Raw genomic sequence first — 57671 nt, 5'->3', positions numbered from 1 at the left:
AAGCCCATCTGCGAGCCCTTGACGGCTACGAAGGTCGATGCGTTTACGCGTAAGGTTATGGCCTATGATGGCAGGCCCGCTTCGGAAATGGAAGCGAAGATGCACGGCCTGACTACTTCACAGATGGACCGGTCATTTTTGGACAGCAATCCGGTAGGGCGCATCATCGGCAAGGATATGTACATTATCGCCAATGACGATATGGATTCCGACCGGCAGACGATGAAGTACCATGCCCGTATTTATGAGAATGACCAGATTGTCATGCTGCAGCCGGACGATTACCGACAGGTCAATCGGGAGACGATGCAGAAAATCAAACAGGACGTGCCCCGTCCGTCATTGTCTATTATGGTAAATTGTCTGGCGCGTACCTTGCTCTTTGAAAGTGAGGGCTATGCAGATGAATTCTTCCGCAGCATGGGAACCGTACTCGGCAATTATATCGGCTGGGGCGGATATGGTGAGCAGATTTATGAGCAGCACTTCAATCAGACCATGATTGCCGCTGTTTTTGAATAAGAGGTGCGTGTTATGGGAATCTTTGATTTCGGCAGAAAAAAAGAGCCTTTTTATAACCAAAGAGCCGCAGAAAAACAGGCGATGAATACGGCGGTACCGAGGCCGACACCGTCAGCACCGGTGCCGGAAACGCAGGCGAATGTGAACCGTCAGATTGCCTATGGCATCGATTATCTTGATGAACGCATGAATGAACTCACGCAGGCTGAAACCGGTATTGCAGAATACGTGCAGAAGATGCAGGAAACCTATGCGGGAATCGGTCAGGTAAATAAGGACTTTACGTACCTGAATGAACATTTTAATAATCTGGAAGAATATGCCCAAAACATTTCCAATATAATGGACACCTCTAGAACCGTGGTCAGTGGTGCGGGCGATGATATCGGTGCACTGTCGGAAAAGATGCAGGAGATAGAAGGAAAGCTGGACGAAATCAACGCAGTATTTCAGGAAGTGGAAGGAAAATTTGCCAATATTAAAAAGATGTCGGAAGGCATTGAAGGCATCGCGACCCGCACGAATCTGCTGTCCCTGAATGCTTCGATTGAGGCTGCGCGAGCTGGTGAGGCAGGCCGCGGCTTCAGTATCGTGGCCGAAAATATCCGCGAACTGGCCGCCTCGACCAAAGAATTGGTGGAAGGGATTGACACGAATATCAATGCGCTGTATCAATCCATTGGTGAAATGAGTCAGGCCATTGAACAGACCCGGCAGAAAACCCTGGAAAATGCCACGTTTGTGGGCAAGGTGCAGGAGAGTTTTGCCGATGTAACCAAGAGCACGGAGAGTGTAGGCGACTACAGTCATCGGATTGTGGATGGTATCCATAAAACCAGCAGTATGATGGACGAAGTAGCCGAAGGCGCAGGCTCCGTAGGCGGTCTGGTCACCACGATGCGCCAGAACATTCACGGCTTAAAAGAGCTAATGAGTGAAAAGAATGTGATTGCCTGCAGTATGATTGACTTCCTGCGGCAAGTTAAATGGCTGCTGGGGAAACAGCGGTAATAGAAGAAAGAACAGAGGGCTGTTGTGCAAAAATGTGCAACAGCCCTCGTTTTACGTTAATTTTTATTGGGGTAACGGCAAATGAGAGGCGGAAATAGGGAATAGGGGCTAAAATGAGATAGGGGGATGAAGATGAATGATATGCAGGCAGTAACATTGCAGTATTATAATGACCATGCTCGTGAATTTGCTGAACAAACTAAATATGTAGATTTTGGAGAGATACAGCAGGAGTTTGTCAAGCTCATTCCAGATGCTGGGCATATTCTGGATTTTGGCTGTGGCGCCGGGCGGGACAGCCGTTACTTCTTATCTCATGGCTATCGGGTAACGGCCTTGGATGGTTCCCATAGCTTGGCTTTGCTGGCAGAGGATTATATTCAGCAAAAGGTCGTCCGGCAGTCGTTTGAAGATTTTTCCGCAATAGATGCCTATGATGGCATATGGGCTTGTGCATCATTGTTGCATTTGCCTTGGGATACGCTGCGGCAAGTGGTATGGAAACTGGCAGCAGCTTTGCATAGCAAAGGGATACTCTATGCTTCGTTTAAGTATGGTAACTTTACTGGCATGCGGCATGGCCGGTACTTTACAGATATGACAGAAGAACGCTGGCAGGCTCTAACAGAAGGTATGACAGCGTGGCATGTTTTGAAGATATGGGTTACAGGGGATGTAAGAGAAGGGCGGTCGGACCAATGGCTGAATATACTGTGCAAAAAACAGTAACGACTATAGGGGAGAAAGCTTCTCCTGTATTTACCGGCGAAACTGGTAGACAGCTCTTTCCCGCTTTGCGCAATCTGATGATTCAGGCGGAGCGTATTGATATTATGGTGGCGTACACCAGAGAATCCGGAGTGCGGTTGATTTTACCTGCATTGCTGGAAGCTGTGAAAAATGGTGCCGCTATCACCCTACTGACTGGGACGAATTTTAATCTTACGGAACCGCAGGCACTGTATCTACTGCGTCATTATCTAGGCGATAAGGTGGAAGTGCGGTTTTATAACGATGAAAGACGCAGTTTTCATCCTAAGGCATATTTTGTTCACCTGAATACCAAAAGCCATTTGTTTATTGGTTCCTCTAACCTTTCAGCTACTGCATTGGAGGATGCTGTGGAGTGGAATTATCGCCTGGACAGTCAGGTTAATCCACAGGAGTATCAGGAATATTACCGGACGTTTCAAACGATCTGCGCTAATCACTCTGTGCTGGTTGATGAGGATAGATTACGTCAGTATGCAAAAAGCTGGCGTAAATCGCCTATCTCCTTAAGCCGGACAGAAACGGTTGGCTCAGTGAAGGTTCAACCGCATGGAGCACAGATTGAGGCACTTTACTATTTGTCTAAGACACGCTCGGAGGGGGCGGATAAGGCACTTATTCATGCGGCTACGGGCATTGGTAAGACTTACTTGGCAGCTTTTGATTCGGCACCTTATGAAAAAGTCCTCTTTATTGCACATCGTGAGGAAATTTTACGCCAGGCCTCTGTTGCTTTCCAACATGTACGCAACTCGGATGATTATGGCTTTTTTACTGGTAAAACAAAGCAAACAGATAAAAAAATAATATTTGCTTCGGTGGAAACGTTGGGGCAGGAAAAATATTTGCACCCGGATTATTTCGCGGCGGATTACTTTGATTACATTGTCATAGATGAATTTCATCATGCAGTGAGCAAACAGTATCAAAATATCCTGCGGTATTTCCAGCCTAAATTCCTGTTGGGGCTGACCGCAACGACTGAACGCTTGGATGGGCGGAATATCTATGCGTTATGTGATTACAATGTACCTTTTGAATTATCCTTGTTTGAGGCGATTAACCGCGGTATGTTGGTGCCTTTTCGCTACTATGGTATATACGATGATACGGATTATAAGTCCCTGAGTCCGGTGGCAGGAACTTATGCTGCCAGCGATTTGAATTGTATCTATTTGGATAATATCCGACGGATGAAAAATATCCTAAGTCATTATCGAAAATATCGTTCGCAACGTGCGCTAGGTTTCTGTGCAACGCGTGAACATGCAGAAAGCATGGCCGATTTTTTTGTAAAACAGGGAATTAAAGCGGCGGCAGTATACAGCAATGCGCAGGGAACATATGCAGAGGAAAGAAGCAAGGCTATAGAACAATTAAATGCAGGCGGCTTGCAGGTGATTTTTGCCGTAGATATGTTTAACGAAGGTATAGATATTCCTGCATTGGATATGGTCATGTTCCTGCGGCCAACGGAATCGCCTACCGTCTTTATGCAGCAGTTTGGCCGTGGCTTGCGGTTATATCCGGGGAAGCAATATTTGGTGGTGCTGGACTTCATTGGCAATTATCATAATGCTGGGCTGGTAAAAGGATTGCTTTGCCGCGAGGAAAGAGCCTCTTACGGAGAACATGATGCGATAGATACGCCAACTAACTGCTATGTTGATTTCGACTTGCGGCTGCTCGATCTCTTTGCACAAATGGAAAAAAGACGGCAGCCTTTGCGGGCGACCATCCGGGAGGAATATTATCGCATCAAACAACTGCTGGGCAGGCGCCCCTCCAGAGTGGAACTCTTTGCCAATATGACGGCGTCTGTATACGAACAATGCCTGAAACACCCCAAGGAAAGTCCGTTCAAGCATTATCTGACCTTTTTGGCAGAGCTCAATGAACTTACGCCTGCAGAGCAAGCACTCCGAGGTACTGTGGCAGAGGAATTCCTGCAGGAAATGGTGAATACGGCAATGACGAAGGTATATAAGATGCCTGTGTTACTAGCGCTGCAGGAGAAGACCCGTCTAAAAGCCAGGATTACCTATGCCGATATATTACCGGTGTGGAAGCAGTTCTTCGCACATGGTCGAAACTGGCAGGATTTGCCGCATGTAGGTAGTTTCCCAGATTATCAAAAGCTCACGGATTCATGGCATTTGACGAAAATCAGAAAAATGCCGGTGCAATATTTGCAAAGTGCTTTTTTGCAAAGCCGGGGTGAGTGGGCTTTGGTATTTTGTGAAGCGATGGAACCATACTTAGACAATGAAGTGGTAGTAAGTCATTTTCAGGACATTGTGGAGTATCGAGCCAAAGATTACTACAGGCGGCGATATCTTATACAAGCAGAATAAAAACGGCAGCGTGCCCGTTGACGATTCAGTCATGGGCACGCTGCCGTTTTTATTCTTTTTTAGATAATGCCACAATGGCATCAATGATGTCTTTTGATTTTTCATCTAAGTGTGGATATTCAGCGATTAAAGAAGATAACCGGCTGTCTGTAGGGATATCCTGTACTTGGGTTGTCTTTAGTGCGTTAGGTTCAAGAGCCTCCGAGGTGGTAGCATAGGCATTGGGGACGAAAAAAGTAATGTCCGTGGCAAGAGCATGGGCTAATAGCTGTAAGTCCTCAGCGGATATACCTGTGGTGTAGCCACGTTCCCAGTTGGAGACTACCTGTGAAGATTTATGAATACGCTGACCAAGCTCTATCTGGGTCAAGCCAAGATATCGACGTCGTTCCTTGATTCTGTCACCGATGGACATGATTTGTATCACCTCTTTATGGTTATTATACAGAATAACCTGTCTTATGAATTCAAACTAACCAAATATTAGAAAATATCGATTAAAACTAGCGAAATCCGTTAATTTATGCTATAATACTAAGATAATGCAATACCTGTGCTTATAAGGGATGATTACAATGCGCATACCTTTTGACAAGTATGAGAGAGTATTACTGATAGATACTTATATGAAGATAAAAGCACGGCCAAAGTCTGAGTGGCAGGCAGAAATCAGGAAATTATCGGATTTATACAGAAAATATGCGGTCCTGCGTGGGATAGAAATTGATGACCAATATCGTAACATGGCAGGAATCAACATGCAGATTCAAGATTGCGTATATATTGCTACCGGCGGGAGGAACGGACTGAGTGGCGGTGCTGCGTGGATGCGCAATTTTATGGAACTTTATGATACAGATCAAGAAGCCTTTCAGTTAATGTTGAGGGAGGCTGAAAAACGTATGGATGTACAAGATGAAATAGAACAGCGATGTGCAGTTGAAATTGACGCGTCAATGTCAACTGATACATTAGAGGTCAATAAAGATGCGAGTGAAGTCAGTTTGGAGGATTTTGTTTGGGATAAGCATGAAACGGCTCAAATGGTGGAGTTGTATTATGCATTGAGAGAGGTGGACGTATCAGAGTGGGACGAGATGATGCGTCAAGAGTGTATGGCTTTAGAAAAATATCATTGGGAGAAGTATAAATCTAAAGCAAGGCAGTTCTTTACAATGACAGACTTGGCTATGAAAATATACGGATTTAAGATGCTGGAAACAGGGCAGGGAATAGAAGGACAGGATTATTCAACACTAGATAAAGAAATATTTCAAATGCGTAAAGAAAATAAGCATGCATTTGAAAATATTATTTACCCTGATAATAAAAAGGAGTTAATGCCTGTAACCATGGAGCGACAATGGGATGATTACGAAATTGCGCGTTTGACATATGAATGTGTTAATTTAAAAGGAAATTCAATAGTCACAATTATTAAGGATTTTCATAAACACTTAAAAAAATATGCGTCAAGTCTTGGTTATGTTATGGATATAACGAGAAGTATGGGCGCAATTAATCGTCATGCTTTGGAAATTGACTATTTGTTAACGGATGGGCATAGAGGGAAAAAAGGTGCTACAAAGTCGGATAAAAATATAGTTTCTATGTATAAATATAGAAATAGAGAATTTGGATTTCTGCTGGAGGAAGCAAATAAAAGATTAGGATATGAGACGGAAGATAATCCTAGAGAGGATATAAATCTTTCTTGGTATGATGAAAATTCAAGTAATATTGAAGAAGTAAAAGAGATTATTTCGGATTATAAAGAAAGTGAAAAATCTGAAATAAAGTCAGAATTTTTAGCGATTAGTAAGTCTGAGAAAGATAATACTGAAGAGAAATATAGAGTAATAATGGAGGAAGAATATCCAAATGGTATAAGGCTTAACAGTAAGTTGGATTTCTTTAGATTTGCAGGCTTATTTAAAGAAAAATATGGTGATGATATAAGTCGAGATATGTTTGTGATGAATATCACAATGATAACATATGAGGATGATGGTAGAAGAAAACTTAAGAATAATCAAGAACAAAATGAATTCATCGATATATTATTAAATGATTTTGAGGCTATATATGCAAAAGGATTTAGTTGCATATATAATTGTTGCGTATTTCCACATTACAAGCATGAAATCGAACATCAAATGCAAATCTATAGTGAAGATGAATTTTGGTCTATTATGAAACGAAGTATGCATAGGTATCATGTGAATGGTTTTGGGCATATTACGCCAAAAGAATTTTCGGCAAATCCAGATGAAGATGTTCGTAGATATATAAGTGATGTTCAAAAAGAAATAACGTATGATGAGTTAGAACAAGATTTGTGGTTTATTCCTATTGATAAAATAAAGCAGGTGGTACGCTCTACACCTTCTATCATTAATACGGCAACGAATACATATATGTCGATTGCAGCATTTCCTATAACCACGGAAGAATTGAATAAAGTCCGTGTTGTAATAAAAAACGCAATCGTAACAGCTCCGGCGCGTCAGTTACAAGCGGAAGAATGCAGGCGACAGATTTATTGTGATAGTGAATGTAAATCTGTAAAAATCAATACGGAAATGTTTTCGACAACCTGTTTTCAGAAAGCTATCGGCTATTTATTGCGTGATGATTTTAATTTTACACCAAAATTTGTCACGCCTAAGAATGTAGAGATGGATACCGGTAAAATGTATCGGGAATTTTGCGATAATCGTGATCAATTTACATTAGAAGAACTAAAAGAATTTTCTAAGGAAATCAATACGCCTATTCGTCATGATATTATTCATGATACTATGGTTAGAATCGATAAAGAAAATTTCGTAAAAGATTCGTTTGTGGTTTTTGATTCGAAGAAAATTGATGCCTTCATAGAAGAAAATATTTGTACAGGCAAATATATGTCATTAAAAAAGATTAGCTCCCTAGTCAGTAATTTTCCCAGTGTTGAGAATTATCGTTGGACAGGTTATTTGTTAGAAAGTTATATCTATAGCTATAGCGAAAAATATGAATTATTGAATAGCTCTTTTTCGGAAAATGATTTTAATGGTGTCATGATAAGACGTGATGCGGGAAAAATCGAATATGATGATATAATCATGGATGTGCTAGTTCATAAAGAATGTAATACAGAAGAAGAAGCATTAAATGAATTAAAGGAAGATGGTTATATCACTAGAGCTAATTACAAAGGCATTAATAGAATCTTGGAAAATGCAAAAATAAAACGTAGTAAACTTAAGGGTGAATGAATTGTATAAATATGTATGGGATAAAGAAACTGGTGGTGTTTTATTGCTTCCAGATCAAGAAAAGATGAGTATGGAGGCAAGGCCTGTATATTATCAAGAACTGGATTTGCTTGGATTTGATAAGCATTATGATTATCCTAGAGATGATGAATCTCCAATAATGTGGGCAGAAAATAACAATTATTTTTATAAGGGTGAGAAAATAGCAAAGACACAAGGTGGATCGTTATATTCAAAGCCAGAATTGATTATATTAGATGCTGGAAATCAAATTAAGCGAGAGTTAGAATCTGTTAATTTGATTTTAATGGTAGAGAAAAATAAGTCAATTTTGGAAAATCTCACACAAGAAACTATAAAAAATGTTTTTAACTATTACAAAAAGTATAAAAGAAAAGTAGATGCCTTTTATGTTGCGTTTAGTGGCGGGAAAGATAGTATAGTTGCAGCGGATATAGTGACTAAATCATTGCCAAATGATAGTTATTTTATATTGTTTGGTGATACGCAGATGGAGTTCGTTGATACATATGATTTAGTCGATTATATGGAGAGAGAATATAAAAGTAAAGGTGTTAAGTTTTATAGAGCTAAATCGGAAATTACTCCACAAGAGAGTTGGAGGTGCTTTGGGCCGCCATCTACGGCTATTAGATGGTGTTGTAGTGTGCATAAAACATCTCCACAATTAAATTTAATTAGAAAAATAATAAAAAAAGATTCTTTTACAGGAATGGCATTTACAGGAGTACGAGCTGAGGAAAGTTTAAAGCGAAGTATGTATGATGATTTGACGGAAGGAAAAAAACATCAAGGACAGTATAGTTGTCATACTATTTTAGATTGGAATTCAGTGGAAGTATTTCTCTATATATATACCAATAATCTTCCTTTAAATAAGGCTTATAAAAAAGGGAGTTCGCGTGCTGGATGTTTAGTGTGTCCTAATTCTACTGGCAAACACGAATATATTAAGCGAGAACTGTATCGAAAAGATGTTGATAAATTTTTATCTATAATAAGTGAAACGAGTGGGAAAAAATATAGTGAAGATGAAATGAAAAAGTTTATAGATAATGGTTTCTGGAGAACAAGAAAAAGTGGTAGAGAATTAAATTTAGGAAAAGATTTATTTGATGTACAAGATAATGCTGGTTCGTTGATTATGAATGTGTATTTGCCAGAATTGTCTTGGTATGAATGGGCAAAAACATTAGGTACTGTAAATCAAGTGTCAAGCAGTGAATATAGAGTATTATTTAAAAATAAGGAATATGTAATATTATGTGAAAAACAATCGGATAAGATGATTTTTAAAATTCCAATGTATGAAAATACGAGGGACTTTATAAAACTAAAATCTCTGTTTAGAAGTGTGATTATTAAAAGTATATATTGTAAGCAATGTGGCATATGTGAAGCGGAATGCAAACTTCATTGTATAGAAATGGGAACAGAAGTAAAAGTTAGTGCAAGATGTGTGCATTGCTTTAAATGTCATGATATACGGGATCATTGCATGTTATATAGTTCTGTAAAAAATAAAAGTATGGAGGGGAAAAAGATGAGCGGACTTGATAGATATTTTACTTTTGGTACGCGAGAAGAATGGGTTGATATTTATTTAAATTACGAAGGTGGGGACGAATTCTGGCTGTCGGATGGTGATGGCATAGTGCAAAATAAGAAGAAGGATGCATTCGTTCATTTTTTGAGAGATGCAAATATGGTGGAATATAAAAGAAGTGCAGATGGAGATAAGTATACGAAAAATATTCCTACTAAATTTACAAAGGAAATATTAAAGATAAAAGATGATTCGGATGTTTTATGGGGATTAATTGTATCAAACTTAGTATATACACCAACTTTTAAATGGGTGATTGATAGACTGAGTTTAGATAGAGCATATTCGCCAGATGAAATGAAAGAAATGTTGGCAGAAGATATGGAGAATGATACCAAGGGGTTGGGAAGAAGAAATGTCGTCGATGCATTGAAAGTTATTCTCGTAAAAACACCGTTAGGTAGTTCTCAAATTTTAGGTTGCGTAGATGCAGATATTAAAATTACTGCATCTGGGAATGAAATACTAAAATTAAATTCCTTTACACGAACTAAATGGGCAAATCCTAGTGACCTTGTTATACTATATTCATTGTATAAGTTTGCTGAAGCATGTGATGGAATGTATCAGTTTTCGTTGGAATCCTTGGTGGATGATACTATTGAACGTGGCGGCATTAGTCCGACTAGAATTTTTGGACTTGACCGTGAGACTATGATTCCAATATTAAATGGACTTAGTGCAAATTATCCGGCATTTATCTCTGCTACATTCACTTTGGACTTGGATCAAATAACATTGCGTAGTGAGAAAAAAGCTGAGGATGTATTAGAATTGTTATAATGGGATTGGAGAAGAATTATGGGAGAAAATAAAACATATAAAGATTATTTCTCAATAGATGAGAATTTTTATCCTGCGATTACGGCAAAATTAATTGAAGAAGGAAAGGTTTCTTGGAAGAACTATTATCCTCATGAAAGTTTTATTAATTTGTTGGAAAATACGCACGCGGTATTATCAGGTAAACAGAATCTTTCCCTTTGGGTTGAAGGTGCATATGGTACGGGTAAATCTCATGCTGCACTGACGGTGAAATCACTTTTAGAAGCTTCTGATGATGAAGTGAAAGCATATTTTGATGATTATGGATTAAAAAAAGAATTATGCGATAAAATAATTGCCGATAAAAATAATGGTAATATGATTACCATACATCGTGTTGGTTCTTCGTCCATACATTCAGATAATGATTTAATCATAGCGATTCAGGAAAGTATTCTTGCTGCATTAGATAAGCATGACATTAAAAATCATGGTGAATCTTCCTTGCGTATCGCAGCCTTGAATTGGTTAGAAGAGAAAGAAGCCAATAAGGTTTATTTTGCTAGCTTGATAGCGGATGAAAAATACGCATGGAAATTTCCAGATAAAAATATCGATAACATCATTGCCAATTTAAAAGAAAATAATCCTGCTAAAGTAATGGATTTGATGCGGAATCTATTGGAAGTGGCACGTGATAATAATATTGTTGCTATGCGATTATCGGCAGAAGATATGGCAAATTGGATTCGCACAATTATCCGTGAAAATCATCTTAGTGCGATTCTCTTCATCTGGGATGAGTTTACGGAGTATTTCCATAACAACCGTAATGCATTGACTGGTTTCCAAACCTTGGTACAGGTGAGTCAGGATTCAAATTTCTTCTTTATGATTGTGTCGCATGAATCAACTTCGTTGTTTGCTAGTTCGGAGGATGCGAAGAAGATTCTTGGCCGGTTTGTGCCGCCTATAAAAATTGAATTGCCAGAAAATATGGCTTTCCGCTTAATGGCGCAGGCGATGAAGAAAACGGATAATCCAGCTCTTAAGGAAGAATGGCAAGAATTTGCCAATGATCTAAATGAACAGCTGATTACGGTTCGCCAAGTGATTGTCAATGATGCGAAGAAGCATAGCATGGGGAGTAAAACATTTCTTAAAGATGAAGATTTGTGTAGAATAATTCCCATTCATCCTTATGCAGCTTTGTTGCTTAAGCATATTTCTGTGGTATTTGCATCCAATCAGCGCAGCATGTTCGATTTTATTCTGAGTAATGATATGAATGCGAAGAGTTTCAAGTGGTTTATTGACAGCGTTGGGCCACTTTCTAATCATAATTTGCTTACTGTAGATATGTTGTGGGACTTCTTCTGTGTTCAGGGGAAAAGTGGTTTGACGGATTCGGTAAGAACAATCCTTGGAGCCTATAATATTGTTGATAATGATCGCTTTGACGAAAATGAGAAACGTGTATTCAAAGTTATACTGTTATTGCAATCGATTTCGAATCGTGTAGGCAATGTGGAATTGTTGAAACCTAATGATCAGAATGTTGATTTAGCATTTTTAGGGGTGACAGGATGGCCAGAGTACAAAGGGCATGCCATTGCAGATGCCTTGGAGAAGAAGCAGGTCCTGTTTAAGCGTCCTGCTGGCAATCGTACTGAATATGTTGTGGCGCTGAATCAGAATGATAATAATGAAATCGATCAGCTCAAAGAAGAAATCCGTAAAGAGAAGAAAACTAAGAATTTAGTTCTTGATGCAACGCTTCCAACAGCTTTGAAATTACCTAAGGCTTTGGAAGCACGATTAGAAGTATCTCCTGCAACTGTTGATGATTTTACCAATATAATAAATGGCATATCACGACAGGATTGGAAGTATAAATTCCCAGTTGTATTAACCTTTGCTAAGAATGAGGCGGAATCTATTAGAATTCGCGAATCCATAGAGCAAAGTATCAAGAAAGATGAATATAGCAATATAATATTCATTGATGCTTCCAGTAACATCATGGGAGAGGAAAACTTCACGGATTATGTTACTTCGTCCGCTTATGCTAAATACTATTTAAAGAAAGATGGCAATCAGGCGAAAGGATTCACAAAACAGGCGAATGATAAACTGGATGAATGGAAGTCTTCGGTTGAGAATGGTTCTTTCACATTATACAATAAGGAAAACATTAGCGGTTTCCGTTGTGCGAACAAAACGGTCTTGGTTGATGAACTGAAAGCTATGAATCTGCGTGTTTATCCATATGCTTTGGAGCAGAATGAAGTAGTAGATCAGATGTTTACAAAAGGGCCTTTGGCAATGGGGGCAGAATGTGGTATCAATCAGGAATTGAAAGGTGCATTCAATGCTTCAAATAAAAGATTTAGTTTGGAAAATGTTGTAAATGGTGCTTGGCATGTAGATAAGTACTGGGAAGATCCGATGAAGCAATCATTGCCGTTAGTAAAGGCAAAATTGGCAATTGAAGCTATGATTGAGAAGAAATTCAAGGAAGATGGCAGAATCAGTATCCTTTATATGTTCGAGGAATTGCGCAAACCTAAATTTGGTTATATGCCATGCAATATCACAGCTTTTATAATGGGGTTCCTATTAAAAGAATATACACAAGGGGATTTCTTTTGGAGCAATGGCTTGACCAGCACACCTATGACTGTGGAAAAAATGAAGAGCATGATTGCTAATGGAATCAATCAAGCCGTAGTAGAAAATAAGAAGTACAAAGAAGAATTCCTGGTAGCCATGAGTGCTGAACAGAGTGCTTTCTTAAAGGCTACTGCCAAAATTTATCGTATCGATCCGGAATGTTGTGGTTCGATAGAGCAGGCTCGTGACCGTATTCGTTTGGAATTACGTAAAATGCCATTTCCTTTATGGTGCGTAAAGTATGCTCTGGATAAGCAGGATAAGTTAGTGACAAAGTTGACCGTTGTTGAAGAAGCTATCGATTTGTATTGTGGTTTAGCAAATAACGGTAACATGGGGGGCCGGGATGAAAGTGCTATCGCGAATGATTTGGGACGTATGTTCCTGGATAACACGGTTCTGACTGATGATTTAGCAAGCCTAGTGAATGCGGATATGTGCCATGAAGGTATGCTTGCCTTTATTGCGCAGTACCATAATGGTGAACTGGTTAAGTTGGCACAGGATATCGGAGATAATGGCCGCTACATTGATCAGGTAAAGAAAAAGTTTAATGCAGATGCTGCTAATTGGGTATGGGATGTAATTACTGCGGAGGAGAAAATAAATCGTGTCATCCTCGAGTATAAGATTGTTCAGGAGAGTAATCTTAGCTTGCCCAAGAGTTCAAAACTTGGAGAAGCTGTTACCCAGTGGAATGCTCGTACGCACAAATTGCATATTTCAGCTGAATCATTAGCAGAGATACGCGGTGAACTGAAACCATTTATCGAAATGCTCTATAAGATGAAAAAAACAGGTACTTTGTTAGAGCAAGAAAAGGAGCAGTTCTATGAGGTGTTAACAACATCTCGTAATTTGTTCGATGAAATGTATGATAGGCAGTTTGAAAGTTTTAAAGAAATTGCCAGAGTTCCATTGCAAGAATTGTCTGATGATGATGCAAAACAAATATATACATCTTTGATAGATGGTCTATTCACATATTCGAAATCCGATTATTACAGTTATGTGGAAGGTAAAGTCAAAGAATATTTGGCATCGCAAGCTAAGTTAAAGATGCGCAAAATATGGGAAGAGAAAACTGGGACAAAGAATCCTAAGGACTGGTCAAATCGGTATCAGACGCCAATTTTGTGTATGTTTGATGATGATGATCGTCAAAAATTTAGAATGTATTTCAATGTCCTCAATAGTGATTCACCCAAGGATGAAGATGTTAAACGCACAATAGACTTTATAGCGGATAATGCTAATGTGAATATATTTGAGCGACTGAGTAACGAGCAAGAGCGTGATAAATGTTTTATCGAAGGCGTTGTCGGAGATTATGCTGTTGTTTTAGGAAGTGCGAATGAAATCCGTGCCTATTTGCAACAAAATGCGAAAACCTCTCCTTATCATTGGTTTGAAGATAAGAGTGTATCACATTTGCTCGAAAAACATGCTAGTGAGATCTATACAGATGAACGCTGCATAGAAGCTATAGAGATGGTAGAAAATTTAAATCCAGAGGAATTAAAGTATTACTTGCGTGAATTGATAACGGATAATTTGGCGGTAGGAATTCAAATATTAAAGGGCAAGGAAAAATAATTAGGAGATGATGTAATGCGAAGCCTTGATGTAATGCAATGCATAAATGATGTCGCATCGTATTGTAACAATGTATCTACGGGATTTCCTTTGATAATCGATACAGAGGACTATGATTCATTTCACGATTTGATATTTAGGCTTCGCATTGATGTTGCCAAAAAATTCATCTATGTATCAGATTTTTGTAAAGAGGGGGCTATACCAAATATAGAACAGGCATATAGCAGTGCATTTGCGGATGGTGTTCATGTTTTGGTGGGGTTGTCACAGGCGTGTATGTTGCAGAGTCAAAGTACTTTGCAGGAATACTTAGACCGAGCTGTAAATGAAACTTGTCGTGAACATACAATCATATTATTAATGCATTGTCGTGAGTATTTGCAGAAGAAATGCAGGCAAGATGTTCGCTTAGAAAGAAGAATCAGATTTCTCGGCAATAAAAATCAACCTTTGCCACAGATAATCATAGAGCGTAATCCTAGATATGCTAGAGGCAAGACATACAATAGCATTGGAGAGTTGTTATCTGCGCTAGAGCAGATGACAAATGAATCCATTAAAGATAGCTTGATGATCTCTTTAGTTACGAAGTATTCTCCGACATTGTTTAATAAGGCTGTATATAGTGTGTCTCAAGGGCCAGAGAGTTTCGATGTATTATGTCAAAGATTTCCGGTTTTTAGCAGTGGCTTTGCAAAAGAAAACGGAACCGAAGAACAATGGCAATGGTTATTGGAACGTCTGGAAAAAGAGAGCTTTGAAAAGATTATAGCTGAAGAATTCAAAGTATTTGATTTAGAGATGTGTGTTGGCGATGTTTTGGAAAATAATGATTCGAACTCGAATCTTCTTTGGTTGTATTGGTTGGCAATAAGAATTCAAGGGTCAAATAATAGTTATCTTAACAAGGCAGTAAAAGATATAAAAAATCAATTAGAATTGGAAAAAACAATCTATTTTTCGATTCTAAGCGTGGATGTTAACGAAAAGAATTTTCAACAATATTATCGAGAACGAAAGAAGCTGCTGGATAAGTTAAAAGATAATAAAAGGATAGCTGTACAATTTTGTAATGAGATTGGTCAAAAAGGGAGAAAAGCTATTTTCTACTTAACAGATCATACCAGCGATGAGCAAATTTGTGCGATGAAATGTTTAAGTTATTATGATTATACGCAAAAAGAAATAAGCGAAATCTTGCAGCGTACATTACCACAAGTATATCTATACATGGATACATTTGCTTTTAATGAGAGCATTATTCAGGTGGATGATGAATCGTTAGCTGATGAGTTGACGGATTATTTCATAGAGTATAAGAAACAAAAAGTGTCGAATAAAATTCAGACAGAATTTTTGGTTAAAGTAGATAAAATTGCAGAAGAAAGACCATATAATCGCTTATTGGGAAGAATCGCAACATTTAAGAACTTACAATGCCGTGATGATTCACCATACTTTATTGATGCGCTGGGTGTTGAATATCTGTCCTATATTAAAAATAGATGCAAAGAATACGGATTGATTACGGAAATAAGGATTGCCCATAGTGAACTGCCATCTATAACCAGTTTAAACAAAGATTACATAGATTATTTCTCTGATGTATGCAAAAATACGAAAGAATTAGATGAAATAAAGCATGGCGTTAATTATTATGATTATGAGAAGATAAAGCAGCCAATACATCTGCTGAATGAATTGGCGGTCATTGATAATGTCCTTAAAGACATTCGTATGAAATTATCGCAGGGTATAATCAAGCGTGCAATTATTTTTTCAGATCATGGTGCAAGTAGATTGGCTGTAATCAATGAATCAGAAAATGGCATGATTGAGTTGGAGGAAAAAGGTAAGCATAGTGGTAGATGCTGTCCGGTTGATGAAGAACCACAGATTCCCTACGTAACATATGAAAACGGCTATGCGGTATTAGCAAATTATGAACGATTCAAAGGCGGCCATAAAGCAGAGGTGGAAGTCCATGGTGGGGCTACGTTGGAAGAAGTATTGGTGCCAATAATTGCTATTACAACAAAATCAGACCGTTTGACGTACGCTTTTGAAAATGATTCGATAGAGAGAAAAGGAAGTGAGCCTACAAAGTTAGTTCTATTCTGTAATAAAGAGATGACTAATCCTCAGTTGCGGGTAAAAAATAAGTTCTATTCTGGAAAACTAATCATGGATAACAAGCATGCAGAATTTATTTTGGATGATATAAAGAGAAAAAGTATATACTTAGCTGAAATATATGATGATAATAAAGCAACAGGTATAGAATTGCAGTTTAAAATCGTAAAGAAAACTCATGAAGTAGATTTAGGATTTTGAGGAGGTATTTTAGGTGACGGATTATACATCTGATGAATATGGGGAAAAATTAAAAGACTATTTTGATGAAATGGTAGTCTATAAAGACTTGAAAAAGAATAATTTTATTTCGTCATTCAAATTACCCTCTTTTATGCGGGATTGGGTTTTGAAGCGATTTCAGGATGATAACGGGGAGATTGAGGCTGATGAAGTAGTTGAATTTATCCGTAAATTCATACCTAAAGCTGAAGATTGGAAATCAATAAAGAATCGCGTGGTAAGTGAGAATGAGCGTGTAAAATTCTTGGCGAAAATTTCTGTTGACATCGATATTAAGACACAGAAAATATCGTTCTCTCTGCCGGATTTTAATCTGCGCTTTAAAGATACGATAATTCCACCTAATGTATGGTCAAAATGTAGTGAAGCCCTACTAAAATCTGAAGAAAATTGGGGAATTGTAGAAATTGGCTATCAGCCGCCGATAAGTAAACAGGAACCCGGAATGATCAAATTGACGGGCTTTAAGGATTTTTGCCCGTATATTGTTGACCTTGACGAATTCAAAGATGCACGGCGTGAATTCTCATTGGATGAGTGGATAGATATAATCCTTGGAGCAATGGATTATAATGCAAATGGTTATCGTGATGAAAAGCAGAAATTATCCATGATAACCAGATTGCTTCCTTTTGTGGAAAAAAGATTGAACTTGATTGAGTTGGCACCAAAAGGAACAGGGAAATCTTACTTATTTGGTTCTGTCAGTCGCTATGGCTGGCTATCTTCCGGTGGAACTATGTCCAGAGCACGGATGTTCTATGATATCGCCCGTCGTTCTGAAGGTTTGGTTTTTGGGCATGATTATGTTGCGTTGGATGAAGTACAGACGATAAATTTTTCCGATGTGAATGAGATGCGTGGTGCATTGAAAGGTTATATGGAAAACGGTAAATATACGGTGGGAAATCATGAAGGTGCAGCAGATGCAGGTATTGTCTTGCTGGGAAATATTTCATCGGAACTAATGAAGGCAGATGTGAGAGAGAATGTATTTCAGGAATTACCGGAAGTATTTCATGAAAGTGCCTTGATTGATCGTTTTCACGGCTTCCTAAAAGGTTGGGATTTGCCACGTATGAATGATGACTTAAAGATTGAAGGATGGAGCCTTAATTCAGAGTATTTTTCTTCGATAATGCACGCATTGCGTGATGATTCCAGCTACCGTATGGTTATTGATGCCAGAACTAATGTGCCCGAGAAGTCGGATACTAGAGATACAGAAGCAATAAAACGAATTGCGACAGGGTTTTTGAAACTGCTATTCCCACATGTACGAGAGCCTGAAGATATTTCTGCTCGCGAATTGAAGAAATATTGTTTAGACCCAGCTAGATATATGCGAGAAATCATCAAGTATCAGCTTGGATTATTAGATGATGAGTTTAGGGGAAAAAATATACCGGATATTACTGTAAATGAGTTGTGATGTAATGAATATTATGTGCGTAAGTTGTTGTAAAGAAAACCTATCAAAAGACGAGATTGGCGTTAATAAAAAATTGTTAGGTGAATCTGTACTGGAGTATTATTGTATCAATTGTTTGGCAGAATACCTGGAAGTATCAGTAGAAGACCTAGAGGATAAAATAGAAGAATTCAAAGAGCAGGGATGCACTTTATTCGATTGATTTCAAAGCAGGGGATAATGTGAAATATAATATTTATGCAGATAATGCAGCAACGACAGCGATGTATCCTGAAGTAGCTAAAATAATGCGAGCATATTTTGTTGATGAATTTTACAATCCATCAGCACTTTACCATCAAGCCTCAAAAATACGTCGACTGGTAAAACAGGCAAGGGAAACAATAGCAGAGCAAATCGGTGCGCAGCCGGAAGAGATTTATTTTACTTCCGGCGGAAGTGAGGCAGACAATTGGGCTTTGAAGGGCTTTGCTTCTGCACAGGGAAATGATGCACGCATTTTGACAAGTCGGATTGAACACCATGCTGTATTGAATACCTGTGATTATTTAGAACAGAAAGGTCATATTGTTACAAGGTTGCCGGTTACGCATGATGGTCTTCTTGATTATCATAGTTATGAATCGTCGCTTAGTAATGTAAATTTGCCATTATTGATATCTATTATGTTAGTTAATAATGAAATTGGTTCAATACAACCAATTCAGAAACTGGCGTCAGCAGCTAAACGTGTAGGTGCGTATTTTCATACTGATGCAGTACAGGCTATGGGACATATACCGATTGATGTCAAATTATTGCATGTGGATATGTTATCTGCTTCAGCGCATAAGTTTCATGGTCCTAAAGGAATGGGTTTTTTATACATTCGACAGGGGGTAGAAATTGATTCGTTGATACACGGCGGTGCGCAGGAATTTGGTAGTCGTGCTGGAACGGAGAACATTGCTGGTATCGTAGGCATGGCAAAGGCATTAGAAATTAGTTGTCGAACCATGCAAGCAGACAGGAAGCATGTTGCTGAAGTAAGAAAGACGTTTTTACATGCAATGCAAGAAACCGGCCTTGACTATGTGGTAAATGAAGCGGAATCTAATGTTGAAGGGATAATTAGTATATCGATAAAAAATGCTAACGGTGAAATGATAGTCAATCGCCTTGATTTGCTTGGGATTGCTGTAGCAACAGGCTCAGCTTGTAATTCAAGAGATATGGAATTATCAAGTGTCATAAAAGCTGTAAAACTACCGTTAGAATATGCAATGGGGACAATTCGCATTAGCTTTGGCATAGAGAATACATCAGAAGAAGCTGTGATAATTGCCCATGAAATAGCTAGAATTTGCAATTTAAACAATAAATGACAAGTCTGAACTTTACTTGTTATTTATTAGGCTGGCTAGTCGTTTTGACTGGTCAGTCGTTTCCTTTTTAGGATATACTATATTTAAAGAACGCTGGTTAGATATGAAGCTGAGCAATGTTTACACTATAAAATATGTACATTGGGGGCGTTTGATATATCGCATAAATTTCACGATGCTGTTGAATAGGGGAGGCAGTTAGGGGAGGAAACAAGATTGGTATTTTTATCAATGCGGGAGGGGCGTTGTTAATGACAATATTGCAGATAGCGATGAAATATGCGGAATATCATCGCACATTAGAACGCATGCATTTTGCTTTGCAAGTTGAACCTGAGGCTGATGGAATATACCTTGATGCCTCAATACATCGGTTTGAACTAAGCTTTTATCTTGCATGGAATCTGATAAAACATGTGCTAGAATACGAAGGGATTGATGTCGACAGTCCTCGCTTAAGCATCTGTGAGGCCGGAAAGCAGGGTATGATAGCTGATACGAAAATGTGGTTGGATATGCATAAAAAGCGGAATTTATCCAGCCATACCTATAATCAAGCATCAGCATTGCAAGTTTATCACTTGATTAGAGAAAAATATGCGCCTTTATTGGTGGCGTTGGACAATGAAGTTCGGCGCTGGCTGGATGGAAATTGACAAGTCAACTTGACTGGTCAAAGTTCATGGTGGTATAAAACGGTGAGGGACAAGGATATGAGCTATCAGGAGATTGTGGCTTTTTAGCAAGGACAAAATATTATGACCAGTGCAGAGCTGGAGGCGGTTCTTAATGGTCAGATTGTAAACTTTGCGTATCATTCTGGCAAGATTGAGAATGGTAATACCACGTATCAGAGCTAAGAAATGCAGGCTTTGAGATTCAAACTATGAATGAGAAGTTTTTCGATGAATGACATGTCAAATTGACAAGTCAATTTCAGGGGGGCTGACAAGTCAAATTTTGACATGTCAGCCTTTTATGGTGGGATTTTCTTGATTGTGTATCGCTATAGCGATATACTAATGAGAGATTTACTGGAGTCCTTATAAGGAGCAGGATAAGTTATATGGAAATAGAGCGGCAATTTTTAGTAGACAGGCTTCCGCAGCTGCCCGAAGAATATGAGCTATTGCGTCAGGGATATGTGGCTTTGCTGCCGGAAATTCGGATTCGTCAGATTGGAGATAGTCATTTTTGGCTTACGGTCAAGCGTGGTGCCGGATTGGTGCGGGAGGAATGGGAGACGGAAGTTTCCCGGCAGGAATTTGAGAGTCTGTCGGAGCGGCTGTGTCCCGAAACTTGTATGATTGAGAAACGGCGCTATAAAATCCCTTTGGCGGATGGTTTGGTGGCTGAGCTGCATGTTCATGCAGGTCATCTGATAGGCTTCAATTATGTGGAAGTCGAATTTTCGGATGTGGAAGAGGCCAAAAACTTTGTGCCGCCTGCCTGGTTTGGCCGGGAAGTTACAGAAGATGTCCGGTTTTCCTATGGCACATTGGCGCAGGCAAAGGGCATGGAAATCGTGCGGGAAATTTTGCGGCATGGATGATAAGCGTGAAGTCGTAGTGAGCAGGGGGCTGACCGGTCAATTTTGACTGGTCAGCTCCTTGTCATTCGTGCTATACTAATAAGGTTACAGGTTATCGATTGATTATTGGAGTGAAGGTACCAGATGATTGGATTTTTGCGGGGACAGGTGGCGGCACTGAAAGCTGACTACTGCCTTTTGGATGTGAATGGCGTGGGCTATCGGGTATTTGTGGCCGGTTCCACCCGGAATAAATTGCGGCTCAAGGAAGAAGCGCAGCTCTTTACCTATATGAATGTTTATCAGGACGGCATAACCCTCTATGGCTTTGCCAGTGAGGAAGAGTACGATATCTTTCAGCTGCTCATTGGTGTTTCGGGCATCGGGCCCAAGGTGGCGCTGGGGATTTTGTCAGCCATTACGGTGGAAAGTCTCTGCAAGGCGATTCAGAACAAGCAGGCCACGGTGCTGACGAAACTGCCGGGCATTGGCAAGAAGTCGGCGGAGCGACTGATTTTGGAACTGAAGGACAAGGTTGCTTTTGCGGCGGCTGATGATGTGGAAGAAATTCTGACTTTGGATTTGGAAGGGCCGACTGGCGACGATATGATGAGTGAAGCGCAGGCGGCTTTGGTGGCTTTGGGTTATAGTCAGGCCGAAATCGCGCCGGTGCTCAAGAAGGCGACCAAGTGCAAGACGACGGAAGAAGTCATCAAGCTGGCGCTTAAGCAGTTGAATAAATTTTAACAGGAGGGTTGAGGCTTGGCTGAAGAAGATTTTTACGACATGGATATTGATGATGGCCGCATTGTGGCCATGGACGAGCAGCGGACGGATGATTGGCAGTACAGCCTGCGCCCCCGCAAGTTAAGTGAATACATTGGCCAGGACAAGGCCAAAAAGAATCTGGAGATTTTCATTCAGGCGGCCATGAACCGCGGAGATTCGCTGGACCATGTTTTGCTCTATGGGCCGCCGGGGCTGGGGAAGACCACGCTGGCGGGCATTATCGCCAATGAAATGGGGGTAAATTTCCGTCAGACCTCCGGCCCGGCCATTGAACGGCAGGGCGATTTGGCGGCGCTCCTCACGAATCTGCAGGAGCATGATGTGCTCTTTATCGATGAAATCCACCGCCTGTCCCGCAGTGTCGAGGAAGTATTGTACTCTGCCATGGAGGATTTTGCGCTGGATATCATCATCGGCAAGGGGCCAAGTGCCCGCTCCATCCGGCTCGATATTGCGCCCTTTACGCTGATTGGCGCTACGACGAAAGCGGGTTCGCTGGCGGCGCCTTTGCGTGACCGTTTTGGCATCATTTCCCGTCTGGAGTATTATACGCCGGAGGCGTTGGTGACGATTGTCAAGCGGGCGGCGGAAATTCTGGAAATCCCCATTGAGGATAAAGGGGCTATGGAAATTGCGCGCCGTTCCCGGGGAACCCCGCGTATTGCCAACCGCCTGTTGAAGCGCGTGCGGGATGTGGCGCAGTATGAGGGCAAGGACGTTATCACCGATGAGATTGCCGATAAGGCCTTGTCCTTGCTTGAAGTGGATAAGGCGGGCCTTGACCATACGGACAGACGGATGCTTTTGACCATGATTAAGAAGTTTGGCGGCGGCCCGGTAGGACTCGACACGTTGGCGGCGGCAATCAGCGAGAGTACGGATACTGTGGAAGATGTGTTTGAGCCATTCCTCATTCAGCTTGGTTTTATCAACCGTACGCCCCGCGGCCGCGTGGTGACGAAGGCGGGCTACGAGCATCTGGGCATTGCTTATCCGGAATAGGAGTTTGTGGTTATGAAGTTACTATTACATATGTGCTGCGGGCCGTGTTCCTGTTATCCGGTGAAAAAACTGCGGTCAGATGGCATTGAGCCGGTGGGGTATTTTTTCAATCCCAACATCCACCCGTACAAAGAGTGGGAGATGCGCCTCAATACCGCGCGGGAGTTTGCGGAAAAGGTCCAGATGGAATTTTTTGCAGACGAAAATTACCGCCTGCGGGATTTTTTGAAGCGGGCCCTGCCGGCAGAAGCTTTGCCTAATGGCCGCTGTACCATGTGCTACACCTGGCGGCTGGAGGAGGCGGCACGGTTTGCGGCGGAGCATGGCTTTGATGCCTTTACCTCGACGCTCTTTTACAGTATTTACCAGCAGCATGATTTAATGAAGCGGACGGCGGAGCGTTTTGCTGCGCAGTATGGCGTGCAATTCTACTATGAAGATTTCCGTCCCGGCTGGCAGGAGGGCATTGACATCAGTCAGGAGCTCGAACTTTACCGCCAGCCTTACTGTGGCTGTATCTTCAGTGAGGAGGAGCGCTACAGCAAGGCCATCCGCAAGCAGCGCAAGAAGGACAACAAGGCCAAGAAGCGGGCACGGCTCGAAGCAGAGGCCAAGGCCCGGGAATTGGAGGCGCAGCGATGAAAAAGAAATTAATCACCCTTTGCACCTTGTGTTTGTTTTTGCTGGGCTCGGCTGGCTTTGCGGAGGCAGCCTGGCAGCCGCAGCTTTTGGTTTCTCTGGGCACCAAGGGCACGACTTTGCGCCTGTCAGGGAATATCCCTGTAGTCTTGAAGCGGTTGGACAACAAGAAGGTGGTCTGGCAGGGCAAGGCTAAGGAATTTGCGACATTGACCTTTGCCGGCACCGGTTGGGAAATGAACGGCAAGAAGCTCAAAAATGCCGATGCGGCGGCCTTGGAACTGACGGTTGAGGACGAGCGCAACCTGGCCAAACTTGTCAGCACCTACGATAGCAAATCCTATCGGGGTGCCCTGCGGCTCGTGCCGCACAAGAACCGTATCGATGTGATTAACCGCGTGACGGTGGAGGAATATTTGCAGGGTGTGGTGCCCGAGGAAATGCCTCCGGAGTGGAACGCCGAAGCGGTGAAAGCGCAGGCAGTGGCGGCCCGCACCTATGCCCTGCATCAGCGCAAGCGCCATGGCAAAGAGGGCTTTGATGTCTGTGCGACCACTCATTGCCAGCAGTATGGTGGCGTGGCCGCGGAGCGGACGGCGGCCAATCAGGCCGTCAAGGCTACGGCCGGTGAAGTCCTGCAAAGCCGGGGGGCGCTGGTGGACGCCCTGTTCCATACGGATTCCGGCGGCATGACGGAAAACAGCGAAGATGTCTGGGGCAGCCGCATTGACTGCCTGCGGGCGGCTAAGGAACTGCGCACGGAAACGTATCCTTGGGAGAAGAATGTCACGGCGCAGCAGCTTGGTGAGCTTCTGGCCAAGCGGGGCAAGAATATCGGTGAAATTAAGAAAATCGAACTTTCGCCGATTAAGATTGGCAAGGCGTCTAAGGACCGTACCATTTCCGGCCGGGTGAAGTCTGTGACCTTTGTGGGCAAGAATGGACGGGCCAGCGTGAGCGGCAACGATTTGCGCAGTATGCTGGGCCTCAAGAGCACGCTCTTTTCCATGAGCCTGAACCGTCATGTGGTCTTTATCAAGGGTTACGGCTGGGGTCACGGGCTGGGCATGTCCCAGTATGGTGCCAAGGCTTATGCGGACAGCGAGCGTTGGGATTATAAGAAGATTTTGCAGCACTATTATAATGGTGCGCAGCTGAAAAAATTGTATTGATATAGAAGGATGAAACATGTTATTACTTTCGGATTTTGATTATGAACTGCCAGAAGAACGGATTGCGCAGGTTCCGGTGGAACCGCGTAATTCCTCGCGTTTGATGGTGCTTGACCCCGTGGAAAAAACTGTGGAACACCGTCATTTCTATGACCTCAAGGAATATGTGGAGCCGGGCGATACGCTGATTTTCAACGATACCCGCGTTATGCCGGCCCGCCTTATCGGTCACCGCGACCAGACGGGCGGCAAGGTGGAAGTATTCCTGCTGCGCCGCATTGATGCCAACCGTTGGGAAACCTTGGTTAAGCCGGGCAAGAAGGCCCAGCCGGGCTATAAAATCAACTTCAGTGACGAGCTGAGTTGCGTGGTCACCGACCACACGGATTTCGGCGGCCGCATTGTGGAGTTCCAGTATGAGGGCATCTTCGAGGAAATCCTCGACCGCCTCGGCGAAACGCCGCTGCCGCCATACATCCATGAAAAACTGGAGGATAAGGAACGCTATCAGACGGTTTATAATCGCGAACAGGGTTCGGCGGCAGCACCGACTGCTGGTCTGCATTTCACCAAGGAGCAGATGCAGGAGCTCAAGGATATGGGCGTGAACCTTGGCTTTGTGACGCTTCATGTAGGTCTGGGCACCTTCCGTCCGGTCAATGTGGAAGACATCCAGAAGCATGATATGCACAAGGAATTCTACAATGTGCCGGAAGAAACGGCCAAACTCATCATGGATACGAAAAAGGCTGGCCATCGCGTTATCGCCGTGGGCACGACCAGTATCCGCACCTTGGAATCGGCAGCAGATGGCATGGGAGAAATTTCTGCCAAGAGTGGCTGGACGCAGATTTTCATCTATCCGGGCTACGACTTCAAGATTGTCGATGCCATCATCACGAACTTCCACCTGCCCAAATCCACGTTGATTATGCTCATCAGCGCCTTTGCAGGCCGCAACTTCGTACTGGATGCTTATAAGACGGCAGTGGAGATGAAGTACCGCTTCTTCTCGTTTGGTGATGCCATGATGCTCAAAGTCAAACAGCCGACGGCAGAACGTGACGCTGAATTGGCGGCTTTGGAAAAAAGTCATTTGACGGAAACAAAATAAAATATCCCCCCGGGGGGCTTGTGCAGAAATCGTCAGACCTGTTATTATCGTAATGAGATTAATTTTCGATGATGAGGAGTTTTGCTGTGCGATTACAACAAGATGACAGACATTATTTGGGCATAGCCATGCCTGCTGCGTTGGAAGGGCTCTTTATGGTGCTGCTTTCCTCGGTGGACATCATCATGGTGGGCGTGCTCGGAACGGCGGCCATTGCGGCGGTGAGTATCTTCACGCAGCCGCGCATGATGCTCTTGTGTGTGGTGCGGTCGGTGGCCTCGGTGCTGACGCTGCTCACCGCCCGGAAGTTTGGGGAGAAGAAATTACAGGAAGTGCCTGCGCTCTTGGCGCGGACACTTTTTTGTATGCTCATTCTGATGGGCGTACTCCATGTGCTTTTCTTCCTGCATTTAGAGGGGATCCTAAGCTGGATGGGAGCCAAGGAGGAATACATGGCGGCGGCTCTGGCCTATGGCGATATTGCGCTGGTCGGCGTGTTTTTGACGACGCTATCCACTATCCTGCAGGCTGTGCAACTGGGGTATGGTCATACCAAACAGGTCATGAGTGCCAATGTGCAGGGCAATGTGGTCAACATTATCGCCAACGCCCTGCTGATTTTCGGACTGGGGCCCTTCCCGGAAATGGGCGTGGTTGGTGCGGCCGTGGGTACGGTTATCGGTACGGGCTGGACGCTGGGCGTAACAGGCTATCAGCTGAAGGAGAGCGAATGGTCTGGCTGGGGCAGTTTTTGGCCGACGCGGGCGTATTTTCAGGAATTCTTGCCGGTCTTTGGCGGCGTGTTCAGCGAGCAGGGCTTTGAGCGTATCGGCATGGTGCTCTATACGCGCATGGTCGCTGAACTCGGTACAGCGGCCTATGCCGTGCATGCCATCTGCATGAACTTCTGCGATTTTTATTACTGCTTTGCGGGCGGCCTGGGCAAAGCCAATATGGTGCTGGCCGGGCATGCCCATGGTGCCGGAGACTGGAGCTACTGGCAGCGGCAGCTGCGCGCAGGACTCAAGTGGAGTTTTGTGTTCTCGCTGATTTCCTTTGCTGCCACCTATGTACTGCGGGAGGAAATCTTTGGCATCTATTCCCATGAGGCAGAGCTTCTGCCGTTAGGCGCTTTGATTATGATTTTTGTGGCAGCGGTGAGTTTTCCCGAAGCCCATGCTATGGTCTGCGCCGGTGTCCTTCGGGGCAGCGGCAAGACGAGTCAGGTCGCTGCCTATTCCTTTGTGAGCATCGCTTTCCTGCGGCCGCTGATTACGGCGTTTTTCCTGCAGGTGCTCGACTTAGGGCTGGCAGGGGCATGGTTAGCTTTGGCGATTGACCAGTCCCTTAGGGCGTCCTGCGCGTCATTTTTGCTCTGGCGCCTTTGGAAAGCCCGCCCGCAAATGGCCTGTGACACTTGACACAGCCTGGGGAGAGTGGTAAAATCTTGTTTGTCTTATTGTGTATTGAGAGTAATTTTTAATATACGGTTGAATCAGGTGTCGGAAGACTTAATAGAAAATCCGGTATATGCCGGAGCGGTCCCGCCACTGTAACAGGGAGTCATATTGCATTTAGGTCACTGGAAAGGGCAAAGCATTTCTGGGAAGGCGCGATATGATGATGAACTGGAGCCAGGAGAACTGCCTGATTGACAATCACCGCAAGAAACGATTGCTGTTTCTTACACCCGCGAGCGATGGGGATGGGGATTTTACTGGAGTTTGTTACGGTGAGCCTGTCTGCATTTTTATGCGGACAGGCTTTTTTTATAATTTTTTAGGGAGTGTGGATGATTTTGCAAAAACTTGTAAGCAAATTGTCGCAAATGCTGATAACCCTTGTGGGCGTCAGCTTTCTGACATTTTGTTTGACCTATCTGGCACCGGGGGACCCGGCGGCCATGCTTTTGGAGGCCGGTGATACGATTGTATCGCAGGAAACCTTGGACAAGACCCGCGCAGAGCTGGGCCTGGATAAGCCGTTCCTCGTGCAGTATGTCAACTGGGCCGGAGGCGTTCTCCATGGGGATATGGGCATGTCTTACTCGGCCAAGAAACCGGTAACGGATAAACTGCTCGAAGGCTTTGCCGGAACCCTGACGCTGGCGGCTGTGACGATTGTGTTCGTCCTGCTCATATCCCTGCCACTGGGGATATGGTCGGCTGTGCATCGCAATGGCTGGCAGGATTATCTGGTGCGGACGGTTTCGTTTATCGGGGTATCCATGCCGACCTTTTGGCTCGGTCTTATCTTTCTCTATGTGTTCGGCTTGAAGCTGGGCTGGTTCCCGATTGCCAAATCGGCGGTGACGGCACAGGGCATTGTTCTGCCGGCACTCACATTAGCGCTTTATATGTCGTCCAAGTATATCCGGCAGGTGCGCACGGTGTTCTTGGAGGAACTGCAGCAGGATTATGTGGTGGGCGCTAGAGCCCGCGGACTTTCGGAGAAAGCAATCCTCTGGAAGCATGTGCTGCCCAATGCCGTTCTGCCGTTGATTACGCTCTTGGGCATGTCCATTGGCTGGCTTCTGGGCGGCGTGGCCGTAATCGAAATGGTGTTCTCCTGGCCGGGCATCGGCAATATGGCGGTGCGGGCGATTTCCATGCGGGATTATCCGCTGATTGAAGGCTTTGTGCTCTGGATTTCCATTGTGTACATGGCCATCAATGCGTTGGTGGATTTGTCTTATGTCTACCTTGACCCGCGTCTGAAGAAGGAGGCCCATTGATGACGGTTTTTCGGGAAAATAAGTTATTTGCTTTTTATACGGGGCTGGTCGTGCTGATTGTTCTCTTGGCTATCTTTGCCCCGTATCTTGCGCCGCAGGACCCCATGGCGGGAAATATGAAATTGGTTCTGCAGACGCCGTCTGCGGAGCATTTCCTCGGCACGGATAAGCTCGGACGGGATATCTTCTCCCGCATCCTCTGCGGCACGCAGATTTCGCTCTTTATGGCCCTGTGTCTCGTGGCTCTGATTGCCATGGTGGGTACGCTGGTCGGCGTGCTGGCCGGTTTCTTTGGCGGCTGGCTCGAAACGATTCTCATGCGCTTTGCGGATATGATGCTCGCGTTCCCCGGTATCGTGCTGGCCATTGCCATCGCCGGTATCTTGGGGGGCAGCGTAATCAATACCATTCTGGCACTGCTCGTTGTCAGCTGGGCAAAATATGCCCGCCTGGTGCGCAGCCTTGTTCTTCGCCTTAGAAATCAAGATTTTATTCAGGCGGCCAAGATTCAGGGCGCGAAAACCGGCAGCATTCTTTGGCGTCATATTCTGCCCAATGTCATGCCCATGGTGGTCATCACCGGGGCTATGGACATCGGCACCATGATGATGGAAATTGCCGGGCTCTCCTTCTTGGGCTTTGGTGCCCAGCCGCCGACGCCGGAATGGGGCCTGATGCTCAACGAGGGCCGTCAGTATATCCAGACGGCGCCCTGGCTCATGATTTATCCGGGCCTGGCCATCTTTATTGTCGTAGCTATATTCAATCTGTGGGGGGACAGCCTGCGGGATGTTCTCGACCCACGGCAGGAATAATATATTTTTTATAAAGGGGTAGATGTTTGAGATGAAAATGTTCAACACGAAGAAGTTATGGAAGGCCGTCAGCCTCGGCCTGTGTGGTGCAGCACTGACCGTTATGCTGGCTGGCTGTGGTGCGGATAATAGCAGCAGCGCCGACAAGGGTGTACTCAAAGTTGGCGTGACGAACTTTGCCGATACGCTTGAACCCACGCAGAATTTCTTTGGCTGGGTCGTTATGCGTTATGGCCTAGGCGAATGTCTGACGAAGTTTGACGAGAAGATGAACGTACAGCCCTGGCTGGCCGAAAGCTGGAGCATCAGCGACGACCACATGACCTGGACGTTCAAAATCCGCGAGGGCGTAAAATTCTCCAACGGCAATCCGCTGACGGCTGAAGCTGTTAAGGCTTCCATTGAACGCGCTTTTGCCAAGAACAACCGCGCCGCTACGTTCTTCAAGTACAAGGAAATCAAGGCAGAAGGCCAGACCCTGACCATCGTGACAGAGAAGCCTATGCCGAATATGCCGGGCTTCCTGGCTGACCCGCTGTTCATCATTGTGGACACCAGCGCCGAAGGCAGCCGCGACTTTGCCAAGGAAGGCCCCATCTGCACCGGCCCGTACATGGTGGAATCCTTTGTGAAGGAAAAGGCCGTGATGAAGAAGAACCCGAACTACTGGGATGGCGAAGTGCCGTTTGAAACCGTAGAAATTCCGTCCATTGACGACCCGAACACCCGCGCTATGGCGCTGCAGTCCGGCGAAGTGGATATGGCGGTAAACATCGCGGCTGGAGATATGGATACCTTCCGCGGCAACGACAAGTTCTTCGTGGATGAAATTTCCTCTCTGCGCACGGTGCTGGCTCGTCTGAACCACAAGGGCATTCTGAAGGATGACAAGGTGCGCGCTGCGCTTATCTGCGGCTGTGACCGTGAAACCTATAACAAGGTTCTCTTGAAGGGCACCTTCCTGCCGGGCAAGGCTCCTGTACCGCCTTCCATGGACTATGGCTTTGACCAGCTGAACGACCCCAATGCCTACAATCCGGAACGCGCTGCAAAACTCCTCGATGAAGCAGGCTGGAAAGATACCAATGGTGATGGCATCCGCGACAAGGACGGCCAGCCGTTGAAGCTCGACTTCGTTGTGTATAACAGCCGTGCCGAACTGCCGCTTTACGCAGAAGCTGTACAGTCCGACCTTAAGAAACTCGGTTTTGACATCAACATCAAGACTGTTGACTATAACCTCGTTGACCAGATGGGCATCAAGGGCGAATATGACCTCCTGATTTCCAACATCACGACGGCCAACACCGGTGACCCGGAAATCTTCCTCTCCTGGTACTGGAAGACCAACAACAACGGTGACAACCCGCAGAATGGTTCCGGTTACAGCAATCCGGCACTCGATGCCAAGTTCAATGAACTGGCCGCTGAATTTGACAAGAGCAAGCGCCGTCAGCTGATTATCGACATTCAGCAGATTCTCCTCAACGATGGTGCGGCACTGTTCCTGGGTTATCCGCAGACCAACATCATCAGCAACAAGGTTCTGTCCGGCGTGAAGATGTATCCTTCCGATTATTACTGGATTACGAGCCTGATTAAACCGGCGAAATAAGTAAAGGAAGCAAAGATGCTTTTAGATGTAAAGAATTTATCAATTGCCTATCAGGGCAAGCCTACGGTGTCTAATGTCAATTTTGACCTGCAGGCAGGGGAGATTATGGCCATTGTCGGGGAATCCGGCAGTGGCAAGACCTCTGTGATTCGGGCGATTTTGGGCTGTCTGTCCGGCAATGGGCAGGTAGAGGGCGGCCAAATCAACTTCGGCGGCCGTGATATTGCCCATCTGAGCAACAAGGAATGGCTCTCCATTCGCGGCAAGGACATTGCCATGATTTTTCAGGACAGCGGCAATATGCTCAATCCTGTGCAGACCATTGGCAAGCAGTTTGTGGAATACCTGCAGCTGCACAGCTCTATGAGCAAAAGTGAGGCGGTAGAAAAAGCCTGCGCTCTGCTTACCCGCATGAATCTGCCCGACCCGCAGCGTGTGATGGAATCCCATGCCTTTGAGCTCAGCGGCGGCATGCGCCAGCGTGTCGGCATTGCCATGGCTCTGGCCTTTGCGCCCAAACTGCTGCTCGCTGATGAGCCGACTTCGGCTCTCGATGTGACCACGCAGGCACAGATTGTGGACGAGCTCATGCAGGTTGTTCACGAGGCAGGTTCAGCCATGATTATCGTTACCCATAATATTGGTGTGGCGGCGCATATGGCGGATAAAATCATGGTTATGGCCGGCGGCAAAGTGGTGGAGTACGGCAGCACGGCGGAAGTCATTGAAAATCCGCAGGCAGATTACACCCGAACCCTTTTGCAGGCTGTGCCGGAGATTGGAGGCACACGCTATGTCGGATAAGGAAATTTTGCTGTCCACGGATAAAATCTGCAAGGAATTTACCAAGAGTGACGGCACGAAGTTTACCGCCTGCAAGGATGTGAGCCTGCAGCTCTACCGCGGCGAAACGCTGGGACTGGTCGGTGAGTCCGGCTGCGGCAAGTCCACCTTTGTGCGCACGATTATGGGCTTGCATCCGGCTGACAGCGGCAAAATCTTTTTTAAGGGCGAGGATATCACGAACCTTTCCGGCGAAAAACGCCGGGAGATGGCCAAGCATATCCAGATGATTTTTCAGGACCCCTCTACGGCCTTTAATCCCAAGATGCGGATTCGCGATATCATCTGCGAGCCGTTGCGCAACTTTGCCAAGGTTTCCGATAAGGAAGCGGAAGCTAGAGCCGTGGCGCTGTTGGAGAAGGTGGAACTGGCGCCGGAAATTGCCCTGCGTTATCCGCATGAACTCTCTGGCGGCCAGCGCCAGCGCGTCGGCATTGCCCGGGCACTTATCCTAGAGCCGGAAATCATCATCTGCGATGAAGCTACCAGCGCTCTCGATGTGTCTGTGCAGGACAGCATTGCAAAACTTTTGGCTAAGATTCAAAAGGAACGTGGCGTAAGCTACATCTTTATCTGCCATGATTTGGCGCTCGTAAGTTTAATCAGTCATCGGGTGGCCGTCATGCAGCAGGGCCAGATTGTCGAAGAATTGCCGGGGGATAAGATACAGGAAGCGCAACATCCTTATACGCAGAAACTGCTCAGCTCTGTATTTACCGTGCGGGCCAGAAGTTAAAAAATATTTTTTTTAGGTATTGAAGCCCTCATTTTTTTATGGTAAACTACTTAGGTATGTGGACGGTCCTCTGAGTGAGCATGAGCTTGCCACGAACGTCTGGTTAAGGAGGAAAATATAAATGAACATCATCGAGACTCTGGAGAAAGAACAGCTCCGCAGCGACATTCCCGTATTTGCACCTGGCGACAAAGTTCGCGTACATGCAAAGATCGTCGAAGGCAACCGTGAGCGTATTCAGGTATTCGAAGGCCGCGTAATCGCTCGTCAGGGCGTTGGCGTTCGTGAGACTTTCACCGTTCGTCGTATTTCCTACGGCATCGGCGTAGAACGTCTGTTCCCGGTTCATTCTCCGCGTATTGCCAAGATTGAAGTTGTTAGCCGCGGTGTTGTCCGTCGTGCAAAACTTTATTATCTGCGCAACCTTACGGGTAAAGCTGCTCGTATCAAAGAAAAACGCTAATCTGCGTAACGGTAGGGACTGCTTCCGAGCAGTCCCTATTTTCATTAGCGTAATACAGCTAAAACACAGCAAGAGGAGGAACCCCTTATGAGTTCATTAGGCGAAGAAGCAAAGGACTGGCTTATTTCCATCGTCATTGCGGTGGTACTGGCCTTCTTTATCCGCGAGTTCATCGTGGAATTATACATTGTAGATGGCCCCTCCATGCGGCCCACCCTGCAATCCCAGGAACGGCTCGTGGTCAATAAGTTCATCTACAATTTCCGGGCACCCCAGAAGAATGAAATTCTCGTGTTTGAATATCCCCGGGACAGAAGCCGTGATTTTATCAAGCGGGTTATTGCTACGCCGGGTGATACGGTAGAAATCAAGGCCAGCAAGGTTTATGTCAATGACCAGCTGCTGACGGAGGATTATATCTTAGAACCCACCCGCAGCGAGTATCCCAAGTCCACGGTACCGCAGGGCACCGTCTTTGTGATGGGGGATAACCGCAACAATTCCGAGGACAGCCGCTTTGCCGATGTGGGCTTTGTGCCCTTCGACCTGATTAAGGGTAAGGCTATGCTGGTGTTCTGGCCGATTGGACAGTTTAAGACGCTGCCGTAATAGGGGAGGCATGGACGATGAAGTTTATTTCCTGGAATGTCAACGGCCTGCGGGCCTGTCTGAAAAAGGGATTTATGGAGTCATTCTGCAAGCTGGATGCCGACGTGTTCTGTCTGCAGGAAACCAAAATGCAGCCGGACCAGGCAATCCTCGATTTGCCAGGTTATAAGCAGTATTGGAATAGCGCTGAGAAAAAGGGCTATTCCGGCACGGCGGTATTCAGCCGTATTGAGCCATTGAATGTCACCTATGGCCTCGGCATTGAAGAACACGACCATGAAGGCCGGGTAATCACCTTGGAATTTCCCGAGATGTTTTTGGTGACGGTCTATACGCCGAACTCCAAGCGGGAACTCGAGCGGCTTTCCTACCGTATGGAATGGGAAGACGCCTTTCGGCAGTATTTAATGAAGCTGGATGAACAAAAGCCTGTGGTTGTCTGCGGGGACCTCAACGTGGCTCATCAGGAGATTGACCTCAAAAATCCCAAGACAAATCATCACAACGCCGGCTTTACCGACGAGGAAAGAGCCAAGTTCGGTGAGCTTTTGGAAGCGGGCTTTATCGATACCTTCCGTACGTTATATCCGGAGCGCACGGGTATCTACACCTGGTGGTCCTATCTGCGCAAGGCTAGGGACAACAACGCCGGGTGGCGCATTGATTACTTCGTGGCCTCGAAGCGCCTACAGGAAAACATCAAGGATGCCACCATCCACAATGAGATTTTTGGCAGTGACCATTGCCCCGTGGGCTTGGAGATTGAATGCTAGAAAAACCTTGACAGGGGCACGGCCATAGGATAAAATTTATACGTTATGTTGAGCTTTTGGGGGATACAGTTATGTATCCTTCCTTGCTTTATAGAATTTAGGAGGCAGATTACACTAAAATGAGTATGACCACCAATGAAAATTTAAGAAACATCGCCATTATCGCCCACGTTGACCATGGTAAAACCACCCTGGTCGATGGCATGCTGAAGCAGAGCCATGTGTTCCGTTCCAACGAACAGGTTGCAGAACGCGTTATGGACTCCGGCGATATCGAGCGTGAACGCGGCATTACGATTCTTTCCAAGAACACGGCCGTTATGTACAACGATGTAAAAATCAACATCGTGGACACCCCGGGCCATGCTGACTTCGGCGGCGAAGTGGAACGTGTCCTCAACATGGTTGATGGCGTTGTACTGCTGGTGGATGCCTTCGAAGGCCCGATGCCTCAGACGAAATACGTGCTGCGCAAGGCTCTCGAACAGAAGCTGAAGCCGATTGTAGTTATCAACAAGATTGATAAGCCGAATCAGCGTGTAGATGACGTTTATGATGAAGTTCTCGAACTCTTCATGGAACTCGATGCCGATGATGACCAGCTCGACTTCCCCGTTATCTATGCTACGGCTCGTGACGGTATTGCCAAGTACAGCATGGATGACGACAACGACAACCTGCAGCCGCTGATGGAAACCATCGTGAAGGAAATCCCGGCTCCGCATGGTGACCCGGATGCTCCGCTGCAGATGATGATTACCACGCTGGAATCCGATGCTTTCGTAGGCCGCGTGGCTATCGGCCGCATCATCCGTGGTACGGCTAAACCGAACCAGAATGTCTGCATCATCAATGGCGACCAGGAAACCAAAGCGAAAATCGGTAAGGTATTCACTTATCAGGGCCTGCAGCGTGTAGAGAGCGAATCCGCCAGCATGGGTGAAATCGTAGCCCTGACCGGTCTCGGTGATGTATCCATCGGTTACACCGTAGCTGACGCTGAAAATCCGGAAGCTCTGCCGACGATTAACATCGACGAGCCGACCCTGTCCATGACCTTCGGTGTTAACACGAGCCCGTTTGCCGGCCGTGAAGGTCAGTTCGTAACGTCTCGTCACCTGCGTGACCGCCTGTTCAAGGAAATCGAGACCAATGTGGCCATGAAGGTTGAGGAAACGGATTCTGCTGATGTATTCAAGGTTTCCGGTCGTGGTGAACTCCACCTGTCCATCCTGATTGAAACCATGCGCCGTGAAGGCTATGAACTGCAGGTTGGTAAGCCGGAAGTAGTTTATAAGACCATCAACGGTCAGCTCTGCGAACCGATTGAAAACCTGACGGTGGAAGTGCCCCAGGAATACATGGGCGCTGTTATGGAAGGCCTCGGCACCCGTAAGGCTGAACTCACCAATATGACGGAGACGGCTGGCTACATGCGCCTCGAATTTACCATTCCGGCCCGCGGCCTGATTGGTTTCCGTTCCGAACTGCTGACGAGCACCAAGGGTAATGGTATCATGAACCATGTGTTCCATGGCTATGCTCCGTACAAGGGTGACATTCCGGGCCGTACGCGCGGTTCCCTCGTTGCTTTCGAACAGGGTGAAACCACTGGTTATGGTATCTTCTCCCTGCAGGATCGCGGCGTAATGTTCATTGAGCCGGGCGAACAGGTTTATGAAGGTATGATCGTTGGTGAAAACTCCCGCGATAATGATATCGACATCAACCCCTGCAAGAAGAAGAACGTATCCAACATGCGTACGTCTTCCTCTGACGAAGCAATCCGCCTGACCCCGCCGAGAATCCTCTCTCTGGAACAGGCTATCGAATACATCAATAATGATGAAATGGTTGAAGTTACGCCGGAACACATCCGTCTGCGCAAGAGCATTTTGGATCGTACCGTGCGTGGCCGTGCAGCCAAGAATGCACGCAAAGGTTAATCGTTAGGTTAACATCTATATACTAAGACGCCCGGTGGCTGATAATACTTTCCCTTAGCTTATGCAGGCTTGCCTAACGCAACGGGAAAGCATCATCAGCCACCGGGCTTTTGCGTACATTACATTAGCATGCTAAGGCGCCCGCGAGGCTTTGGCTTACATTATATTGAGTTGACAAGTCAATTTTTGACATGTCAGATTGACTTGTCAATGGGAGAGTTTTTCGTATTGCGGTGAAATCGTGAGAAAAACCTTGAAAATTTGCGGAAATGCAGGTATTATAGTATAGATATCGAAATAGACAGGAGGCAGGTTATTGATGAAGAAATTTACGAAGTGGCAAGGTTGTGGCAATGATTTTGTTTTGTTCGACTGCCTGCAGGATGATATAGAGGATTACGCATCGGTAGCCCGGAAGGTCTGTGACCGTCATTATGGCGTCGGGGCAGATGGGATTCTCGTGGTACTGCCTTCTGCGCATGCGGATTTCCGCATGCGGATTTTCAACACCGATGGCAGCGAGGCGGAGATGTGCGGCAACGGCATCCGCTGCTTTGCCCGCTATCTCTATGACTTCGGCCTGACGAAGAAAACGCGCTTTACCGTGGAGACGGGAGCCGGGATTTTGGTGCCGGAGATTGTGCTCGAAGGCGGCAAGGTCAAGGGCATTAAAGTGGATATGGGTGAGCCGCATCTTTTGGGTGAGGAAATACCTGTTGTCGGCTTTGACGGGTCAAAGGTTATTGACAAGTCAATGTCCGTTGACGGTCAGGAATATCATTTCACGGCTGTATCCATGGGCAATCCGCACTGTGTCATCTTTGTGGATGATGCGGAAAATTTCCCCATCTATGAATTGGGCCATAAGTTTGAGGAACACGCGCTGTTCCCGAAAAAGACCAATACGGAGTTTGTGGAGGTCAAGGACCGCCAGCATGTACGCATGCGCGTCTGGGAACGTGGGGCTGCGGTGACGCTGGCCTGCGGTACGGGCTCCTGTGCGACGGTGGTGGCCGGCATTCTGAACGGCAAATTGGACAGAGACGCTGCCACGGAAGTGGAACTGGATGGCGGCAAACTTTCGATTCATTGGGCGAATGATAACCATGTGTTTATGACTGGCCCGGCTGAACTGGTGTTCAGCGGCGAGTTGGCAGATTGTGAGGCGTGTGTATGCTGAAGAGTATGACCGGCTTCGGTGCCGCAACGGTGGAGAATAATGATTACAAGGTGACGGTGGAGTTAAAAGCCGTCAACCAGCGGTTCTTGGAACTGAATTTCCATATGCCCCGGCAGTTTGGGGAGTGGGAAGAAAGTTTGCGTCAGCTTATCCGCAAGACTGTAGCCCGCGGCAAGGTGGATATTTTCATCAATTATCAGGACAAGCGGGAAGCCAAGAGCAGCATCCGTGTGGATAAGGGGCTGGCTTTGGCCTATCAGTCGGCCTTAAATGAGCTCAGCGATACCCTGCATCTGCCACGGCCTGACAGCGCGGCGATGTTTGCGGGTTTTCCCGATGTGCTGCAGGTGGAGCAAACGGCAGATTTTGAAGGTCTGCAGCCGGTGCTCACGGAGGCTATGGCGCAGGCGCTTGTGGCCTTTGACACCATGCGTCAGCGGGAAGGCGCGCATATCGCAGAGGACTTTGCTAAGCGCCTGGACAAACTTGAGGAAATGCGCCAGCAGGTGATTAAGCTCGCGCCGGCCATTGTGGAAGAACGGCGCAAGCATCTGCAGGAAGTGCTCGAAGAAGCGCTGGCTGGCAAGGACTTTGATGAAACGCGGATTATTCAGGAAACCGCACTCTTTGCCGACCGTGTGAATTATACGGAAGAAGTGGTGCGGCTCGAGAGCCATATCGGCCAGTTCCGTCAGATTATGGCGGCAGGTGAGCCTGTAGGCCGGAAGCTGGACTTCCTCATTCAGGAATTTAACAGGGAAACGAACACCATTGGTTCCAAGGCCAATAGTACCGAAGCGGCCCAGCTGGTGGTGGATATGAAAAGCGAAATCGAAAAGATTCGCGAGCAGGTGCAAAATATCGAGTAAAGGGGAGATACTGATGGATATTAAACTCATCAATATCGGCTTTGGTAATATTGTATCGGCCAATCGGATTGTGGCCATTGTGAGCCCGGAATCTGCGCCTATCAAGCGCATTATCCAGGAAGCCAGGGATGGGGAACGGCTGATTGATGCGACTTATGGACGCAGAACCCGTGCAGTAATCATTATGGACAGCGACCATGTCATCTTATCGGCGGTGCAGCCGGAAACGGTAGCTCATCGCGTAGAGGATGACGATGATGATGTAAAGACGGAGAAAGAGAAAGAAGACGAGGAATAAATGAGTAAAGGATTATTGATTGTCGTTTCCGGTCCTTCGGGAACAGGCAAGGGCACGGTATGCAGTGAACTTTTGTCCCAGGCCCAGGACCTTGCGTATTCCATTTCCGCTACGACCCGTCAGCCGCGGGCTGGAGAAGTGGACGGCAAGAACTACTACTTCATGGATAAGGCCGATTTTGAAAAGAAGATTGCCGAAGGCGGCTTTTTGGAATATGCCAATGTCTATGGCAATTACTACGGCACGCCGCTGGGCAAAATCGAGGAACGGCTGGCAGAAGGTGTGGACATCCTGCTGGAAATCGATACCCAGGGTGCCTTGAGTGTCATGGAAAAATGCCCCGATGGGCTCTTTATCTTCCTTGTGCCCCCGTCTCTGGCAGAGCTGGAGCGCCGCATCCGCGGCCGTGGTTCCGAGACGGAGGAATCCCTGCAGAAGCGCATGGGTTCTGCCCGCAAGGAAATCGAAGATGGCAAAAAATACGGCTATGTGGTGGTTAATGATACGGTGAAAAATGCCGTACAGCGCATTATGGCGATTCGCACTGCAGAACACTGCCGTATGGATAAAAATCAGGAAATTTTTGAGGAGTTGGCAAAGTAATGAAAGTAATGAGCAAACCGGAAATGAGCATGGTAAACCCGTCTACGGATAAACTGATGTCCCGCGTGGACAGCCGTTATGGTCTGGTGGTATGCGCTTCCAAGCGTGCCCGTCAGCTGGTGGATGGCGAAGAACTCAAGGAAATCGAAATGAAATCCACCAAAGACGTGACCAATGCTCTGGAAGAAATCGCAGAGGGCAAAATCGCCTACAAGATTTCCAAGGCTGACCTCTAAGATGAGCAGCTTAACAGGCAAGAAAATTGTATTAGGCGTGACGGGAGGCATTGCCGCTTACAAGGCGGTGGAGATTGCCTCCCGTCTCCGCAAAGCCGGAGCAGAGGTTCATGTCATCATGACGCGGGAGGCCACGGAGTTTGTCACGGAACTGACCTTCCGGGAGATTACGGGTCAGCCTGTGTCTGTGGATATGTGGGCTAAGGTAGCGAACTTCAATGTGGAACATATTGCGCTAGCTACGCTGGCTGACCTTGTGCTCATTGCCCCGGCCACGGCCAACATCATTGCCAAGACGGCGGCGGGCATCGCCGATGATATGCTGACCACTACGGTACTGGCCACCAAGGCACCCATCGTCATGGCACCGGCCATGAATACCAATATGTATGAGAATCCTGTGACCCAGAAGAATATCGCGGAGCTAAAGAGCCGGGGCGTGCAGATGATTGAGCCTGCCTCTGGCCACTTGGCCTGCGGTGTAGAGGGCAAGGGCCGTCTGCCGGAACCTGTGCAAATCGTACAGTTCGTCATGGATTTTATGGGCGGAGAGCAGCCGTTGCAGGGCCGCAAGATTATCGTTACTGCCGGTGGCACCATTGAGCCGCTGGACCCAGTGCGCTACTTAGGCAATCACTCTACGGGCAAGATGGGGTATGCCATTGCCGCGGAAGCCGCAAAGCTTGGTGCAGAGGTGCTCTTGGTATCTGGTCCTAGCAATCTGGCTGACCCAGCAGGCGTAAAGACCGTGCGCATTCAGACCGCGTTGGAAATGCAGGCGGCCGTGCAGGCAGCTTACGATAAAGCCGATGCGGTTATCATGTCGGCGGCTGTGGCCGATTACCGGCCCAAGACGGTGGCAAAGGATAAAATCAAAAAAAGCGATGATGAACTGGTGCTCCATTTAGAGCGCAATCCGGATATTCTCTACGGTCTTGGTCAGCAAAAAGACAAGCAGATTTTGGTGGGCTTTGCGGCGGAAACCTGCAATGTGGAGGAATACGCCAAAAAGAAGCTCTCGAAGAAGAATCTGGACTTTATCGTGGCCAATGATGTATCGGCTAAAGATGCAGGCTTTGCTGTGGACAACAACCGGGTGCAGATTTACTTCCGCAACGGCGAATGTGAGAAATATCCATTGATGAGCAAGCAGGAATTAGCCGGCATCATCTTGAATAAGATAGTAGAGATGATGTAAAGCAAAGGAGGCGCGCTATGCCTAAGGTTACCCGTGAAGATATTCCCAACTGGTTCCAGCGCAAGACTGGTTTTAACGTAGATGTGGAAGAACTGAAAAAAGCGGCGGAACTGGACCGTATAGCCTGTGCCGATGAGCCCATGAAGATGATGCGCGACCTCTGGGGGATAACCCCGCGGGATTGCGAGAAAATCCTGGGTGCACCCAGCCGCACCGTGGAGATGTGGTTCCATAAAGATGCCTCCAGACCCCCTTCTTGGGTTGTGCGCCTCATTGTGGAAAAATGTGCAGACCTGCATGAGCGTCGTCTGGAGCGGGAGAAGAAGCGGCAAAAATGATGGAAAAAAGCCCCCAGAATCCGTGGGGGCTTTTATAATGCAAAGGAGAAGAAAGTATGCAGGCAAATGCCTTAAAGAAAAAAATGGAGGATGCCCTGAGTCAGGCGCTGAGTCTGGCAGGGGAAAAAGATGTGGAAGCAGCGGTGGATATCCTGCGCCAGCAGATTGAAGCAGTGGAGGCGTTGAATCTCTACAATGACGGCCGTGCCGATTACTATGACTTCAATACGCTGATGGAAATGGTGATGTTCCAGAGCCAGCATCCGGAAATCCATCCCGTGTCCGATATCGAAGAACCGCTGAACCGCTTATACGCCATGTATGGCTCGTTGCTGTTGGAGCAGGGCAAGCTGGACGAAGCGCAGGAGGCTTTGGCTATTGCCATGGACTGGAATCCTATGAGCGCCGATATTGCCTTTGAGCACGCGGAGGTTTTTAAGCAGAAAAAGGACTGGGAAAAGCTCAAGGAACTGACCATTGCCATATTCCCCATCGCCTACAAGCGCCGGGAAATTGCCCATTGCTATCGCAACTTAGGCTATTACTTCGTGGAAAAGCAGATGTGGGATGAAGCCGTAGGCTGTTATCTGCTCAGCATGAGTTTTGCCGATGCAGAAGGCCGCTATCAGGCGGAACTGGAGCTTAAGTACATCCACGATGAAACGGAAGGCCAGGCCCAGCGTCCCTCAATCGGAGCTCTGCGCTCCTATGGGGAAAAGTACGGCTTCCCCATAGGCCCGGACAGCAAAATCATCGAGACCGCCATGCAGTACGGCAAGACCATGCTGGCTAATAAGAAATACGAACACGCCCAGTATTTCCTGGACATTGCCTATAAGCTTACGGAGAGCAAGGAATTGAAGGAGCTGCTGGACGGCATTAACAAGGCTATGAAATAAGCCTGTGATAGATAAATTACAGTTTGCCAGTACGTGCTGAAATTTTTTGTTACAGCTCAGTTTGGGCGGAGGTGGTAATACTTTTCGCCGTTGCACTGAATGACCCACAAGTAAATGTATGGGCTTTTTAGTTACCTGCGCCGGGCAAGACCGGCGGCGCGTATGTTCAGCTCAGTTTTTAGTCTGTGCCGTTTGTGGGCCAGTCCTCACTGCGTTCGGACAGTCGTTCCACGGCGAAAAGCATCACCACCTCCGCCCTAAGCAATGTCCGTATAAGATGGCATTTTCTCGGTGACAAGCAGCAAGTACATCGATGTTCTTGCTACGGGAGCAACGAGTTCGTGGCAATAGTAAAGGCCGTAGCTTGGGGCGGACGGGGAGTGATTTTTCTGTAGGGAGCGACTGCCTGAACGAAGTGAAGGCCGGCCCCGGTAGAAATCAGCTAAGCAAATACGCTGAAAGCAGCGCCGTTGGCCTGCCCGGCGCAGGTAACTGGACAGCTCTACTTTGCGAAGGGGTCGTTTAGCGGAAAACAGAAAAATTACTCCCCGTTCGCCCCTTGACAACGTATGAACTGGATACCTTTATCACGAACTGTCCGATAAACTGCAATTATACAAGTGCAGTTATCTTCACTTATTCTTATAAGCGAAATATGTCTTACGCATTTCTTCCCGGGTTTTGGCGGCGGGCCAGAGTTCACCAAGGGCCCCTTGACGCATGGCGGCGCCTAGGTGGTCGTAGACATCGGGAATCTGGGGCTCCAATTTGGCAATGAGTTCCTTGACCTCCTGGCGGCAGGTGTTGCCGTCATGGGGGCAGGGGCTTTTGACCGGGTCAAAACCATGGATGTTGATGGCTTCGATCAGTTCTTTTTCCCGGAAGTAAACCAAGGGGCGTATAACCGTCAAATCCATGCGGTCCAGATAGGTGACCGGGGTAAATGTATGCAGCTGACCGGAGTAGAGCAGGCTCATCAGAAAGGTTTCCACGGCATCATCATGGTGATGGGCATAGGCGACCTTGTTGACACCGTGCTCTTTGGCATAGCGGTTCACGGCTCCCCGGCGGAAAAAGGCGCAGGTAAAGCAGGGATTTTTGTCCGGGCATGTTTCAATGGTGCCCGCAATGTCCACATCGATGATTTCATAGGGAATGTTGAGCTTCGCCATGAAATCCTTGGCCCGCTCGATATCAAAGAAGGCAGGACGTCCCTGCTCGTCTTTGAACTGGGGATTGATGGTGAGGGCGGTCAGCTTGAAATCCTTGTGCAGCCGCTGCTTCAAGATGGCCATGGCGTAAGCGAGGAAGATGCTGTCCTTGCCGCCGGAAATGCCCAGCAGAATGTGGTCGCCGTCGGCAATCATATCGAATTCCACCACAGCCCGCATCAGCTTGCTGTAGTAAAGTTGTGGCATATTGAGATTCATAACATGCTCCTTTGCATTATCGAATATAACAAATAAAAAACCGGCATTCAGCCGGTTTTTTTACGCTTGCTGTACAGTTCGTCGAGATACTCCTGCCCGCTTATTCCGTCCTTGAATATAAACCGTTAATCAAGCAGTCATATTTACGTTATTGCCGGTATTATTTCCTGCAGAATAAGCCGAAACCTTGGCGCGTTTATCATAACGTAAAATTATCATGGCTCCGTCGGACATCCTCTTGGTAATCGTAGCACTTTCCACAGTATCACGAGAAGCGGAGGTGTCGTTCTTATCAGAGCTCTGGTGAAATGAGTCCGATGTCCTCGTTATGGCATCTACCGAGGCGATGCCAGAGGCAACTAGGTTCCAGCGATAGGCAAAGCTGCCAATACCACTCGTACCGCTCATAACAATCCCTCCCTTGCAAGTGCAGGCAGGATAGTATCTCTAATTCGATTATAACATGAAACGTGCCTGTGGACAAATGTTTTCTTAAGTATACTTGAGGCTTTTACTCAGAATTCAAATGATACATGGCAGCCACAGCCTGTCCCAGGCAAATGCCACCGTCATTAGGGGGAATCAGGCTGTGGCGCAGAACCGTGAAGCCCTGTTCCTGCAGGAAGGTCGTGACAAGTTCCGTCAGCAGCAGGTTTTGGAAAACGCCGCCGGACAGAGCTGTTGTATTTAAGCCCGTGTCTTTACGGGCACGCAGGCAGGCGGCCGTGATGAAGCGGGCAAGGCCGGCATGGAAGAGATAGGCCAGTTTGCCAGAGTCCTCACCTTTTAATCGCTGCTCCAGCAGATAGGCAAAGAGTCGGTCGGTGTTCATCTCAGCAGGAACAGGCAGCGCATCTTTGTGTTCGTCCTGCCATTTGCGGGCCGCAAATTCCAAATACATGCTGGCTTCGCCTTCGAAGGTGGAGCTAGTGCGGATTCCTAAGATGGCGCTGACAGCATCAAAGAGGCGTCCGGCGCTGGTGCTCTTGATGGTGTTGATGTTGTTATCCAGCATGAAGAACATGGCCTCCAGGTCAGCTTCACTGCAAAGATTTAACGCCTTAGCATGTTTGCGCGTTTCTTCCTTGTCGCCGGTCAAATCGTAAAGCAAAGACACGGCAATGCGCCAGCCCTCCCGGCTGGCTTTGTCGCCGCCGGCCTGACGGAAGGGGGTAATAGAAGCGAGCCGTTGAAAGCCCTTAAAATCAGCCTGCAGAATTTCTCCGCCCCAGATGGTGCCATCGGTGCCGTAGCCAGTGCCATCAAAGGACACGCCGATGACGGGGGCATCGTAATCATTTTCTGCCATGCAGGAGAGAATATGGGCGTAGTGATGCTGAACCGGGAACAGGGGCAGGCCAAGCTCCTTGGCAATGGTGACGGTGTTATAGCGTGGGTGCATATCGCAAGCAACAATTTTGGGGGCGCACTCCAGAAGCTCCGTCAGCCGCTGGATGGTTTCCCGCAAAGCCTGCATGGTGCGTAGGTCGCTCATATCGCCCACGTAGGGGGATGGATAGAAGATGTTGTCACAGCCAACGCAGAAGGTGTTCTTGAGCTCGCCGCCAATGCCCAGCACAGCTCCTTGCCAAGCGTTTTTCAGCATAAAGGGCAGGGGAGCAAAGCCACGGCTGCGGCGAATCATGTAGGGCTGGCCAGTGAGCCAGTCCATTACCGTATCGTCAGCGCGAATGCGAATCTTGCGGTTATGAGACAGCATTAAATCACAGAAGCCGCTAAGGGCAGCGACGGCTCCGTCATCATCCCGGCAGATGGGTGCGCCTGCCGGATTGCCGCTGGTCATGATAAGGGTATCGGGCATGGTGAGTCCGTCAGGATAATCAAAGAGCAGCATATGCAAAGGCGCATAGGGCAGCATCATACCGATTTTGGGATTGCCGGGAGCTACATTGTCCACAATTTGACCGGTCAATTTTCGCTTTAAGAGGAGAATGGGCTTTTGATGGCCTGTGAGCATTTCTTGCTGGCCGTCTTCTACCTGACATTCACGCTCTACCGCCGTCATATCCCGGGCCATGATGGCAAAGGGCTTGATTGGACGATGCTTTAACTTTCGCAGGCGGCGGACAGCGTTATCGTTGGTGGCATCACAGCAGAGATGAAAGCCGCCGATGCCCTTGATGGCCACAATTCCGCCCGCGATAATGGTTTGACGGGTGCGGGTGATGGCGGCAGCCCCGCGCACATCTTCCTCGCCGATGAGATAGACTTCCGGCCCGCAGTTGTTGCAGCAGACAGGCTGGGCATCATAGCGGCGGGTGGCCGGGCTGTCGTATTCGGCCTGACAGCTGGGGCACATGGGAAATTCCCCCATGCTTGTGCGCTCACGGTCATAGGGCATGGAGTCTAAAATGGTGAGGCGGGGGCCGCAGGCGGTGCAGTTGATGAAGGGATGAAGATAGCGTTTATCCTGCGGGTCAAAGAGTTCCGCTTTGCATTTATCGCAGGTGGCAATATCCGGGGATACGAAGATGGAACCCCGCTCCTTGGCGCTTTCAATAATTTGGAAGTCGGCATATGTTTCGGCCTGGTCAAGTTTTTGACGGGTCAGCTTCAGGATGGAGGCCCGCTCGGGCGGTTCCTGCTCGATGGCGGTGAGAAATTGGTCAACCGCTGCCTCACTTCCCTGGGCGAAGACCTCCACGTAAGGCCCCTTGTTGCAGACACTGCCGCAGATATGAAAACGGGCGGCCAATCGCGTCACAAAGGGACGGAAGCCTACGCCCTGTACGATGCCGAAGATTTTGCTTTGATAAAGTGCCATGATTGTCACTCGCCTTCCTTTGAAATCACTCTCTATTATATATTAAGGAGATTGTGCCATGCAAATATGGTGATATAAGATTGGATTAAATTTGTAATAGACTGAAAAATTGATAAAAATAAAAATTTTTTGCGTCAGGGGGTGTATTTTTTTTAATAGATGTGTTACACTATAAGTGTCGATAGGCAAGTAGCCGGATATCCCACCGGTTTACATCGGAAAAACCTATCGGTCTCTTCTCTGGAAACATATCCCAGTTTCCAGTATCCCATTTCCTTACATCTTTTTAGCGAGAACCGGAGTCAGTGGAGTGATACCGGTTCTTTTGCTGTCTGTAACTATATTTTCAGTTGGGAATGAATCATTCAAAATGAAAAAATCAGCATCATGGATTCGAACATGGTGCTGATTTTTTTCAATGCTAGAGAATAGTTCGGCGGTGATGTATAATATCATTATCGGAAATATAGAATGAATAGGAGCATGAACTTGAAGGTAATTAATTTTTACGGCGGTGCTGGCATTGGCAAGAGTACCATTGCCGCAGATATTTTCTCGAAGCTGAAACGCAAAGGGCACAAGACGGAATTGGTCGGCGAATATGCCAAGTGGCTCTGGTATCAGAACGCCACGGACATCGTGCAGGACCAGTTGTATCTCTTTGCCGAGCAGGTACACCGGCTCAAGACGCTGGAACGCTATGGCGTGGAGTATGCGGTCTGTGATTCGCCGCTGCCTTTGAATATCATTTACAACAATACGCCGGATGAACTCTTTGACCAGCTGGTCATGCATGAGCATGCCAAGTTTGACAATGTGGAATACCTCCTGCGGCGCAATGATGAATTCATCAGCATTGATGGGCGCAAGGAGACCAATCTGGAACGGGCCAAGGTAAAGGATGATGAAATCAAGGCTGTTCTGGATGGAGCTGGTATCGGCTATACCGTCATATCACCATGGGAAACCGATAAGGTATTGCTGGATTTGAAAATGAAATGAGGCATATCCTCTGCGGATTTATGTTGATTTTGTTGGAGGTGAGTAACCGTGAAAAAATTTACAGCCATATTGACCATTCTGCTGCTGTTGACTATGACACTTCCGGCGATGGCGGCATCTGCTGTCAACAGGGATGGCTATTACAAAGGGATTAAACTCTGCGGCAGAGTGAAGGTGGTGGATCACTTTGCTGATATTAAAGTCAAGGTAGTGGATTCCTTCCCGGACCTAAAGGTGAAGGTCGTGGAAGCTTTCCCGGATAAAATCGGCGAGTGGAAGTTCGTGGAAAGCGGTGAAGACTTTACCGTACAGTTTGTCGAAAATTTCCCCGATATCAAAATCAAGTATGTGAATGCGTTTCCAGGAGTGGAATGATTACGATCTTGTTCCATTTTTCTTGTCTTTCCTTCTTATTTTATGGTAAAATGATTGTTACGTGGTTTTGAGAGGGGCGTTGCAACCCCTCAAACGGTAAAACATGTGTTTGTGTTAAATTTATAGGACAATTGGAGGATTTATTTTGTCAGCTTTAAGCGCAGAACTTGATAAAGAAATTGAAAAGCGTCGTACCTTTGCCATCATCTCCCACCCGGATGCTGGTAAGACGACGCTGACGGAAAAACTTTTGCTCTACGGTGGTGCCATTCATTTGGCCGGTTCCATCAAGTCCCGCAAGACGCAGCGTCATGCGGTGTCCGACTGGATGGAAATTGAAAAGCAGCGCGGTATCTCTGTAACTTCGTCGGTATTGCAGTTTGACTATGATGGCTGCCGCATCAACATTCTCGATACGCCGGGCCATCAGGACTTCAGTGAAGACACCTACCGCACCTTGATGGCTGTGGACAGCGCCGTCATGGTTATCGACGTAGCCAAGGGCGTCGAGGCGCAGACGAAGAAGCTCTTTAAGGTCTGCAAACAGCGTGGTATTCCCATCTTTACCTTCGTCAACAAGCTCGACCATTTCGGCAAGGCGCCGATTGACCTGATGGACGAAATCGAAAACGTTTTGGGCATTCGCTCCTATCCGATGAACTGGCCGATTGGTCAGGATGGTCAGTATATGGGTGTGTATGACCGCCGCAACGACAAGGTGCTGCTCTTTGCCGCCGATACTACCCATGGTCAGGAAGCCCGCGTAGCCGATGTATTTGAGCCGGATGACCCGCAGGTTATCGAACGTGTAGGTGAGGACGTTTGGGAAGCCCTGCAGGAGGATTTGGAACTCTTGAGCGAAGCTGGTGAAGAATTTGACATGGAAAAGGTCAATGCTGGTGAATTGACGCCGATGTTCTTTGGCTCGGCCATGACCAACTTCGGCGTGCAGGACTTCTTGGAGGGCTATATTGAAATGGCGCCGACGCCGCAGCCGCGCAAGTCCTCGGAAGGTCTGATTGCCGCCAACGATGAAAAGTTCTCGGGCTTTGTCTTCAAGATTCAGGCGAACATGAACCCCGCACATCGTGACCGTCTGGCCTTTATCCGCATTTGCTCCGGTAAATTCGAGCGCAATATGGAAGTCTGGCATGAACGCACAGGCAAGATGCTGAAACTTGCCCAGCCCCAGCAGTTCCTGGCGCAGGACAGACAGATTATCGACACGGCATATCCCGGCGATATCGTTGGCCTTTTTGACCCGGGCGTGTTCGGTATCGGCGATACGGTCTGCGATGCCAGCCATAAGTTCAAATATGCTGATTTCCCGGTATTCCCGCCAGAAAAATTTGCCCGTGTACAGGCCAAGGATACGATGAAGCGCAAGCAGTTCGTCAAGGGCATTGAGCAGTTGACGCAGGAAGGTGCGATTCAGCTGTTCCAGCAGGCTGGTGCTGGTACGGAATCCTATATTGTCGGCACCGTTGGCACGCTGCAGTTTGAAGTGCTCGAATACCGTCTCAAGAACGAGTATAATGTAGATATCGAAATGAATATGCAGCCTTATGAGGTGGCGCGCTGGATGGCCTTTGAAGACGGCCATGAAGTAACGCCGGCTGAACTTAAAGGCGCTGACCGCGGTATGTTCGTTTACGACCGCCACAATAACCCGGTGCTGCTCGTGAACAACGAATGGGCTTTGGGCTGGATTACCGACAACAATCCGGACCTCATCCTCAATCACGTACCCTTCGACAAAAAAGAAGCATAAGAAAAGGTCATCTGACATGTCAATTTTTTGACGGGTCAGATGACCTTCTTTAGTTATGGAAGTAGAGCCGCTGGATTTCCTGGGTGGCTTCTTTTATATTGGTGGGCCGCACATGAACGCCGTAGCCGATATAGAGGGGCGGTGTGGCAAAGCGGGGGAGGATTTTGGCGTAGACCTGATTCTTTAGCTGGTAGAAAAAGATGTTGTAGCTATGAACCTGTCCTTTATGGAAATGACGGGTTAGATATTCTGTGCCAATTTGCAGAAATTTGGCTATGGTGTGGATGGCCTCCGTGCTTTCGATTTCGGCAGGAATGATGTTGAGTTCCCAGAATCCAATGCGGGGATTGGTGGAGATGTTAAATTCCACGCCATTTTCACAGGTGATGATTTCCCCGGCAAATTCTTCGGGATAGACGGTAAGGGGCTGCGCAAGATGGGGGAAGGCCACAAGCTGCATATGGGGGTGGCGGATGGTGCCGCCCGACAGAGGGCCGTAGTTTTTGAAGAATACCACATCATCATATTTGCCGGAGTGCAGCATTTTTTGCCAATGGTGCAGGCCGAAGCGTATCAAGCGCTGCATATGTTCGGGCGTGTAGTCGGGCATATCGCTTTGGCAGGCATCCGTTTCGATGAGAACGAACTGTTCCGTGCCGGACAGTACATTGTATTTATTGCGCAGGAGGATGATGGGGCCATCGGTGGCGATGATGTCCGTGAGCTCATCTGTATGGCAGAAGGGACAGTAGTTATCCGGGTGGCGGATGGTCTCCGGCTTTTGCCGCCCGATTTGCATATCAAAGTCTATGATATTGTATGGTATAGCCATAGGATGTTCACCCTCTTTGGATAGTTTCGTATTGTATGTATTATACGTTTAAGTCTAGCACAAGGTCTTGGGAAAAACAATGACAGCACATATAAAATAACCCTACCGCAACTGCGATAGGGTTATTTTATGATATATCAGCTTTTGGTGATATTTATGCGCAAATTAAAGGGCACGCTGAACCTTACCAGAACGCAGGCAACGCGTGCAGACGTTGACACGTTTCACTTCGCCTTCAACAACAGCGCGTACACGCTGGATGTTCGGCTTCCAAGTGCGTCTCGTCTTCAGATGGGAATGGCTGACATTGTTGCCAGACAGTTCGCCTTTAGCGCAGATTTCGCAAACACTTGCCATGTGTTACACCTCCTTAAACCTGTGGGAGCCTACTGCTCCTAACACACAATAATGGTATTTTAGCACAAAAAGGGAGGGGGTGCAAGTATTTTTACTTGACAGCCGGGAAAAAATTTTGCCCGCCATGCACTTCCTGCTAAAATATGGGAAAAAGAAGCTTTTATTTCGATTTTATATTGTTAAAATGTATCAGATATATTACAATGTAACTCATGAGATGAACATTTGTCAATTCATCTTAAATCTAATACGGAATGGGTTGTGTTATGAAAAATTTCAGACTGAACGAAAAAGAAGTAAAAACGCTTGCGGAGCGTTTCCCAACGCCCTTTTTGGTGGCATCACTGGACAAAGTTGAGGAGAACTACCAGTTTATACGCCGTCATTTGCCGCGGGCGGGAGTATTTTATGCGATGAAGGCGAACCCGACACCTGAGATTTTGTCTCTGCTGGCGGGCCTTGGTTCCCATTTTGATGTGGCCTCGGCCGGTGAGATGGAAATTCTCCATGAATTAGGCGTAGATGGTTCGCAGATGATATATGCCAATCCGGTAAAGGATGAGCGCGGGCTTAAGGCTGCGGCTGAATATAATGTACGCCGTTTTACCTTTGATGACCCGTCGGAAATCGACAAGATGGCCAAGGCTGTGCCTGGTGCGGATGTGCTCGTGCGTATTGCTGTGCGCAACAACAAGGCCTTGGTAGACCTCAATACGAAGTTCGGTGCACCTGTGGAAGAGGCGCTGGATTTACTAAAAGCTGCGCAGGAGGCCGGCCTTCATGCCATGGGCATCTGCTTCCATGTGGGCAGCCAGTCGCTGTCTACGGCGGCTTATGAGGAAGCCCTGCTGGTGGCCCGCAAGCTTTTTGATGAAGCAGAGGCGATGGGCATGCACCTGACGGATTTGGATATCGGTGGCGGTTTCCCTGTTCCCGATGCCAAGGGGTTGAATGTGGATTTGGCGGCCATGATGGAAGCCATCAACAAGCAGATTGACCGTCTGTTCCCCGATACGGCTGTTTGGACAGAACCGGGGCGCTATATGTGCGGCACGGCGGTGAACCTTGTGACGTCCGTTATCGGCACCAAGACCCGCGGCCCGCAGCCCTGGTATATTTTGGATGAAGGCATCTATGGTTGCTTCTCAGGCATCATGTACGACCATTGGACGTACCCTTTGCACTGCTTTGGCAAGGGCACCAAGAAGCCTTCGACCTTTGGCGGTCCCAGCTGCGATGGTATCGATGTGCTCTATCGCGACTTTATGGCGCCGGAGCTCAAAATCGGCGACAAGGTGCTCGTGACGGAAATGGGGTCTTATACCAGCGTCAGCGCTACCCGCTTCAATGGTTTCTATCTGGCACCCACCATTATCTTCGAAGACCAGCCGGAGTACGCGGCGCGGCTCACGGAGGATGATGAAGTAAAGAGTAAGGCGGCTGTATAATGGATATTGAAGAAATTAAGCATATGCTTTTTCATGCGCTGACGGAGGAATCTCTGGAAGCAAAATTGGACGCGGCAAAATCCCAGCAGGAAGTCTATGGGATTTTGCAGGAACTGGATTATTTTACCCTGAGCATGGAGGAGTTCCAGCAGGGAATAAAAGCAATGCAGAACGAGGCAGAATAATGGTGATTGACCAGTCAAATGACTGGTCAATCACTTTTTTTATAGGAGGCCTTTTCAGTGCAGAATCTTTGGGGTATAATGTCAAGGTTACTATATTAATTAAAGCAATCATAAATTATAGGAGGAACGTATGGAATCTTTTGTGGGGGCGTTGGGCCTTTATGGCCTCGGAACGCTGGCGCTGATTTGGCCGAAGCGGCTGGAATTGGCTGCCCATTATGTGTCCATGGGGCTGGCAAGTATCGCCAGCCTTGTGGTGTTGTGCCAATCCCTGCTGACGCTGGGAGGTATGGGAGGTGCATCTGTCTGGCAGCTGGGCCGCTATTCGTTGGCCGTTGACGGCTGGGCGGCAGCCTTTCTGCTGATTATCGGTCTGTCCGGCACGGCCGTCAGCATCTATGGCATGGGCTATGGACGGGGATACTTAGGTGCCCGTATCCGTCAGCTGGCCGGACTTTGGAATCTCTTTTTGGGTTCGATGGTCATGGTGGTGCTGGCCGGTGATGCCTTTACCTTTATTCTGGCCTGGGAAGTCATGGCGTTGGTGTCCTTCCTGCTCGTGAATCACGAGAGCGAGAAGAAGCAGGTGGTGCATGCCGCGTATCAGTACATGGTCATGACCCATCTGGGCACGGCAGCTATTCTCGTAGCCTTCTATCTTTTGGGCAGCGGGGCCGAAAGTTTTGCCTTTGCTGATTTGGCGCATAGCCAGCTGCCACCTGTGCTTCGGCATATCGCCTTTGGCTGTGCTTTCCTGGGCTTTGCGCTGAAGTCCGGTCTGATGCCGCTGCATGTTTGGCTGCCCAATGCACATCCGGCAGCGCCGTCCCATGTGTCGGCGCTCATGAGTGGTGTAATGCTCAAGGTGGCCGTTTACGGTTTTGGCCGTTTTGTCTTTGAGTTTATCGGCGCGGATGTCTTTGCCTATGGCCTGATTGTCATGGTGGTGGGCCTGGTATCTGCTTTCCTTGGTGTGCTCTACGCTTCCATGGAAAAGGATATGAAGCGGATTCTTGCGTATTCTTCTGTAGAAAACATGGGCATTATCTTTGCTGCTTTCGGCTGCGGTATGCTGCTCGTGGCTATGGATAAGCCGTATCTTTCGCTGGCAGCTTTTACGGCTGTATTGGTTCATTCCTTTGCTCACAGCCTGATGAAGTGCCTGCTCTTTATGAGTGCCGGTGCCGTCATGCACGCTACGGGCACCCGCAATGTGGAGCTTCTGGGCGGTCTTATGAAGAAGATGCCCTGGACGGCAGCCTTCACGTTGATTGGTTCCATGTCCTTGGCTTCTCTGCCCTTTACGGCAGGTCTGGTCGGTGAGTGGCTGACCCTGCAGGGCATGATGACGCTGGCCTTTGAATCCGGCACGCCGGAACTGCGCCTGCTCGTTATCTTTGCCTTTATTCTGTTGGGCCTTACGGGTGCATTGGCGCTGGGCTGCTTTGTACGGCTCTACGGTGTGACCTTTCTGGGCCGCCGCCGTTCCAATCTGGTGCTCAAAGCGCATGAAATGCCCTTTACGATGCTTCTGGGCATGGGCATGGAAGCGCTGGTCATTCTGGCGGCGGGCATCATGCCGGCACCGCTGGTTAATACCATGCGGCAGATTCTGGTGGACAGCCCTCTGGCAATTCCTGCCGGTAACTTTATGGGCCTTTGGTGGAATGGCGGCCAGTCGGAAGCGGTCTTTAGTCCCTGGCTGATTTTGATTGCCGCTCTTTGGCTGTTTGCTATTCTTGCGCTGACCATCAGCGGCAAGAAAGTTATCGTGCGCCAGGATGTGACCTGGAACTGCGGCACGGAACCGACCCGTCGGCAGCAGTATACGGCGACAGGTTTTTCCAAGCCCTTGCGCCGAGCCTTTGACTTTATCTTGAAGCCCCGCCGGGAGCGTGTTTTCCTCCAGCGGGAGCATGCTTATTTTGGCCGGAAGCTTCATTATAATTTGCTGATTCCTGACCAGTTTACGGATAGACTCTATCGTCCGGTACAGCACATCATGATAAAGGCCGCCGATACCCTGCGGATTGTTCAGCAGGGCAGTGTGCGCCTCTATATTGGTTATACCATGATTGCGATGGTCATCGTGTTGATTTGGGGAGGTATGTGAGATGGCGATTGGTTTTTATAATGCCGCCGTGCAGGCACTCTGCCTGCTTGTCTGCGCTCCCCTGATTGCCGGGATTGTCAATAAGACGAAAGCGACCTTGCAGAAGCGGCAGGGGGCCAGTATCTTTCAGGAGTACTTTGACCTCTGGAAATGGTGGCATAAGCCGGTGATTGTGACGAAATACACCAGCTGGATTTTTCTGGCGGCTCCCATTGTGTATCTGGTGACCAGCATTATGGCGGCCATGATGCTGCCGGGGTTGCTCGCGGGCAACATCCGCTTGGGCGATGCCTTTGTCTTTGTCTATATCTTAGCTTTGGGCCGTTTCTTTATGACGCTTGGTTCGCTTGATTCGGCTACGGCCTTTGGCGGCATGGGCGGTTCCCGCGAAATCTATATTTCTGTTTTGGTGGAACCGGCGGTGATGCTGGCTATCCTGCTGAACGCCAGCCGTTACGGCTCAACCATGCTCTCGCAGATGGTCATTGACTACAATGCCTTTTACTTTACCGTTCCGGCGGTAATGGGCGGCGTGGCCTTCTTCCTCGTGATGCTGGCGGAAAACAGCCGCCTGCCGGTGGATAATCCCGACACGCATCTGGAGCTCACCATGATTCACGAGTGCATGACGCTCGAATATTCCGGCCGTCTTTTGAGCTACATCCATCTGGGCAGCATGCTCAAGATGCTGTCCTTCCTCGTGCTCTTTGGCAGTCTCTATCTGCCTCTGCCTTTGCCGTTGGTGGTGAAGGTGCTCCTGAGTGCACTCTTGATTGGTCTGGTGGAAACGCTGAACAACAAGATGCGCCTGTTCAAAGTCCGTGTTTATCTGGCTGCGGCTGTCATCATGCTGGCCGTAGCGATTATCGCACAGTAAGGAGGAGAAAATGGAATATTTGGTAGTTCTGCTCCTCTTTGTGGTCTTTGTGCAGACCCGGGTGATGGAGCTGCGCCGCTCGGTGGTGGCGCTGATGGCCCAGTCGGTGATTGTGGCCTGTGCCTGTCTGTTGGCAGGCCTTAACCATGGCCTTATCCATGCTCTGATTCCCTTTGCGCTGACGCTAGGGGTCAAGGTCATCTTTATTCCTATGGCCATGCTCAAGCTCATCAAGCGCATTACCGATGAGCGGGAAATCTTTTCGGATATTAATGTGAACTATTCCACGCTGGCCGCGGCTGCCTTCCTGGTGTTCGGCTATGTACTCGGCAACCGCTTTATGCTCGACCCCATGGCGCAGGATATCTTTGCGGCCACCGTTATGATGATTATGACGGGACTCGCGCTCATGGTCATGCGCAAGCGCGCCATCCTGCAGATTTGCGGGCTGATTACATTGGAAAACGGCATTTATCTTTTGGGGCTTATCATCACCGAAGGTTTGCCGTTAGTGGTTGAGCTTGGTGTATTCCTGGATGTATTGATTGCTGTGGTGGTACTGGTAATTCTCACCAATCGCATGAGTCTTTCCTTTATGACCACGGATACCACCGTAATGAGAAAGTTGAAGGGCTGAGGTAGTTTATGGAACTTTATTATATACTGGGGCTGCCCCTGCTCTTTGCAGTGGTGGCGGCTACCAATATGCTGGGGTTAAAACTCCTGCATATCGCCGACAGGCTGACGGCCACCGTGGTCTTTGGCCTGATTCTCGACATGGCAGTAAATTTTGCCCGCCATGCTGATGAACCAATCCGCCAGGGCTTCTTCTATGTGGATGCTCTGGGCATTTGGATGCTGGTGATTGTGGGCACGCTGTACTTGGCTTTTGCCTGGACCAGCAAGGCGTATCTGGAACGCGATACGAATATCCGCTACGGATACTTACGCCGCTTTACCCATTTGGAAGGGCGCTTCTATGCGCTGTCGCATCTTTTCGTTTGGACGATGATGCTGGTGGTGACGGTGGACAGCTTAGGGCTTATGTGGGTAACCATTGAAGCGACCACCTTGGTATCGGCACTGCTTGTAGCATTCAAATTCACCCGCACTTCCTTGGAAGCGGCCTGGAAATACGTTATGGTCTGCACCGTGGGCATCTGCTTGGCGCTTTTGGGCACCATCATCCTTTATTATGGTCAGCTGCAGGCCATGGGCAATGTCCAGCCGCTGAACTGGGAATTCATGGCGCATCATGCGCAGATGCTTGACCATGATGTGGCAAAGCTCGCCTTTGCCTTCCTCTTTGTGGGCTATGGCACGAAAATCGGTCTGGCGCCCATGCATGCCTGGCTGCCGGATGCTCATTCCGAAGCGCCGGCCCTTACGAGTGGCCTGCTCTCCGGTGCGCTCTGTATCTGTGCGCTCTATGTGCTTCTGCGCGCTACGGCTATCGTGATGCCGGTGGTTGGTTTGGAGTTCATCAGCAATATGTATGTAGGTTTTGGCCTCTTGACCATTGCGCTGGCTGTGCCGTTTGTGCTGGTACAGCGTGACGTTAAGCGTATGCTTGCTTATTCCTCGATGGAAAACTTCGGCTTGCTGGCCGCAGGCTTCGGCCTCTTTATGCCACTGGCCGCAGAAGCATCCCTTCTGCATATGTTCAACCATGCGTTGGTTAAATATATGCTGTTTTATACGGCAGGTACCATTATGGAAACCTATGCGACGAAAAATATGATGCGCATTCACGGCATGATGCAGCAGGCACCGAAAACGGCCATGTTCTGGCTGCTCGGCATTGTGGGCATCCTGGGTATGCCGCCGATGGGGGTGTTCTTCAGTAAATTCTACATCATTGCCAGCTTCTTCCAGGCACATCATCCGTATCTGGGCATTCTGGCGCTCGTGCTGCTGGCAGGCATGCTGATTGGTATTCTCTATCATGCTATGCGCATGCTCGGGGGCAAGCCGACGCGCAAATCTGCCGGTGAACTGATGGGCAAACTTGACAGCTGCGTACTGCTCTTGATGCTGGCTGTCAGTGGTGTAGTAAGTGCCTTTGCCTACGAGCTTCCCTATGTGGGAACGCTGCTGACTGAGGCGGCAAAAATTGTTCTGGGAGGTGTGCAGTAATGGCGGATTGGTCTTTGAAAGTGGTGAAGCCGGAAAATTTCCGGGGCACTGCCAATATCCTGTCCAATGGCGGCAATAATCCTTTGACCGCCATGTTTGGCCGGGATGAAACGGAAAATCCCGAAGTGAAGGGTTATGCCATTTATGCGGTGTTTGAAAATCTGAGCGAGCATAAGATGGAGGCCGTTAAGGCCGTCTTTAGCG

General features: G+C 47.3%; 52 protein-coding genes and 1 riboswitch (2 of these 53 cut by a window edge). Of the genes, 46 read left to right on the top strand and 6 right to left on the bottom strand.

Annotated elements, in window-relative coordinates; translation table 11 throughout:
* The 4 genes from T320_RS10240 to T320_RS10225 all read left to right on the top strand — a co-directional run.
* Positions 1–522: the 3' portion of an FIST signal transduction protein gene (locus tag T320_RS10240; protein ID WP_037355513.1), read on the top strand. It extends 591 nt beyond the left edge of the window; only the last 522 of its 1113 coding nucleotides appear in the window; the start codon falls outside the window, past its left edge; the stop codon is at positions 520–522.
* A 12-nt stretch (positions 523–534) separates the two neighbouring features.
* Positions 535–1533: a methyl-accepting chemotaxis protein gene (locus tag T320_RS10235; RefSeq protein ID WP_037355512.1), complete on the top strand. Its 999-nt coding sequence runs from the start codon at positions 535–537 to the stop codon at positions 1531–1533.
* Positions 1534–1665: 132 nt separating this feature from the next.
* The gene (locus T320_RS10230) at positions 1666–2262 is read left to right on the top strand and encodes a class I SAM-dependent methyltransferase (protein WP_037355511.1); all 597 of its coding nucleotides are present in this window, start codon (positions 1666–1668) and stop codon (positions 2260–2262) included.
* Complete coding sequence (locus T320_RS10225; RefSeq protein ID WP_197019421.1) at positions 2175–4658, top strand: DEAD/DEAH box helicase family protein; 2484 nt, start codon at positions 2175–2177, stop codon at positions 4656–4658. The genes T320_RS10230 and T320_RS10225 overlap by 88 nt, the downstream gene beginning before the upstream one ends.
* Positions 4659–4707: 49 nt before the next feature.
* Here T320_RS10225 and T320_RS10220 read toward each other — a convergent pair whose 3' ends face one another.
* The gene (locus T320_RS10220; protein WP_037355509.1) at positions 4708–5073 is read right to left on the bottom strand and encodes a helix-turn-helix domain-containing protein; all 366 of its coding nucleotides are present in this window, start codon (positions 5071–5073) and stop codon (positions 4708–4710) included.
* A 211-nt stretch (positions 5074–5284) separates the two neighbouring features.
* On the opposite strand from T320_RS10220, the gene T320_RS10215 reads away from it, so the two are divergent.
* From T320_RS10215 to T320_RS10060, 32 genes are all read left to right on the top strand, one after another.
* Complete coding sequence (locus T320_RS10215) at positions 5285–7918, top strand: hypothetical protein (RefSeq protein ID WP_197019420.1); 2634 nt, start codon at positions 5285–5287, stop codon at positions 7916–7918.
* Positions 7911–10328: a phosphoadenosine phosphosulfate reductase domain-containing protein gene (locus tag T320_RS10210; RefSeq protein WP_197019419.1), complete on the top strand. Its 2418-nt coding sequence runs from the start codon at positions 7911–7913 to the stop codon at positions 10326–10328. The genes T320_RS10215 and T320_RS10210 overlap by 8 nt, the downstream gene beginning before the upstream one ends.
* An 18-nt stretch (positions 10329–10346) precedes the next feature.
* Positions 10347–14579, top strand: coding sequence for a hypothetical protein (locus tag T320_RS10205; RefSeq protein ID WP_037355507.1), 4233 nt, complete (start codon positions 10347–10349; stop codon positions 14577–14579).
* Between the two features lie 15 nt (positions 14580–14594).
* Positions 14595–16916: a BREX-4 system phosphatase PglZ gene (gene pglZ, locus T320_RS10200; RefSeq protein ID WP_037355505.1), complete on the top strand. Its 2322-nt coding sequence runs from the start codon at positions 14595–14597 to the stop codon at positions 16914–16916.
* Positions 16917–16929: 13 nt separating this feature from the next.
* Entirely contained in the window at positions 16930–18390 is a 1461-nt protein-coding gene (brxL, locus tag T320_RS10195; protein ID WP_037355504.1) for a BREX system Lon protease-like protein BrxL, read from the top strand.
* Positions 18380–18592: a hypothetical protein gene (locus T320_RS14870; RefSeq protein WP_231465885.1), complete on the top strand. Its 213-nt coding sequence runs from the start codon at positions 18380–18382 to the stop codon at positions 18590–18592. Before brxL ends, T320_RS14870 begins: the two co-directional genes overlap by 11 nt.
* A gap of 19 nt (positions 18593–18611) precedes the next feature.
* Positions 18612–19754, top strand: coding sequence for a cysteine desulfurase family protein (locus T320_RS10185; RefSeq protein ID WP_197019418.1), 1143 nt, complete (start codon positions 18612–18614; stop codon positions 19752–19754).
* Positions 19755–20005: 251 nt separating this feature from the next.
* Positions 20006–20410 (top strand): HI0074 family nucleotidyltransferase substrate-binding subunit, encoded by a 405-nt coding sequence (locus T320_RS10180; RefSeq protein WP_231465884.1) that lies wholly within the window; start codon positions 20006–20008, stop codon positions 20408–20410.
* Between the two features lie 410 nt (positions 20411–20820).
* Positions 20821–21306, top strand: a complete 486-nt coding sequence (locus T320_RS10175) for a CYTH domain-containing protein (protein ID WP_037355502.1) — start codon at positions 20821–20823, stop codon at positions 21304–21306.
* A gap of 123 nt (positions 21307–21429) precedes the next feature.
* On the top strand, positions 21430–22032 hold the full coding sequence (ruvA, locus tag T320_RS10170) for a Holliday junction branch migration protein RuvA (protein WP_026760982.1): 603 nt from the start codon (positions 21430–21432) through the stop codon (positions 22030–22032).
* Positions 22033–22071: 39 nt separating this feature from the next.
* Entirely contained in the window at positions 22072–23076 is a 1005-nt protein-coding gene (gene ruvB, locus T320_RS10165) for a Holliday junction branch migration DNA helicase RuvB (protein WP_026760981.1), read from the top strand.
* Positions 23077–23088: 12 nt separating this feature from the next.
* The gene (locus T320_RS10160) at positions 23089–23718 is read left to right on the top strand and encodes an epoxyqueuosine reductase QueH (protein ID WP_037355500.1); all 630 of its coding nucleotides are present in this window, start codon (positions 23089–23091) and stop codon (positions 23716–23718) included.
* Positions 23715–24887 carry a SpoIID/LytB domain-containing protein gene (locus tag T320_RS10155; protein ID WP_051608718.1) on the top strand — a complete coding sequence of 391 codons (1173 nt, stop codon included), beginning with the start codon at positions 23715–23717 and terminating at the stop codon, positions 24885–24887. Before T320_RS10160 ends, T320_RS10155 begins: the two co-directional genes overlap by 4 nt.
* 16 nt (positions 24888–24903) lie before the next feature.
* Positions 24904–26001 (top strand): tRNA preQ1(34) S-adenosylmethionine ribosyltransferase-isomerase QueA, encoded by a 1098-nt coding sequence (queA, locus tag T320_RS10150; protein WP_037355498.1) that lies wholly within the window; start codon positions 24904–24906, stop codon positions 25999–26001.
* A gap of 86 nt (positions 26002–26087) precedes the next feature.
* The gene (locus T320_RS10145) at positions 26088–27422 is read left to right on the top strand and encodes an MATE family efflux transporter (protein WP_231465883.1); all 1335 of its coding nucleotides are present in this window, start codon (positions 26088–26090) and stop codon (positions 27420–27422) included.
* Between the two features lie 59 nt (positions 27423–27481).
* Positions 27482–27667, top strand: a riboswitch (cobalamin riboswitch).
* A gap of 126 nt (positions 27668–27793) precedes the next feature.
* Entirely contained in the window at positions 27794–28735 is a 942-nt protein-coding gene (gene nikB / locus T320_RS10140; RefSeq protein WP_037355497.1) for a nickel ABC transporter permease, read from the top strand.
* Positions 28735–29550, top strand: a complete 816-nt coding sequence (gene nikC / locus T320_RS10135; protein ID WP_037355495.1) for a nickel transporter permease — start codon at positions 28735–28737, stop codon at positions 29548–29550. The genes nikB and nikC overlap by 1 nt, the downstream gene beginning before the upstream one ends.
* 31 nt (positions 29551–29581) lie before the next feature.
* A complete protein-coding gene (locus tag T320_RS10130) occupies positions 29582–31165 on the top strand; it encodes an ABC transporter substrate-binding protein (protein ID WP_037355493.1) in 1584 nt (527 codons plus the stop codon).
* 15 nt (positions 31166–31180) lie between these two features.
* Entirely contained in the window at positions 31181–31969 is a 789-nt protein-coding gene (locus T320_RS10125; protein WP_037355491.1) for an ABC transporter ATP-binding protein, read from the top strand.
* Entirely contained in the window at positions 31959–32744 is a 786-nt protein-coding gene (locus T320_RS10120) for an ABC transporter ATP-binding protein (protein WP_037355489.1), read from the top strand. The genes T320_RS10125 and T320_RS10120 overlap by 11 nt, the downstream gene beginning before the upstream one ends.
* A 121-nt stretch (positions 32745–32865) precedes the next feature.
* On the top strand, positions 32866–33207 hold the full coding sequence (gene rplS / locus T320_RS10115; protein WP_014424772.1) for a 50S ribosomal protein L19: 342 nt from the start codon (positions 32866–32868) through the stop codon (positions 33205–33207).
* An 87-nt stretch (positions 33208–33294) separates the two neighbouring features.
* Complete coding sequence (gene lepB, locus T320_RS10110) at positions 33295–33816, top strand: signal peptidase I (protein WP_026760972.1); 522 nt, start codon at positions 33295–33297, stop codon at positions 33814–33816.
* 17 nt (positions 33817–33833) lie between these two features.
* Positions 33834–34589 (top strand): exodeoxyribonuclease III, encoded by a 756-nt coding sequence (locus tag T320_RS10105; RefSeq protein WP_026760971.1) that lies wholly within the window; start codon positions 33834–33836, stop codon positions 34587–34589.
* A gap of 125 nt (positions 34590–34714) precedes the next feature.
* Positions 34715–36535, top strand: a complete 1821-nt coding sequence (gene typA, locus T320_RS10100; protein WP_037356480.1) for a translational GTPase TypA — start codon at positions 34715–34717, stop codon at positions 36533–36535.
* Positions 36536–36854: 319 nt separating this feature from the next.
* Positions 36855–37715 (top strand): diaminopimelate epimerase, encoded by an 861-nt coding sequence (gene dapF / locus T320_RS10095; protein WP_037355488.1) that lies wholly within the window; start codon positions 36855–36857, stop codon positions 37713–37715.
* Entirely contained in the window at positions 37709–38584 is an 876-nt protein-coding gene (locus T320_RS10090; protein ID WP_037355486.1) for a YicC/YloC family endoribonuclease, read from the top strand. Before dapF ends, T320_RS10090 begins: the two co-directional genes overlap by 7 nt.
* Positions 38585–38597: 13 nt before the next feature.
* Entirely contained in the window at positions 38598–38882 is a 285-nt protein-coding gene (gene remA / locus T320_RS10085) for an extracellular matrix/biofilm regulator RemA (RefSeq protein WP_026760967.1), read from the top strand.
* Positions 38883–39485, top strand: a complete 603-nt coding sequence (gmk, locus tag T320_RS10080; protein ID WP_037355484.1) for a guanylate kinase — start codon at positions 38883–38885, stop codon at positions 39483–39485. It abuts the gene before it with no gap.
* Positions 39485–39721 carry a DNA-directed RNA polymerase subunit omega gene (gene rpoZ / locus T320_RS10075; protein WP_173437244.1) on the top strand — a complete coding sequence of 79 codons (237 nt, stop codon included), beginning with the start codon at positions 39485–39487 and terminating at the stop codon, positions 39719–39721. Before gmk ends, rpoZ begins: the two co-directional genes overlap by 1 nt.
* Before the next feature lies 1 nt (position 39722).
* Positions 39723–40919 carry a bifunctional phosphopantothenoylcysteine decarboxylase/phosphopantothenate--cysteine ligase CoaBC gene (gene coaBC / locus T320_RS10070; RefSeq protein WP_037355483.1) on the top strand — a complete coding sequence of 399 codons (1197 nt, stop codon included), beginning with the start codon at positions 39723–39725 and terminating at the stop codon, positions 40917–40919.
* Positions 40920–40936: 17 nt separating this feature from the next.
* Entirely contained in the window at positions 40937–41257 is a 321-nt protein-coding gene (locus T320_RS10065; protein WP_026760963.1) for a hypothetical protein, read from the top strand.
* Positions 41258–41313: 56 nt separating this feature from the next.
* Positions 41314–42156, top strand: a complete 843-nt coding sequence (locus tag T320_RS10060; protein ID WP_037355482.1) for a hypothetical protein — start codon at positions 41314–41316, stop codon at positions 42154–42156.
* A gap of 632 nt (positions 42157–42788) precedes the next feature.
* Here T320_RS10060 and T320_RS10050 read toward each other — a convergent pair.
* From T320_RS10050 to hypF, 3 genes are all read right to left on the bottom strand, one after another.
* Positions 42789–43586, bottom strand: coding sequence for a tRNA 2-thiocytidine biosynthesis TtcA family protein (locus T320_RS10050; RefSeq protein ID WP_037355478.1), 798 nt, complete (start codon positions 43584–43586; stop codon positions 42789–42791).
* Between the two features lie 129 nt (positions 43587–43715).
* On the bottom strand, positions 43716–43994 hold the full coding sequence (locus T320_RS10045) for a hypothetical protein (RefSeq protein ID WP_026760960.1): 279 nt from the start codon (positions 43992–43994) through the stop codon (positions 43716–43718).
* A 103-nt stretch (positions 43995–44097) separates the two neighbouring features.
* Entirely contained in the window at positions 44098–46371 is a 2274-nt protein-coding gene (gene hypF / locus T320_RS10040; RefSeq protein ID WP_037355476.1) for a carbamoyltransferase HypF, read from the bottom strand.
* Positions 46372–46854: 483 nt separating this feature from the next.
* On the opposite strand from hypF, the gene T320_RS10035 reads away from it, so the two are divergent.
* From T320_RS10035 to T320_RS10025, 3 genes are all read left to right on the top strand, one after another.
* Positions 46855–47373: an AAA family ATPase gene (locus T320_RS10035; RefSeq protein WP_230578476.1), complete on the top strand. Its 519-nt coding sequence runs from the start codon at positions 46855–46857 to the stop codon at positions 47371–47373.
* 48 nt (positions 47374–47421) lie between these two features.
* Positions 47422–47748, top strand: coding sequence for a hypothetical protein (locus T320_RS10030; RefSeq protein ID WP_037355474.1), 327 nt, complete (start codon positions 47422–47424; stop codon positions 47746–47748).
* Positions 47749–47893: 145 nt separating this feature from the next.
* Entirely contained in the window at positions 47894–49519 is a 1626-nt protein-coding gene (locus T320_RS10025) for a peptide chain release factor 3 (RefSeq protein WP_037355472.1), read from the top strand.
* Between the two features lie 49 nt (positions 49520–49568).
* Here the strand turns inward: T320_RS10025 and T320_RS10020 are convergent, their stop codons facing one another.
* Together T320_RS10020 and rpmB are read right to left on the bottom strand one after the other, a co-directional pair.
* Positions 49569–50345: a DUF4931 domain-containing protein gene (locus tag T320_RS10020; protein ID WP_156032852.1), complete on the bottom strand. Its 777-nt coding sequence runs from the start codon at positions 50343–50345 to the stop codon at positions 49569–49571.
* Between the two features lie 171 nt (positions 50346–50516).
* The gene (gene rpmB, locus T320_RS10015; RefSeq protein ID WP_014424781.1) at positions 50517–50708 is read right to left on the bottom strand and encodes a 50S ribosomal protein L28; all 192 of its coding nucleotides are present in this window, start codon (positions 50706–50708) and stop codon (positions 50517–50519) included.
* Between the two features lie 266 nt (positions 50709–50974).
* Here rpmB and T320_RS10010 point away from each other — a divergent pair, with 266 nt between their 5' ends.
* The 7 genes from T320_RS10010 to T320_RS09980 form a co-directional block, all read left to right on the top strand.
* Positions 50975–52156 carry a type III PLP-dependent enzyme gene (locus tag T320_RS10010; RefSeq protein WP_037355468.1) on the top strand — a complete coding sequence of 394 codons (1182 nt, stop codon included), beginning with the start codon at positions 50975–50977 and terminating at the stop codon, positions 52154–52156.
* Positions 52156–52341: a hypothetical protein gene (locus T320_RS10005; protein ID WP_026760950.1), complete on the top strand. Its 186-nt coding sequence runs from the start codon at positions 52156–52158 to the stop codon at positions 52339–52341. The genes T320_RS10010 and T320_RS10005 overlap by 1 nt, the downstream gene beginning before the upstream one ends.
* A 130-nt stretch (positions 52342–52471) precedes the next feature.
* Positions 52472–54454: a proton-conducting transporter transmembrane domain-containing protein gene (locus tag T320_RS10000; RefSeq protein WP_037355466.1), complete on the top strand. Its 1983-nt coding sequence runs from the start codon at positions 52472–52474 to the stop codon at positions 54452–54454.
* A 1-nt stretch (position 54455) separates the two neighbouring features.
* The gene (locus tag T320_RS09995; protein ID WP_026760948.1) at positions 54456–55331 is read left to right on the top strand and encodes a respiratory chain complex I subunit 1 family protein; all 876 of its coding nucleotides are present in this window, start codon (positions 54456–54458) and stop codon (positions 55329–55331) included.
* Between the two features lie 10 nt (positions 55332–55341).
* Positions 55342–55968, top strand: coding sequence for a hydrogenase (locus T320_RS09990; RefSeq protein ID WP_037355456.1), 627 nt, complete (start codon positions 55342–55344; stop codon positions 55966–55968).
* Positions 55969–55976: 8 nt separating this feature from the next.
* Positions 55977–57467 (top strand): proton-conducting transporter transmembrane domain-containing protein, encoded by a 1491-nt coding sequence (locus T320_RS09985; RefSeq protein WP_037355454.1) that lies wholly within the window; start codon positions 55977–55979, stop codon positions 57465–57467.
* On the top strand, positions 57467–57671 hold the 5' portion of the coding sequence (locus T320_RS09980) for a hydrogenase large subunit (protein WP_037355452.1). Its footprint extends 1328 nt past the window's final position; the window shows 205 of its 1533 coding nt (coding positions 1–205); it begins with the start codon at positions 57467–57469; its stop codon lies off the right edge, out of view. Before T320_RS09985 ends, T320_RS09980 begins: the two co-directional genes overlap by 1 nt.

Origin of the sequence: Selenomonas sp. FC4001 (assembly GCF_000701565.1) — a bacterium.
Lineage (GTDB): Bacteria > Bacillota > Negativicutes > Selenomonadales > Selenomonadaceae > Selenomonas_A > Selenomonas_A ruminantium_B.
Note: the sequence above shows the minus strand (reverse complement) of the source record. Positions and strands in the feature narration are given on the sequence as shown.

Coding starts and splice junctions, on each gene's coding strand:
- T320_RS10005 (WP_026760950.1), top strand. CDS start 52,156: ATGGATATTGAAGAAATTAAGCATATGCTTTTTCATGCGCTGACGGAG.
- queA (WP_037355498.1), top strand. CDS start 24,904: ATGTTATTACTTTCGGATTTTGATTATGAACTGCCAGAAGAACGGATT.
- coaBC (WP_037355483.1), top strand. CDS start 39,723: ATGAGCAGCTTAACAGGCAAGAAAATTGTATTAGGCGTGACGGGAGGC.
- T320_RS10175 (WP_037355502.1), top strand. CDS start 20,821: ATGGAAATAGAGCGGCAATTTTTAGTAGACAGGCTTCCGCAGCTGCCC.
- gmk (WP_037355484.1), top strand. CDS start 38,883: ATGAGTAAAGGATTATTGATTGTCGTTTCCGGTCCTTCGGGAACAGGC.
- T320_RS10000 (WP_037355466.1), top strand. CDS start 52,472: ATGGAATCTTTTGTGGGGGCGTTGGGCCTTTATGGCCTCGGAACGCTG.
- T320_RS10220 (WP_037355509.1), bottom strand. CDS start 5,073: ATGTCCATCGGTGACAGAATCAAGGAACGACGTCGATATCTTGGCTTG.
- T320_RS10010 (WP_037355468.1), top strand. CDS start 50,975: ATGAAAAATTTCAGACTGAACGAAAAAGAAGTAAAAACGCTTGCGGAG.
- nikC (WP_037355495.1), top strand. CDS start 28,735: ATGACGGTTTTTCGGGAAAATAAGTTATTTGCTTTTTATACGGGGCTG.
- T320_RS09995 (WP_026760948.1), top strand. CDS start 54,456: ATGGCGATTGGTTTTTATAATGCCGCCGTGCAGGCACTCTGCCTGCTT.
- T320_RS10045 (WP_026760960.1), bottom strand. CDS start 43,994: ATGAGCGGTACGAGTGGTATTGGCAGCTTTGCCTATCGCTGGAACCTA.
- T320_RS14870 (WP_231465885.1), top strand. CDS start 18,380: ATGAGTTGTGATGTAATGAATATTATGTGCGTAAGTTGTTGTAAAGAA.
- T320_RS10180 (WP_231465884.1), top strand. CDS start 20,006: ATGACAATATTGCAGATAGCGATGAAATATGCGGAATATCATCGCACA.
- remA (WP_026760967.1), top strand. CDS start 38,598: ATGGATATTAAACTCATCAATATCGGCTTTGGTAATATTGTATCGGCC.
- ruvB (WP_026760981.1), top strand. CDS start 22,072: ATGGATATTGATGATGGCCGCATTGTGGCCATGGACGAGCAGCGGACG.
- typA (WP_037356480.1), top strand. CDS start 34,715: ATGACCACCAATGAAAATTTAAGAAACATCGCCATTATCGCCCACGTT.
- T320_RS10155 (WP_051608718.1), top strand. CDS start 23,715: ATGAAAAAGAAATTAATCACCCTTTGCACCTTGTGTTTGTTTTTGCTG.
- ruvA (WP_026760982.1), top strand. CDS start 21,430: ATGATTGGATTTTTGCGGGGACAGGTGGCGGCACTGAAAGCTGACTAC.
- T320_RS10215 (WP_197019420.1), top strand. CDS start 5,285: ATGAAGATAAAAGCACGGCCAAAGTCTGAGTGGCAGGCAGAAATCAGG.
- T320_RS10105 (WP_026760971.1), top strand. CDS start 33,834: ATGAAGTTTATTTCCTGGAATGTCAACGGCCTGCGGGCCTGTCTGAAA.
- T320_RS09990 (WP_037355456.1), top strand. CDS start 55,342: ATGGAATATTTGGTAGTTCTGCTCCTCTTTGTGGTCTTTGTGCAGACC.
- T320_RS10205 (WP_037355507.1), top strand. CDS start 10,347: ATGGGAGAAAATAAAACATATAAAGATTATTTCTCAATAGATGAGAAT.
- lepB (WP_026760972.1), top strand. CDS start 33,295: ATGAGTTCATTAGGCGAAGAAGCAAAGGACTGGCTTATTTCCATCGTC.
- T320_RS10160 (WP_037355500.1), top strand. CDS start 23,089: ATGAAGTTACTATTACATATGTGCTGCGGGCCGTGTTCCTGTTATCCG.
- T320_RS10035 (WP_230578476.1), top strand. CDS start 46,855: ATGAACTTGAAGGTAATTAATTTTTACGGCGGTGCTGGCATTGGCAAG.
- rplS (WP_014424772.1), top strand. CDS start 32,866: ATGAACATCATCGAGACTCTGGAGAAAGAACAGCTCCGCAGCGACATT.
- T320_RS09985 (WP_037355454.1), top strand. CDS start 55,977: ATGGAACTTTATTATATACTGGGGCTGCCCCTGCTCTTTGCAGTGGTG.
- T320_RS10130 (WP_037355493.1), top strand. CDS start 29,582: ATGAAAATGTTCAACACGAAGAAGTTATGGAAGGCCGTCAGCCTCGGC.
- T320_RS10120 (WP_037355489.1), top strand. CDS start 31,959: ATGTCGGATAAGGAAATTTTGCTGTCCACGGATAAAATCTGCAAGGAA.
- T320_RS10050 (WP_037355478.1), bottom strand. CDS start 43,586: ATGAATCTCAATATGCCACAACTTTACTACAGCAAGCTGATGCGGGCT.
- T320_RS10235 (WP_037355512.1), top strand. CDS start 535: ATGGGAATCTTTGATTTCGGCAGAAAAAAAGAGCCTTTTTATAACCAA.
- dapF (WP_037355488.1), top strand. CDS start 36,855: ATGAAGAAATTTACGAAGTGGCAAGGTTGTGGCAATGATTTTGTTTTG.
- T320_RS10060 (WP_037355482.1), top strand. CDS start 41,314: ATGCAGGCAAATGCCTTAAAGAAAAAAATGGAGGATGCCCTGAGTCAG.
- hypF (WP_037355476.1), bottom strand. CDS start 46,371: ATGGCACTTTATCAAAGCAAAATCTTCGGCATCGTACAGGGCGTAGGC.
- nikB (WP_037355497.1), top strand. CDS start 27,794: ATGATTTTGCAAAAACTTGTAAGCAAATTGTCGCAAATGCTGATAACC.
- T320_RS10090 (WP_037355486.1), top strand. CDS start 37,709: ATGCTGAAGAGTATGACCGGCTTCGGTGCCGCAACGGTGGAGAATAAT.
- pglZ (WP_037355505.1), top strand. CDS start 14,595: ATGCGAAGCCTTGATGTAATGCAATGCATAAATGATGTCGCATCGTAT.
- T320_RS10125 (WP_037355491.1), top strand. CDS start 31,181: ATGCTTTTAGATGTAAAGAATTTATCAATTGCCTATCAGGGCAAGCCT.
- T320_RS10065 (WP_026760963.1), top strand. CDS start 40,937: ATGCCTAAGGTTACCCGTGAAGATATTCCCAACTGGTTCCAGCGCAAG.
- rpoZ (WP_173437244.1), top strand. CDS start 39,485: ATGAAAGTAATGAGCAAACCGGAAATGAGCATGGTAAACCCGTCTACG.
- rpmB (WP_014424781.1), bottom strand. CDS start 50,708: ATGGCAAGTGTTTGCGAAATCTGCGCTAAAGGCGAACTGTCTGGCAAC.
- T320_RS10230 (WP_037355511.1), top strand. CDS start 1,666: ATGAATGATATGCAGGCAGTAACATTGCAGTATTATAATGACCATGCT.